This window comes from Gordonia sp. DT219 (genome assembly GCF_049847065.1).
Lineage (GTDB): Bacteria > Actinomycetota > Actinomycetes > Mycobacteriales > Mycobacteriaceae > Gordonia.
The window spans coordinates 232,285-287,627 of record NZ_JBNCNR010000004.1 but is presented as its reverse complement, the minus strand read 5'-3'; the positions used below and the strand labels follow the sequence as shown (position 1 = coordinate 287,627).

Annotated in this window: 59 protein-coding genes and 2 pseudogenes (2 of these 61 only partly in view); 38 read left to right on the top strand and 23 right to left on the bottom strand. The window is 67.8% G+C overall.

All coding sequences use genetic code 11. From position 1 onward, the window contains the following. Nucleotides 1–242, bottom strand: the 5' portion of a protein-coding gene (locus tag ACPXB3_RS08895; RefSeq protein WP_425727394.1) for an aldo/keto reductase. Its footprint begins 814 nt before the window's first position; only the first 242 of its 1,056 coding nucleotides appear in the window; its start codon is at nt 240–242; its stop codon lies beyond the left edge, outside the window. Nucleotides 243–315: 73 nt separating this feature from the next. On the opposite strand from ACPXB3_RS08895, the gene ACPXB3_RS08890 reads away from it, so the two are divergent. From ACPXB3_RS08890 to ACPXB3_RS08880, 3 genes are all read left to right on the top strand, one after another. Continuing rightward, a complete protein-coding gene (locus tag ACPXB3_RS08890) occupies nt 316–852 on the top strand; it encodes a TetR/AcrR family transcriptional regulator (RefSeq protein ID WP_425727393.1) in 537 nt (178 codons plus the stop codon). 195 nt (nt 853–1,047) lie between these two features. Then, nucleotides 1,048–1,332 carry a type II toxin-antitoxin system Phd/YefM family antitoxin gene (locus ACPXB3_RS08885; RefSeq protein ID WP_425703931.1) on the top strand — a complete coding sequence of 95 codons (285 nt, stop codon included), beginning with the start codon at nt 1,048–1,050 and terminating at the stop codon, nt 1,330–1,332. Then, nucleotides 1,329–1,592, top strand: a complete 264-nt coding sequence (locus tag ACPXB3_RS08880) for a type II toxin-antitoxin system RelE family toxin (protein WP_425727392.1) — start codon at nt 1,329–1,331, stop codon at nt 1,590–1,592. The genes ACPXB3_RS08885 and ACPXB3_RS08880 overlap by 4 nt, the downstream gene beginning before the upstream one ends. Before the next feature lie 53 nt (nt 1,593–1,645). On the opposite strand, the gene ACPXB3_RS08875 is transcribed toward ACPXB3_RS08880, so the two are convergent. Continuing rightward, the gene (locus ACPXB3_RS08875) at nt 1,646–2,503 is read right to left on the bottom strand and encodes a helix-turn-helix transcriptional regulator (RefSeq protein WP_425703929.1); all 858 of its coding nucleotides are present in this window, start codon (nt 2,501–2,503) and stop codon (nt 1,646–1,648) included. A gap of 86 nt (nt 2,504–2,589) precedes the next feature. Here ACPXB3_RS08875 and ACPXB3_RS08870 point away from each other — a divergent pair, with 86 nt between their 5' ends. Together ACPXB3_RS08870 and ACPXB3_RS08865 are read left to right on the top strand one after the other, a co-directional pair. After that, nucleotides 2,590–3,378, top strand: coding sequence for an SDR family NAD(P)-dependent oxidoreductase (locus tag ACPXB3_RS08870; protein WP_425727391.1), 789 nt, complete (start codon nt 2,590–2,592; stop codon nt 3,376–3,378). Between the two features lie 226 nt (nt 3,379–3,604). After that, the gene (locus ACPXB3_RS08865; RefSeq protein WP_425727390.1) at nt 3,605–4,462 is read left to right on the top strand and encodes an aldo/keto reductase; all 858 of its coding nucleotides are present in this window, start codon (nt 3,605–3,607) and stop codon (nt 4,460–4,462) included. Nucleotides 4,463–4,590: 128 nt separating this feature from the next. Here the strand turns inward: ACPXB3_RS08865 and ACPXB3_RS08860 are convergent, their stop codons facing one another. The 4 genes from ACPXB3_RS08860 to ACPXB3_RS08845 form a co-directional block, all read right to left on the bottom strand. Beyond that, a complete protein-coding gene (locus ACPXB3_RS08860) occupies nt 4,591–5,688 on the bottom strand; it encodes a hypothetical protein (RefSeq protein ID WP_425727389.1) in 1,098 nt (365 codons plus the stop codon). A gap of 649 nt (nt 5,689–6,337) precedes the next feature. Beyond that, the gene (locus ACPXB3_RS08855) at nt 6,338–7,855 is read right to left on the bottom strand and encodes a trypsin-like peptidase domain-containing protein (RefSeq protein WP_425727388.1); all 1,518 of its coding nucleotides are present in this window, start codon (nt 7,853–7,855) and stop codon (nt 6,338–6,340) included. 105 nt (nt 7,856–7,960) lie between these two features. Further along, on the bottom strand, nt 7,961–8,767 hold the full coding sequence (locus ACPXB3_RS08850; protein ID WP_425727387.1) for an ABC transporter permease: 807 nt from the start codon (nt 8,765–8,767) through the stop codon (nt 7,961–7,963). After that, nucleotides 8,767–9,687, bottom strand: a complete 921-nt coding sequence (locus tag ACPXB3_RS08845) for an ABC transporter ATP-binding protein (protein ID WP_425727386.1) — start codon at nt 9,685–9,687, stop codon at nt 8,767–8,769. The genes ACPXB3_RS08850 and ACPXB3_RS08845 overlap by 1 nt, the downstream gene beginning before the upstream one ends. Before the next feature lie 125 nt (nt 9,688–9,812). Here ACPXB3_RS08845 and ACPXB3_RS08840 point away from each other — a divergent pair, with 125 nt between their 5' ends. The 4 genes from ACPXB3_RS08840 (at nt 9,813) to ACPXB3_RS08825 (ending at nt 13,584) form a co-directional block, all read left to right on the top strand. Then, nucleotides 9,813–10,973, top strand: a complete 1,161-nt coding sequence (locus ACPXB3_RS08840; RefSeq protein WP_425727385.1) for a sensor histidine kinase — start codon at nt 9,813–9,815, stop codon at nt 10,971–10,973. Nucleotides 10,974–11,056: 83 nt separating this feature from the next. Beyond that, on the top strand, nt 11,057–11,710 hold the full coding sequence (locus ACPXB3_RS08835) for a response regulator (RefSeq protein WP_425703921.1): 654 nt from the start codon (nt 11,057–11,059) through the stop codon (nt 11,708–11,710). A gap of 114 nt (nt 11,711–11,824) precedes the next feature. Further along, the gene (locus ACPXB3_RS08830; RefSeq protein ID WP_425703920.1) at nt 11,825–12,259 is read left to right on the top strand and encodes a hypothetical protein; all 435 of its coding nucleotides are present in this window, start codon (nt 11,825–11,827) and stop codon (nt 12,257–12,259) included. Nucleotides 12,260–12,360: 101 nt separating this feature from the next. Then, nucleotides 12,361–13,584: a cation:proton antiporter gene (locus ACPXB3_RS08825; RefSeq protein ID WP_425703919.1), complete on the top strand. Its 1,224-nt coding sequence runs from the start codon at nt 12,361–12,363 to the stop codon at nt 13,582–13,584. A gap of 75 nt (nt 13,585–13,659) precedes the next feature. On the opposite strand, the gene ACPXB3_RS08820 is transcribed toward ACPXB3_RS08825, so the two are convergent. Next, entirely contained in the window at nt 13,660–13,989 is a 330-nt protein-coding gene (locus ACPXB3_RS08820) for a transglycosylase family protein (protein ID WP_425703918.1), read from the bottom strand. 375 nt (nt 13,990–14,364) lie between these two features. Between ACPXB3_RS08820 and ACPXB3_RS08815 the strand changes: the two genes are divergently transcribed. Together ACPXB3_RS08815 and ACPXB3_RS08810 are read left to right on the top strand one after the other, a co-directional pair. Further along, nucleotides 14,365–15,855: an LCP family protein gene (locus tag ACPXB3_RS08815; protein WP_425703917.1), complete on the top strand. Its 1,491-nt coding sequence runs from the start codon at nt 14,365–14,367 to the stop codon at nt 15,853–15,855. 129 nt (nt 15,856–15,984) lie between these two features. Then, the gene (locus ACPXB3_RS08810) at nt 15,985–16,782 is read left to right on the top strand and encodes an enoyl-CoA hydratase (protein WP_425703916.1); all 798 of its coding nucleotides are present in this window, start codon (nt 15,985–15,987) and stop codon (nt 16,780–16,782) included. An 11-nt stretch (nt 16,783–16,793) separates the two neighbouring features. Here the strand turns inward: ACPXB3_RS08810 and ACPXB3_RS08805 are convergent, their stop codons facing one another. The 3 genes from ACPXB3_RS08805 to ACPXB3_RS08795 form a co-directional block, all read right to left on the bottom strand. Next, the gene (locus ACPXB3_RS08805; RefSeq protein ID WP_425727384.1) at nt 16,794–18,065 is read right to left on the bottom strand and encodes an AI-2E family transporter; all 1,272 of its coding nucleotides are present in this window, start codon (nt 18,063–18,065) and stop codon (nt 16,794–16,796) included. Nucleotides 18,066–18,256: 191 nt separating this feature from the next. Then, nucleotides 18,257–18,724, bottom strand: coding sequence for a hypothetical protein (locus ACPXB3_RS08800; protein ID WP_425727383.1), 468 nt, complete (start codon nt 18,722–18,724; stop codon nt 18,257–18,259). Continuing rightward, the gene (locus tag ACPXB3_RS08795) at nt 18,705–19,412 is read right to left on the bottom strand and encodes an RNA polymerase sigma factor (protein WP_425727382.1); all 708 of its coding nucleotides are present in this window, start codon (nt 19,410–19,412) and stop codon (nt 18,705–18,707) included. Before ACPXB3_RS08795 ends, ACPXB3_RS08800 begins: the two co-directional genes overlap by 20 nt. 154 nt (nt 19,413–19,566) lie before the next feature. Here ACPXB3_RS08795 and ACPXB3_RS08790 point away from each other — a divergent pair, with 154 nt between their 5' ends. Genes ACPXB3_RS08790 through ACPXB3_RS08760 form a run of 7 tightly spaced genes read left to right on the top strand, consistent with a single transcriptional unit; the run spans nt 19,567 to nt 23,723 of the window. Beyond that, nucleotides 19,567–20,058, top strand: coding sequence for an Asp23/Gls24 family envelope stress response protein (locus ACPXB3_RS08790; RefSeq protein WP_425703912.1), 492 nt, complete (start codon nt 19,567–19,569; stop codon nt 20,056–20,058). Beyond that, the gene (locus ACPXB3_RS08785) at nt 20,058–20,471 is read left to right on the top strand and encodes a hypothetical protein (protein WP_425727381.1); all 414 of its coding nucleotides are present in this window, start codon (nt 20,058–20,060) and stop codon (nt 20,469–20,471) included. Before ACPXB3_RS08790 ends, ACPXB3_RS08785 begins: the two co-directional genes overlap by 1 nt. After that, nucleotides 20,468–20,650 carry a DUF2273 domain-containing protein gene (locus tag ACPXB3_RS08780; protein WP_425703910.1) on the top strand — a complete coding sequence of 61 codons (183 nt, stop codon included), beginning with the start codon at nt 20,468–20,470 and terminating at the stop codon, nt 20,648–20,650. The genes ACPXB3_RS08785 and ACPXB3_RS08780 overlap by 4 nt, the downstream gene beginning before the upstream one ends. Further along, entirely contained in the window at nt 20,643–21,200 is a 558-nt protein-coding gene (locus tag ACPXB3_RS08775; protein ID WP_425727380.1) for an Asp23/Gls24 family envelope stress response protein, read from the top strand. Before ACPXB3_RS08780 ends, ACPXB3_RS08775 begins: the two co-directional genes overlap by 8 nt. Beyond that, complete coding sequence (locus ACPXB3_RS08770; RefSeq protein WP_425727379.1) at nt 21,197–21,799, top strand: DUF6286 domain-containing protein; 603 nt, start codon at nt 21,197–21,199, stop codon at nt 21,797–21,799. The genes ACPXB3_RS08775 and ACPXB3_RS08770 overlap by 4 nt, the downstream gene beginning before the upstream one ends. After that, nucleotides 21,796–22,353, top strand: a complete 558-nt coding sequence (locus tag ACPXB3_RS08765; protein WP_425727378.1) for a hypothetical protein — start codon at nt 21,796–21,798, stop codon at nt 22,351–22,353. Before ACPXB3_RS08770 ends, ACPXB3_RS08765 begins: the two co-directional genes overlap by 4 nt. Next, a complete protein-coding gene (locus ACPXB3_RS08760; protein ID WP_425727377.1) occupies nt 22,350–23,723 on the top strand; it encodes a hypothetical protein in 1,374 nt (457 codons plus the stop codon). Before ACPXB3_RS08765 ends, ACPXB3_RS08760 begins: the two co-directional genes overlap by 4 nt. Here the strand turns inward: ACPXB3_RS08760 and ACPXB3_RS08755 are convergent. Together ACPXB3_RS08755 and ACPXB3_RS08750 are read right to left on the bottom strand one after the other, a co-directional pair. Beyond that, nucleotides 23,713–24,669, bottom strand: a complete 957-nt coding sequence (locus ACPXB3_RS08755) for a hypothetical protein (protein WP_425703905.1) — start codon at nt 24,667–24,669, stop codon at nt 23,713–23,715. The genes ACPXB3_RS08760 and ACPXB3_RS08755 overlap by 11 nt on opposite strands. Before the next feature lie 9 nt (nt 24,670–24,678). Next, nucleotides 24,679–25,263 (bottom strand): HhH-GPD-type base excision DNA repair protein, encoded by a 585-nt coding sequence (locus ACPXB3_RS08750; RefSeq protein WP_425727376.1) that lies wholly within the window; start codon nt 25,261–25,263, stop codon nt 24,679–24,681. A 95-nt stretch (nt 25,264–25,358) separates the two neighbouring features. On the opposite strand from ACPXB3_RS08750, the gene ACPXB3_RS08745 reads away from it, so the two are divergent. Together ACPXB3_RS08745 and ACPXB3_RS08740 are read left to right on the top strand one after the other, a co-directional pair. Continuing rightward, nucleotides 25,359–25,811, top strand: coding sequence for a hypothetical protein (locus ACPXB3_RS08745; protein WP_425703986.1), 453 nt, complete (start codon nt 25,359–25,361; stop codon nt 25,809–25,811). 178 nt (nt 25,812–25,989) lie between these two features. Continuing rightward, complete coding sequence (locus ACPXB3_RS08740) at nt 25,990–27,474, top strand: sugar porter family MFS transporter (protein ID WP_425703903.1); 1,485 nt, start codon at nt 25,990–25,992, stop codon at nt 27,472–27,474. A gap of 30 nt (nt 27,475–27,504) precedes the next feature. Here the strand turns inward: ACPXB3_RS08740 and ACPXB3_RS08735 are convergent, their stop codons facing one another. From ACPXB3_RS08735 to ACPXB3_RS08720, 4 genes are all read right to left on the bottom strand, one after another. Then, on the bottom strand, nt 27,505–28,191 hold the full coding sequence (locus tag ACPXB3_RS08735) for a lysoplasmalogenase family protein (RefSeq protein WP_425727375.1): 687 nt from the start codon (nt 28,189–28,191) through the stop codon (nt 27,505–27,507). Then, nucleotides 28,188–29,450 (bottom strand): alpha/beta hydrolase family protein, encoded by a 1,263-nt coding sequence (locus ACPXB3_RS08730; RefSeq protein WP_425727374.1) that lies wholly within the window; start codon nt 29,448–29,450, stop codon nt 28,188–28,190. Before ACPXB3_RS08730 ends, ACPXB3_RS08735 begins: the two co-directional genes overlap by 4 nt. 38 nt (nt 29,451–29,488) lie before the next feature. After that, nucleotides 29,489–30,445: a hypothetical protein gene (locus ACPXB3_RS08725; protein WP_425727373.1), complete on the bottom strand. Its 957-nt coding sequence runs from the start codon at nt 30,443–30,445 to the stop codon at nt 29,489–29,491. A gap of 234 nt (nt 30,446–30,679) precedes the next feature. Next, nucleotides 30,680–31,525 (bottom strand): hypothetical protein, encoded by an 846-nt coding sequence (locus tag ACPXB3_RS08720; RefSeq protein ID WP_425703985.1) that lies wholly within the window; start codon nt 31,523–31,525, stop codon nt 30,680–30,682. A gap of 450 nt (nt 31,526–31,975) precedes the next feature. Here ACPXB3_RS08720 and ACPXB3_RS08715 point away from each other — a divergent pair, with 450 nt between their 5' ends. The 11 genes from ACPXB3_RS08715 (at nt 31,976) to cofG (ending at nt 45,617) form a co-directional block, all read left to right on the top strand. Beyond that, entirely contained in the window at nt 31,976–33,043 is a 1,068-nt protein-coding gene (locus tag ACPXB3_RS08715; RefSeq protein ID WP_425703899.1) for a thiamine ABC transporter substrate-binding protein, read from the top strand. Beyond that, nucleotides 33,019–34,722, top strand: a complete 1,704-nt coding sequence (locus tag ACPXB3_RS08710; RefSeq protein WP_425727398.1) for an ABC transporter permease — start codon at nt 33,019–33,021, stop codon at nt 34,720–34,722. The genes ACPXB3_RS08715 and ACPXB3_RS08710 overlap by 25 nt, the downstream gene beginning before the upstream one ends. Beyond that, complete coding sequence (locus ACPXB3_RS08705) at nt 34,722–35,750, top strand: ABC transporter ATP-binding protein (RefSeq protein ID WP_425727372.1); 1,029 nt, start codon at nt 34,722–34,724, stop codon at nt 35,748–35,750. Before ACPXB3_RS08710 ends, ACPXB3_RS08705 begins: the two co-directional genes overlap by 1 nt. Nucleotides 35,751–35,755: 5 nt before the next feature. Next, nucleotides 35,756–36,166: a (deoxy)nucleoside triphosphate pyrophosphohydrolase gene (locus ACPXB3_RS08700; RefSeq protein WP_425727371.1), complete on the top strand. Its 411-nt coding sequence runs from the start codon at nt 35,756–35,758 to the stop codon at nt 36,164–36,166. 215 nt (nt 36,167–36,381) lie between these two features. Continuing rightward, nucleotides 36,382–38,292: a translational GTPase TypA gene (gene typA / locus ACPXB3_RS08695; protein ID WP_425727370.1), complete on the top strand. Its 1,911-nt coding sequence runs from the start codon at nt 36,382–36,384 to the stop codon at nt 38,290–38,292. A gap of 54 nt (nt 38,293–38,346) precedes the next feature. Further along, nucleotides 38,347–40,269 (top strand): ABC transporter family substrate-binding protein, encoded by a 1,923-nt coding sequence (locus ACPXB3_RS08690; RefSeq protein WP_425727397.1) that lies wholly within the window; start codon nt 38,347–38,349, stop codon nt 40,267–40,269. A gap of 13 nt (nt 40,270–40,282) precedes the next feature. After that, on the top strand, nt 40,283–41,197 hold the full coding sequence (mshB, locus tag ACPXB3_RS08685) for an N-acetyl-1-D-myo-inositol-2-amino-2-deoxy-alpha-D-glucopyranoside deacetylase (RefSeq protein ID WP_425703896.1): 915 nt from the start codon (nt 40,283–40,285) through the stop codon (nt 41,195–41,197). After that, nucleotides 41,194–41,571 carry a facilitated glucose transporter gene (locus ACPXB3_RS08680; protein WP_425703895.1) on the top strand — a complete coding sequence of 126 codons (378 nt, stop codon included), beginning with the start codon at nt 41,194–41,196 and terminating at the stop codon, nt 41,569–41,571. The genes mshB and ACPXB3_RS08680 overlap by 4 nt, the downstream gene beginning before the upstream one ends. Before the next feature lie 69 nt (nt 41,572–41,640). Next, nucleotides 41,641–42,828 (top strand): FO synthase, encoded by a 1,188-nt coding sequence (locus ACPXB3_RS08675; RefSeq protein WP_425727369.1) that lies wholly within the window; start codon nt 41,641–41,643, stop codon nt 42,826–42,828. Beyond that, nucleotides 42,825–44,366, top strand: coding sequence for a flavin-containing monooxygenase (locus tag ACPXB3_RS08670; protein WP_425727368.1), 1,542 nt, complete (start codon nt 42,825–42,827; stop codon nt 44,364–44,366). The genes ACPXB3_RS08675 and ACPXB3_RS08670 overlap by 4 nt, the downstream gene beginning before the upstream one ends. A gap of 6 nt (nt 44,367–44,372) precedes the next feature. After that, complete coding sequence (gene cofG, locus ACPXB3_RS08665) at nt 44,373–45,617, top strand: 7,8-didemethyl-8-hydroxy-5-deazariboflavin synthase CofG (RefSeq protein WP_425727367.1); 1,245 nt, start codon at nt 44,373–44,375, stop codon at nt 45,615–45,617. Here the strand turns inward: cofG and ACPXB3_RS08660 are convergent. After that, nucleotides 45,588–45,989, bottom strand: a complete 402-nt coding sequence (locus tag ACPXB3_RS08660) for a rhodanese-like domain-containing protein (RefSeq protein WP_425703891.1) — start codon at nt 45,987–45,989, stop codon at nt 45,588–45,590. The genes cofG and ACPXB3_RS08660 overlap by 30 nt on opposite strands. A gap of 19 nt (nt 45,990–46,008) precedes the next feature. Next, the gene (locus tag ACPXB3_RS08655) at nt 46,009–46,617 is read right to left on the bottom strand and encodes a cysteine dioxygenase (protein WP_425703890.1); all 609 of its coding nucleotides are present in this window, start codon (nt 46,615–46,617) and stop codon (nt 46,009–46,011) included. A gap of 358 nt (nt 46,618–46,975) precedes the next feature. Here ACPXB3_RS08655 and fdxA point away from each other — a divergent pair, with 358 nt between their 5' ends. From fdxA to ACPXB3_RS08640, 3 genes are read left to right on the top strand one after another with little or no spacing between them, the layout of a single operon-like run. After that, a complete protein-coding gene (gene fdxA / locus ACPXB3_RS08650; protein WP_425703889.1) occupies nt 46,976–47,308 on the top strand; it encodes a ferredoxin in 333 nt (110 codons plus the stop codon). A gap of 7 nt (nt 47,309–47,315) precedes the next feature. Then, a complete protein-coding gene (dapC, locus tag ACPXB3_RS08645; RefSeq protein WP_425703888.1) occupies nt 47,316–48,434 on the top strand; it encodes a succinyldiaminopimelate transaminase in 1,119 nt (372 codons plus the stop codon). A gap of 17 nt (nt 48,435–48,451) precedes the next feature. Beyond that, nucleotides 48,452–49,147, top strand: coding sequence for a helix-turn-helix domain-containing protein (locus tag ACPXB3_RS08640; RefSeq protein WP_425703887.1), 696 nt, complete (start codon nt 48,452–48,454; stop codon nt 49,145–49,147). On the opposite strand, the gene ACPXB3_RS08635 is transcribed toward ACPXB3_RS08640, so the two are convergent. The 5 genes and pseudogenes from ACPXB3_RS08635 to ACPXB3_RS08615 form a co-directional block, all read right to left on the bottom strand. Then, a complete protein-coding gene (locus tag ACPXB3_RS08635) occupies nt 49,129–49,575 on the bottom strand; it encodes a VOC family protein (RefSeq protein ID WP_425703886.1) in 447 nt (148 codons plus the stop codon). The genes ACPXB3_RS08640 and ACPXB3_RS08635 overlap by 19 nt on opposite strands. 91 nt (nt 49,576–49,666) lie before the next feature. Then, the gene (gene dapD / locus ACPXB3_RS08630) at nt 49,667–50,632 is read right to left on the bottom strand and encodes a 2,3,4,5-tetrahydropyridine-2,6-dicarboxylate N-succinyltransferase (RefSeq protein ID WP_425703885.1); all 966 of its coding nucleotides are present in this window, start codon (nt 50,630–50,632) and stop codon (nt 49,667–49,669) included. A 49-nt stretch (nt 50,633–50,681) separates the two neighbouring features. Further along, nucleotides 50,682–50,966, bottom strand: coding sequence for a hypothetical protein (locus ACPXB3_RS08625; RefSeq protein ID WP_425727366.1), 285 nt, complete (start codon nt 50,964–50,966; stop codon nt 50,682–50,684). Between the two features lie 163 nt (nt 50,967–51,129). Further along, nucleotides 51,130–51,303 (bottom strand): annotated as a pseudogene (locus tag ACPXB3_RS08620) (IMP dehydrogenase); the annotation flags it as partial. Nucleotide 51,304: 1 nt separating this feature from the next. Then, nucleotides 51,305–51,484 (bottom strand): annotated as a pseudogene (locus ACPXB3_RS08615) (IMP dehydrogenase); the annotation flags it as partial. A gap of 39 nt (nt 51,485–51,523) precedes the next feature. On the opposite strand from ACPXB3_RS08615, the gene dapE reads away from it, so the two are divergent. The 4 genes from dapE to ACPXB3_RS08595 all read left to right on the top strand — a co-directional run. Continuing rightward, nucleotides 51,524–52,621: a succinyl-diaminopimelate desuccinylase gene (gene dapE / locus ACPXB3_RS08610; protein WP_425703981.1), complete on the top strand. Its 1,098-nt coding sequence runs from the start codon at nt 51,524–51,526 to the stop codon at nt 52,619–52,621. A gap of 54 nt (nt 52,622–52,675) precedes the next feature. Then, the gene (locus tag ACPXB3_RS08605) at nt 52,676–53,518 is read left to right on the top strand and encodes a TIGR00730 family Rossman fold protein (RefSeq protein ID WP_425703882.1); all 843 of its coding nucleotides are present in this window, start codon (nt 52,676–52,678) and stop codon (nt 53,516–53,518) included. A 2-nt stretch (nt 53,519–53,520) separates the two neighbouring features. After that, entirely contained in the window at nt 53,521–54,060 is a 540-nt protein-coding gene (locus ACPXB3_RS08600; RefSeq protein WP_425703881.1) for a TIGR00730 family Rossman fold protein, read from the top strand. 80 nt (nt 54,061–54,140) lie between these two features. Next, nucleotides 54,141–55,343, top strand: partial view of a long-chain-acyl-CoA synthetase gene (locus tag ACPXB3_RS08595; RefSeq protein WP_425727365.1) — the 5' portion only. Its footprint extends 567 nt past the window's final position; only the first 1,203 of its 1,770 coding nucleotides appear in the window; the start codon lies at nt 54,141–54,143; the stop codon falls past the right edge of the window.

Below are 55,343 nucleotides of genomic sequence, written 5' to 3'. Positions count from 1 at the left end.
GTGATCACGACCATGTCGTCGCGATCACTTCCGAGAAGATCCCCGAGGACCGCCTCGGCCTCCCCGACCTGGTAGATATTCGAGGAGTCGAAGGTGGTTCCGCCGGCATCCAGGAACGCGCGGTAGATGTCCTTGGCCCCGTCGAGTCCGGTCGATGTCTCGCTCGATCCGAAGTTGGCGGTGCCCAAGACGTACTGCGAGACGCGCAGTCCGCTGAGTCTTCCGAAGGGCTGGTACCGCACGCGAGGTCTCCAAACTGGTGTGGCGAACTATGTATGGTGAGAAGGTAACACAAAAAACGAACGGTCACTCTTTATGCCCAAGGTCACGCAGGACCACCTCGACGCACGCAGACAACAGATCATCGATGCCGCACGTCGATTGTTCGCCACTCAGGGGTTCGCTCGAACGTCGATGAGCGACCTCGTCAACGCATCGGGCTTGTCCAACGGTGCGATCTACCGCTACTTCGCCAGTAAGGACGAAATCATCACGGCGATCTGCGACCAGGCCACCCATGCGTTCCCGGCTGATCTGACCCCCGACGTGATCCACCGGTTTCTACAGCACATCCGCGCCCTGGCCCGCGAAGAGAACCACGCCCGGCTCGTCGCACAGATCTATGCCGAGGCGGCGGTGTCGCCTGCCCTCGGCGAAGTGGTGAAGGCTCAGCTCGACCAGCTACGTTCCTCGATCGTCGGACTCCTGCCGGACCGCGAGCCGGTCGATGCGCAGCAGATCGCCGAGGCTTTCGTCGCGCTCTGCCATGGCTACACCCAGCAGCTCGCCGTGCGAGGTGACGTCGATCCGAGCCCTTACGCAGCAGCCCTCGTCAGGATTGCGAAGCTGTGACGTCCCAACGGCATTCGGACGCGGCCGTATTGGCATACGAGTTCGAATCCCTGGTGGCGCTTGGGGTTCGGGTGATGGCTCAGGCTGCTGACGCTCGAGTGGGTCATCTACGCCTGGCCAGGTGATCGAAGTGCTGGGCAGCCTCGCGGCATAAGCCGAGGTCAGGGACGGGTACAGCACGCTAGAATTCTGTACATGACGACATTGCCGATCGCAGACGTGCGCGCCAACCTCTCCAAGTTGGTGGACGAGGCGGTGCGTACCCATCAGCGGGTGGAGCTCACCAGGAATGGGCGGCGTGCCGCCGTGCTGATGAGCGCCGACGACTACGACTCTCTCATGGAGACGCTAGACATTCTGGGCGACCGGGAAGCAATGGAGGCCATCGGCGAGGCGGACGCCGATATCGCTGCCGGCCGGGTCTACCCGCTTGATGAGGTGGAGGCCGAACTCCGCGCGAAGGGCACCATCGGTTCATGACCTACCCGGTCGAACTGACTCGACGCGCACGTCGAAGTCTGTCCGAGGACCTTCCCGAGATTGTTGCGGCGGCGGGCTGGGAGTTCATTCGCGGGCCGCTCGCCGAGAATCCGCATCGGGTCGGTAAACGCCTGCGCGGCGAGTTGGCCGGCCGCTGGTCGGCGCGGCGCGGCGAGTTCCGGGTTGTCTACGAGATCCACGAGGATGTTGTCGTTGTCCGCGTGATCGACGTACGGCATCGTCGTGATGTGTACCGGTGACCGAACGTGCCATCGATCAATGTTCGGACGCGAGAACCCGTGATGGATCGTCGCTATCGGGTGCGCTCTTTCGATAGGCCCTCCGCACCGATGGCAGCGAGGAAACGCAGCGACTCGGCGGCGGGAGAACCGGCGGCCGCGCTGTAGAGCACGAGATGCTGATCGCGGTCGGTCAAGGCGAGGGCGTCGCAGTCCACCGTGATCGCCCCGACGGTCGCGTGGTGGAACGTCTTGGTCAGCATCGGTGCGGGCTGGACGTCGTTGCGCTCCCAGAGGCGGGCGAACTCGCGGCTTTCCTCGCGGAGTTCCTCGATGAGCCCGGCGATGGCGGGATCGGTCGGATACCGGGCGGCAGCGGAGCGCAGTTCCATGACCGCCTGCTGACGGAACTCGGCGGCATTCGAGATCCCGTAGGGCGCTTGGTCTTCCGACGGATCGGGCAAGAAGGCGCGGCGGGCGAGGTTGCGGTCATCAGGTGCCCGTCGGGAAAAGTCCTCCATGAGTGCCGCGGTCAGGTCGTTCCAGGCGAGGACGTCGAAGGCTGCCGACATCACGAACGCGGCTGTCTGTGGAAGTCGTGCCAGCAGTGCCAGGATGCTCGGCCGTACGTCGCGGCGATGCCATCCGGTCCTGTTCGGTGCGGTCCCGGCGAGGAGGTGAAGGTGGTCGCCTTCGACGTCCGTCAGCCGTAGCGCGCCGGCGATTCCGGCCAAGACGTCGGCCGACGGTCGCGGAGCGCGGCCCTGTTCGAGGCGGATGTAGTACTCGGTCGAGATGTGGGCGAGGACGGCGACTTCCTCGCGTCGCAGCCCAGGGGTGCGGCGGCGGGGCCCGGAGGGCAGACCGACGTCCTCGGGGCGCAGCCGCTCGCGTCGGCTTCGGAGAAAGGCCCCCAACTCCCGCTTGTCCATTGCTCCAGTGTGCGCTCGCGGCGAGCGGGGAAGGTGGTACAGCTTGTGCCTGCATCCGCGGCGACGGCCGGGGCAGGTTGGTCGACATGACACACAACGACACCGCCACCACATCGATCGGGCTGCTTGCGGGAAAGATCATCTTCATCACGGGAGCGAGCCGCGGTATCGGTGCCGCGGCCGCGCACCTCTTCGCCCAGGAGGGCGCGTCGGTCGTCCTCGCGGCGCGCAGCCGAGATGCGTTGGACCGCATCGTCACCGAGATCCGTGACGGCGGGGGAACCGCCGACGCCGTCACCGTCGACCTCGCCGTCCCCGATAGCATCCGGGCAGGGGTGACCCGTGTTCGTGAGCTGCACGGCCGGCTGGACGGCGCGTTCAACAACGGCGGAATCATGCAACAGCAAGCCGGTCCGGTGGATGGCGCGACCGACGCCGACGTGGACGAGCAGTATGCGGTCAACTTCCGGTCGCACCTGATCGCCATGAACGCCGAATTCGCACTCATGCGTGAAAGCGGCGGCGGGGCGATCGTGAACACCTCCAGCATCGGTGCCCGCCGCGCGAACCCGCTGCTTCCCGTGTACGGGGCGATGAAGCGGGCCCTGAACAGCGTCACCGAATCCGCCGCCGTCAGCTGGGCCAAGGACGGCATTCGCGTCAACGGCATCACTCCGGGCGGCACCGCGACGGAATTGATGCAGGAGTGGGATGAGGCCAGCCCCGGCGTGATCGAGGCAAGCGCGGCCAGTAGCCCGATGGGCCGTCTGGCCGAGCCCCGCGAGGTCGCCGAGGCCGCTGCCTGGCTGTTGAGTGACCGCGCATCCATGGTCACCGGGGCGATCGTCCCGGTCGACGGAGGGGCCGGCGCGTGACCGATCTGTGCCGCAACACGAGGACCCGCCCGCGGTGCCCGGCGCCGACCTGGATGCGGCACTGCTCCATACAGGTGTAGTAATCGGTACTGGTCGCCCTTCGCACGACCGCTGAATCTTCAGCAGCGGAAAGGACCGACGCTCCGGCGCGGACGTCGGCAACGAATGGCTCGAGCCGGTCACCGACGAGGTGTACGGCCGACTTCGGAAAGAACGGAGACAACCGATGAGCACCCTGAACGACACCTACACCCTCACGAACGGCGTCCGGATTCCCAAGCTGGGTCTGGGCACCTGGTTCATCGACGACGACAAAGCCGCGCAGGCGGTCCGTGACGCCGTGCAGATCGGCTACCGCAACATCGACACCGCGCAGGCCTACGGCAACGAGCGTGGCGTCGGCGAGGGCGTGCGTACTGCAGGCGTCCCGCGCCCGGACCTCTTCGTCTCGACGAAGCTGGCCGCCGAGATCAAGGAGTACGACGCCGCGGTCGCCGCGATCGACGGGTCCCTCGAGGCGATGGGCCTCGACTACGTCGACCTGATGCTCATCCATTCGCCGCAGCCGTGGGACGACTTCCGCGGCGGCGACTACGCCGAGGGCAACCGCGAGGCGTGGCGTGCACTCGAAGAGGCGCACAAGGCAGGCAAGATCCGCTCGATCGGTGTCTCCAACTTCCAGCAGTCCGACCTCGAGAACATCCTCGCGGGCGCGACGGTCACGCCGCACGTGAACCAGCTGCTCGTGCATGCGGGCAACACCCCGGGCGAGCTGATCGCCTTCTGCGAGAGCAAGGGCATCCTCGTCGAGTCGTACTCGCCGATCGCGCACGGCGAAATCCTGACGAACGTCGACATGGCGGCGATGGCCGAACGGTACGGCGTGAGCGTCCCGCAGCTGTGCATCCGCTACACGCTGCAGCTCGGTACGGTGTCGCTGCCGAAGACGGCGAACCCGGAGCACATGCGCGCCAATGCCGAGGTCGACTTCGAGATCTCGGACGCGGACATGGCGGCGCTGAGAGACCTCGACGCCCGGGACTACGGCGAGAATGCCGCGTTCCCTGTCTACAGCGGCAGGTGACGTGTAGGACCATGGCGGAGAAGGCGATCCGCGCCGGTCGACTCGCGGTCCGGGCAACGCGCTCTGGTCGCCGGTGACGCCCCTGCTCGTGGACGTGTGGCGCAGCGCAGTCGATGCCACGCGCGGGGTCAGACCACTCGAACTGACGCGGACTGTGCGGTGGCCCCGGCGTCGTCGTGATCGGGGTGGGCGGCAAGCATCTCGCGAATGAGTGCGGTTCGCACCGTGGGTAATCCGGCGACCGATACCGCGACCACCGTCATGCAGATCCACATCAGGACACCGCTGGCGAAGAGCAGTAACTGCAATGTCCAGGTCGGCGCACTGATCTCGTCCGAGGCCAGCTGACGGGCCCATAGCCGCCAGTAGATCATGAGGTTCACCGTGATCCCGACGAAATAGGAGACGCCGAATGACGCCAGATATTGTCGCCATGTTCCGTCTTTCAGTCGCGCAGACAGCGACTCATGCCGGAGCGGTGCGAGGACCGACAGCAGGTTGCCGACGCCCAGCCAGATCAGCACCATGACGATGAATTGATCGATCATTGCGGGAGCGTAGAGATCCGTTGTGGCGCTGAGGTATACGATCACGGGAGTGGCTGCGATGGCCACGCCGACCAAGACTGCGAGGTTCTTGGCGGCCAGTATCCGCCACAGCCGCTGTCCGGCGCGCATGTCAGCCCACACCCGCTTCGCGTCGAAACACAGTGCATTGGTGCAGATGACGCTGCCGACCACCGCGCCGAAGACGTAGAGCGTTGAGGAACCGGTCTTGTCGTAACTGGCCCACCCGGTCAGGCTGTAGAACGTGACGAGCGACATGCTGACGGCCAGGGTGATCACCACTCGGATGAGAACCGCGGGTGGCCGGGATCGGACGGCGTGGACGATTTCACGCGCGCTGCGCTGTGACAACTGCCGCACGGCGATGCCGATCAGTCGCAAGGTGGCGCCATGGCCGATCGTGTCGGCCGCCGTCGTGTCGGTGAGGGCGGCGCCGGCCAACACGATGTCGAGTCGCGCGCTGCGGACGGCATCGGCGACGAGAGGTGCACGCAGTGCGTCGTCATCGGCCATCGTCGCGACCATGCCCGCCAGCTTCTCGATCTCCTCGGCGAGGTCGTCGATCTCGGCCGAGATGGACCGTCCCGGAGCATCGCCCGAGCGGGTGGGCGTGTCGGGATGGACCTGCGCTATCGGCCCGGAGACGGCGTTGTCACTCACACCGATCAGCTAAGCATCTGGGTCGCGGTGCGTCCACGGCGTCGGGAACGCCACTGAGTGCTTCCCGCCGCGTCGCGGTCAACGTCTCCGGCCGCGTTGCGGTCACCTGAACGGACTGCCTCCGGCTGATGCGGACCGCTACACCATCAGGCCGGCCTGGGCGGTCACCGGCTTCTGGAGGTATGGCGCAGCGCAGTCGACGCAGCACAGACGCCGGTGTTGTCGAGACGACGGCAGGGCCTACTCGCTGCTGCGGATGAAGCGGGTGACGGCCGCACATCACACCGGTCAGGCGCACGGGGCGAATATAGGATGCGCCTATAGCGACGGTCGAGACGATAATCGTCTCGACCGTCGCCATAGCCGCACGTTATATCTCGACGTCCAGGACACGGGCCGGTTCGCAGCCGCCGAAGCGCCCCGACCGTACGGCGGCGTCGACTTCGACTCAAAGTGATGTCATGGCCGATATCGAAGTCCTGGAGGTGTAGCGATGTCGTCCATCGTCGTCAGAGGACTCGACCCCTTCGGTGAAGAAACGCCTCGCTGAGCAAAGCATCCGGATGTGGCGCGCGTGGTGGACTTCGCACGTGTTCCTGCGCGCTGTACGGTGCGCGGGAAGCATCAGTCGGACCGGAATACCTGCGCGTCAGCGTGTTCCGCGGGTGCTGGGCACCGTCGTCTGTGCGGTGTCGACGGCACTGCCGAGTTTCACCGTGACGGTGCGTTCCTGGCCGCCGCGGGACACGGTGACCGGGACCGTTTGCCCCGGCTGATGTGTCAGGATCTGTGCCATCAGATCGGCGTAGCCGGTCACCCGCTCGTCACCGACCTTGGTGATGACGTCACCGGCGGAGATTCCGGCCGCGTCGGCCGCGCTGCCGCTCTGTACGCCGGTGACCCGAGCGCCGGCGGTGCCGCCGCCGGTGGTGGCACCGGTGTCGGTGTCCTGAAGCGAACCGGTCACGCCCAGAACGGGTTTGGTGGCGTGTCCGTCGGCGAGGAGTTCGTTGGCGACGCGGCGTGCGGTGTTGACCGGGATCGCGAAGCCCAAGCCGAACGCCTGGACACCACCCTGGGAGTCCGATCCGGTGTCGACGGCGGAGTTGACGCCGATCACCTGACCGGACAGGTTCACCAGCGGCCCACCGGAATTGCCCGGGTTGATCGCCGTGTCGGTCTGCAGTCCGTTGTAGACCGTGACCTGCGAGCCCTGCTCGTCACCGGCGGTGACGGTGCGCGAGAGGTTGCTGATGATGCCGGAGGTGACCGTGTTGGACAGGTTCTCCGGGCTGCCGACGGCGACCACCTGTTGTCCCACCTGGAGTCCGTCCGAGTTGCCGAGGGCGGCCGCAGGGAGACCGGATGCGTTGGCCAGCTTGACGACCGCGAGGTCATAGGACGGTGAGGTGCCCACCACGGAGCCCGCATAGGTCTTCTGGTCTGCGGTGGTGACGCGGATGGTCGCGCCATCGCCGACGCCGGCGACCACATGGTTGTTGGTCAGGACGTAGCCATCGGGCGACAATACGATGCCGCTGCCGATCGCGGTGCCCTGACCGGCGGACACCTCGATGTCGGCGGTGAACTTGGAGGCGGCCTGCGCGGCGTAGGTGACCGATCCGGGCTGGGCGGGTGCGGCGGTGGCCGCGGCCGGTGCGCCCAGTTGCGGGGCGGACCCGGTGGTGTGGCCGACCAGGGCGCTGCCGCCGAGAGCTACTGCGCCGCCGAGCAATCCGGCGATCAGTGCGGTCGCGATGATCGGCTTCATCGATGAACGGCGCGGACCGCCCGGCGGCGGCGCCATGGTGGTCATCGGGGAGAAGGGTGGCGGTCCGGGTGGCAGTTGACCGGTCGCCGCCGGGCCGGGATAGGGCTGTCCCAGCGGTGAGGTGGCGTAGGGGTGCGGACCGTGCGCGTCGGTCGGGGCCGGGCGGGCGTCGGGTGTCGCAGCACCGAACGGCGCGGTGTGCTGCCACTGCGCAGACGTATCGGGTGTGGCGGACGCATCGGGTGCGGTGCCGACGGGCGGACCCGTCGGACCGGCCGGCCGGCCGGCCGGAACAGTGAAATCCGGTGGCACGGGGTCGTGCTCCGTGCCACCGGAGGGCACCGGATTGTCCGATCCGTCCGGAATGTTGTTGTCGGGATGGCGATCTGTGGTCATCAGACCACGCTGCCCACGGTGACTGAGAACTGCCCGAGAGATTTGTGGTGAATTCGCTGTCAATTCACTGGGTTGCGCCGGAGGCTCGTCGGGACGGTGCGATCACTACTTGATCTCCCCGCGCATGATGCGCATGATCCCGAAGGCCATCGGGATCGCGATCCACAGGACCGCGGACACGAGGAGCTTGCCCCAGTCGCCACCGGAGGCCCAGTGCTCGGACTGGAAGGGCGCGTTGGTCGTTCCGATATCGATCCACGTGCCGAGGTGATCTTTGAACCACGGCACCAGCTGGCTGACGAGAGTCAGTGCGGTCGGCAACACGAAGTAGCCGACGATGGCACCGGGTGTGTTCAGGAACAACGCGGCGAAGCCGAAGCCCAGGAGTAACCCGAATAGTTGCAGGACAAAGGAATTCACCAAGCCGGCTGCGGTGACCGACCACGCGCCCGCCGGATCGGCGAAAACCAGACCGGCGATCACGTTTCCGACCGCCCCCAGGGCGAGGGCCACCGCGACGGCGATCCCGGACGCGATGACGGCCGTCGCCAGCTTCGCGATCACGATCCGCTCGCGGCGGGGTTCCATGGTGAAGGTCGTCAGCGCCGACCGCTGACTCCACTCACCGGTCACCAGCAGGATGGCCATCACCGGCAAGATGACCCCGAGTGGGATGTTCACCATTCCGAAGATCTGACCGAAGCTCAGCGCGGTGAGATCGTTGCGATTGGCGATCAGCATCGCCCCGATGACGACCACCGACAGCACGCCGATCGAGGCCGCGAGCCAGAATCCGGCCCGGGTGTCGACGAGTTTGCGGAGTTCGACCCGGATGAGGCGGGACATCGGGATACCCGTGGCATCGCGGGTGCCGACCGCGGTGGCGGGTTGGGTGGCGGCAAGGGTGGTCATCAGAATGCTCCTGCGGTCAGTGGTTGTTCACGTTGGGTGGATGCGGTGAGCGAGAGAAACATCTCCTCGAGTTTGGCTCCGTCGCCGGCACGCAACTCGGTCAGCGCGATGGCGTGTGCGGCGGCGACCCGACCGACCTGCTCGGGGTCGGCGTCGGTGTGCAGGCCGCCTGCGGTATCGGGATGTGCGACGATCCCGGCCGCGTCGAGTGCCGTCGCCAGGGCGGCGTCGTCGAGCGAACGGACGCTGGTGCCGGTGCCGGCGAGCAGCTCGGATTTGGTGCCCTGGGCCACGATTCGTCCGTTGCCGATCACCACGAGATCGTCGGCGACGATCTCGATCTCGTTCAGCAGGTGCGACGACAACAGGACCGTGCCGCCGCGATCGGCGTATCCGCGCAACAGACTGCGCATCCAGTGGATACCGGCCGGGTCGAGGCCGTTGGCCGGCTCGTCGAGGATCAACACCCGCGGATCTCCCATGAGCGCGTTGGCGATTCCCAGACGCTGACGCATCCCGAGCGAGTAGTTGCGGACGCGCCGCCCGGCTTCGTCGGGGGTCAGACTGACCAGCTCGAGCATCTCGTCGACCCGGGTGCGTGGCATGCCGATGGTCATCGCGGTCAGGCGCAGGATCTCCTCGCCCGTACGGCCGGCATGCTGTGCCGACGCGTCGAGCAGTACCCCGACCTCGATGGACGGGTTGGGGATCTCCCGGTAGCGCCGGCCGTCGATGGTGACCGCTCCCGACGTCGGCGGCGTCAGACCCGTCATCACCCGCATGGTGGTGGACTTGCCTGCCCCATTGGGGCCGAGGAAGCCGGTGACCTGTCCGGGCCGGCACGTGAACGACGCATCGTCGACGGCGATGTGGTCGCCATAGCGTTTGGTGAGGTTTTCGACTGTGATCATGGGATTCATGCTCGTCGGAACCGGTGGCCGAGGACATCGGGCACGAGGATGGAATCGGTCTACGACCAAAGTCGGATATCGACCCAGCCGATGGATGCACGCGCGTGCGGGTTGCCCCCCACTACGGTGAGAGGGTGCGCCCGGAGGATTATCAGCCAGCGCTGACGTGGTGGAGTCACACCTGGCGATTGCTGCTGATGCTCGCGATCTCCGTGCTGGCGTTCGCCGGTCACGGCGAAAACCATCTGCCCCATGCGATGTGGTTTATCGGCGCCGACCTCGTCGTCGGGGTGGCCTGCTATGTGGCGACGTGGTGGCGCCGTTCGCACCCGGTACTGGTGTGTACGTTCACGAATCTGGCCGCGATGATCTCGATGAGCTCCGCCGGTGCCGGTGCGCTGGCCATGGTCTCGCTGTCCACGCGCCGCCGGTGGCGCGAGATCGTCCCGCAGATCGCGTTGAGTATCGTCTGCGGCGCAGTGGGGGACGAGTTCCTCACCGGCTCGTCGAGCGATCCGCGCTTGCAGCGCTACGCATTTCTGGTGGCGATCACCGCGATACTGGTCGCGTGGGGCATGTACATCGGGTCGCGGCGCGAACTGCTGGCCACCTGGCGATCGCGGGCGATGCTCGCCGAACAGGAACAGCAGGCCAAGGTGGCCCAGGCGCGCTCGGTGGAGCGTGCGCGGATCGCGCGGGAAATGCATGATGTTCTCGCGCACCGAATTTCGACGGTCAGCATGTATGCCGGAGCGTTGGCCTACCGGAGGGATCTGACCCCGGATCAGGTACACGACTCCGCCGAGACCATCGAGGCCAACTCGCGGCTGGCGCTGACGGAATTGCGCGAGGTGCTCGGCGTGCTGCGTGAGGGACCCGGCGACGCCGACCCCGAGCAGCCCCAGGCCGGCGGCGACGACGTCGACGACCTGGTCGCGCAGAGCACGGCTGCGGGGATGCGGGTGACCTATACCCGCACCGCAGACCTGACGACCGTGGCGGCGACCACGGTGCGAACGCTGTACCGCTGCCTGCAGGAAGGGCTGACCAATGCGCGTAAACACGCCCCGGCCTCGGCGGTGACGGTGCGCATCGAGCCGGGGCGAGCCGACGGGATCGATCTGCTGGTCGCCAACCCGCTGCCGATCGGGGACCGCTCGCCCTCGCTGCCGCCGTCCGGGCTGGGGTTGATCGGCCTCGCCGAACGAGTGGAGTTGAGTGGCGGGCGGCACTCGACCACCCGCACCGACGACGGGATGTTCATCCTGCATGTCTGGCTGCCCGCGCGGACCTGACACCGGCTTGCCGCGCGCGTGGCCGGACGTTCAGACTGCGATGCGAGGGTGGCGAGGATGAACCGAATGCGGAGGAGACAAGAGTGGTCGCACGCGTGATGGTGGTCGACGACGATCCGCTGGTGCGGTCGGGTCTGCAACTTCTGCTCGGTGGCGAGCCGACGCTGTCGATCGTGGCGGTGGCGGCCAACGGCAGCGAGGCGGTCGACGCCCACCGCGCGGCACCGGTCGACCTGGTGCTGATGGATCTGCGGATGCCGGTGATGGACGGTATCGCCGCGACCACCGAGTTGAAGGCGGCCGCGCCCGCGCCCGCGGTCATCGTGCTGACGACTTTCGACGCCGACGACTATGTGGTGCGCGCACTGGCGGTGGGCGCCGACGGGTTCTTGCTGAAGGACACCCCGCCGGAGGGCATCGTCGCGGCGATCACCAATGTGCTCGACGGCCAGCCGGCACTGAGTCCTTCGGTGACCGCCGCCCTGATCAAGCAGGTCGTCGACGCGGGGGATCGTGCGGAGGCGCCGGCGGCCCGGGCGGCGCTCGACGAGTTGACCGAGCGCGAGCGTGAGGTGGCCGTCGCGCTGGCGAAGGGCGCGTCGAATGCGGAGATCGGTGCCGAGCTCTACCTGAGCGTGGCCACGGTGAAGGCCCATATCTCCCATATCTTCACCAAACTCGGCGCGGCCAACCGCGTGCAGGTGGCGATCCTCGTCCACGACGCCGGACTGGACTGAACGTGCGGCCTCCCACCGGCGACGGGCCGCGTGGTGGCGAACGCGGCGGGCGGTGGCCACACTGGAGTCACAGTGCCTGACCCCGATGGCAGGCCCATGAACGGGAGGCTGCCGATGGCCGGTCAGAATCAACCCTTCGGGTTCGATCCCGAGGACTTCGATCGTTTCGCGCGGGAGGCCGCCGACGGACTTCGGCAGGTGTTCGGGCGGTTCGTCTCCGAACCCGCTGCGTCGAGCATGTTCTCGACCTTCGTCGACGCCACCACGAGTCGACGGTCGGCGCCCACACCCCCGACCGCAGGTGAGGTCGGGGCCGGCGTGTGGGCGGTCTTCGTCGTCGATGACGGTGGCGATGCGCGGGTCGAGCAGGTCTTTGCATCCGAGGTCGATGCCCTGCGCGCGAATCAGCACAACACCGATCCGCGGCGCCGAGTGCGGTTCTTGCCCTATGGCATCGCGGTCAGCGCGCTCGACGGATCGGCCATCGGGACGGCAGAGCCGAAGCCGGCCGATCGGGGCGAGGACGAAAGCGGCAGCAAGAACGGCTGATTGCGGTATCGGGTGATTTCCCGGCGCGGTGACCCCGGCGGCGGTTGAGGTCGACGCGCGGTGAGGTCATCGGACCACCCGGCGCAGGCCGGTGAGGCAGGATGACGCAGGTGAGCGTTCTCGCCGAGGCGGCTGCCGACCCCGACCGCACGACTGCCGTCACGCTCTTCTGGATCGCGTCGGCTGCGGTGGTCGCTCCGCTGGTGGCCCGCGCAACCCGTCGGTACGTTCCCGAGGTCGTGGTGCTGCTGGTCCTCGGGATGCTGTTCGGTCCGCACGTGCTGGGGATGGCCGACCCGGGCTCGGTCTCGGCGGTCAGTGAACTCGGTCTGGGAATGCTGTTCCTGCTGGCCGGGTTCGAACTCGATCCGAACCTGTTGCGGGGCAAGCCCGGTGCGCTCGCCGGCGGCATCTGGCTGTTGAGTCTGATCATCGCGACGGTGGCGGTGGCGCTGATGGCGACACCGGGAGATTTCACCGCGCACGTGGCGGTCGCGATCGCGATGACCTCCACGGCGCTGGGCACCCTGCTGCCGATCATCAAATCCGACGGTCTGCTCGACCGGCCACTCGGGCGTGCGGTGATGGCCCACGGCGCGGTCGGCGAGCTCGGACCGGTCCTGGCCATGTCGTTGTTGCTGACGAGCCGCAACATCCTGGGCGCGGTGATCGTGCTGGTGCTCTTCGCGCTGGCCGCAGTGATCCTGTTCGTGGTGCCGCGACGATTCGCCCGGGTACCGGCCCTGCAGGCGTCGTTGACGGAGATGAGCGGCGGGACCTTTCAACTGCCGGTCCGCGTCGTGATCGCGCTGCTGGCGTCGTTCATGGCGGTCGCCGCCGTCTTCGACCTCGACGTGGTGTTGGGGGCGTTCGCGGCGGGGATCGCCCTGCGCAAGCTGATCCCCGAAGACAGCCCGGTGGTCGATCGACTCGAGGTGATCGGCTTCGGGATGCTGATCCCGGTCTTCTTCGTGACCTCGGGAATGAACATCGACCCGTCCGCGGTGGCATCATCGCCGGCGCTGTGGGTGCTGCTCGTACTCGCAATCGGTGTGGCACGTGGCGTGCCGGTGTGGGTGGGCGAGCGGCTGGTGACACACGACGCCTCACTGCGGGTGGGGCGTGAGCGGATTCAGTTGGCGCTGTATGCCGCAACGGGTCTACCGATCATCGTGGCGGTGACCCAGGTGGCCACGCGCAGCGAACTCATGTCGCCGTCGCTGGCCTCGACGCTCGTCGCGGCCGGCGCGACCACGGTGCTGGTGTTCCCGCTGGCGGCTCGGCTGATCACCCGACGCGGCCCGGTGGCTGCGCAAGGGGTGTGAAAGGCGCAGAGGAGGCGACCCGTGCCGGGTCGCCTCCTCGGGGCGGTTCCACGCTCAGGTGGATTCGCTATCGGCTCAGAGGTACTGGCCGCAGACCGGCCAGGCACCTGGGCCCTGGGTGGCCAGGACGTTCTCGGCAACCCGGATCTGCTCGTCGCGTGAGGCGTTGGACGCGCTACCGCTGCCGCCGTTGGCCTCCCAGGTGGACTGGGTGAACTGCAGGCCGCCGTAGTAGCCGTTGCCGGTGTTGATGCTCCAGTCGCCGCCGCTCTCGCATTGTGCGACGGCATCCCAGTTGTGGCCGGTATCGGCCGAGGCAGTCGCGGTGGCCACACCGAATGGTGCCACGGCCAGCGCGCCGATCACTCCCGCGCGGACGGCGAGCTTCTTCATGGTGGTCGTCATCGTTTCCTCCTCTCATCTGCCCGGTGGTGGGCAGGTGATTCTCGGACCGGTGGCGACCCTACGGATCGATAACGGTGAGGTCACGTCACACCGCCAACCTGCGCAGAGCTGATCACGGTGCGATAACGCTGTGAATCAAATGGGAAATGCCTGCGCATTTCGGCGTGTCGCCTTCTGCATGTCGGCCGGCAAACAAAGGCGATTTGTGATGAAGGCCATATCGAGTATGTGTGCTGTATCACTGTGATTCTGGCGCAGTCCTGCCCGCCGGCGATTGCTTCGGTCGGCTTCGCTTCGGCGGCTCAGCCGGTTCACAGCCCGAGACGCTAGCCTGATCCGGTTTGCGTGCGAGACAGTGACGACGAATGGAGAACGATGTCGAGCGAGTTCGATCGCCGTCGCTCACGCGCGGCCACGGGGCGTCACCGCCCCGCCCGCCCCGACCGTCTCACCGCGGGTGAGGTCTATCGCCGGGCGGCACCGGGCCCGGCGTCGTGGTCGTCGGCGTATCGCGAACCGGATGCGCGGGCGACCGATGCGTTCCGGCCCGTCGCCGTCCCGGCCGTGCAGGACGAGCCGAAGACGTCGGGCAGGTCGGGCCGGACGGGCCGGACGCGGGGGCGGCGGCGCAGCCCCATCGGCGTCGCGCGCGCGGCGGTGGTCGTGTGTTCGGTGATCGCCTTTCTGGTGACCGGGGTGATGTGGCTGGGCGCCAATTCGGTCCGTGGCGGGCTCGGCTACTCCAATGCCCTTGACGGCGCACCGCACTCGACCGACGGAGCCCAGAACATCCTGCTGATCGGGCTCGACACCCGCAAAGACAGGAACGGGAACGATCTGCCCGATGACGTGATGCGGCAGCTACACGCCGGCGACGGCGACTCGGGCGGCTACAACACCAACACGCTGATCCTGATGCACATCCCGGCCGACCGGAAGAACATCGTCGCCTTCTCCATCCCACGTGACGACCTCGTCCGCACACCGGACCTCGACGTCTCGCAGGCCAAGATCAAGGAGGTGTACGGACGTACCAAGGCGGCCACCGAGGACAAGTTGGTCAACAACGGCGACACCGACCGCAGCACACTCGAGTCGAAGGGGCGTGACGCCGGCCGCGCCGCGACCATCGCCGCGGTTCGCACCTTGACCGGCGTGCCCATCGACCGTTTCGCCGAGGTGTCGCTGATCGGCTTCTACGACGTCGCCAAGGCGCTCGGCGGAGTCCAGGTATGCCTCAATCATGCAGTCTCCGATGACTATTCGGGCGCCAACTTCAGCGCCGGTTTCCATCGGTTGTCGGCGGCGCAATCCCTCGCCTTCGTCCGGCAGCGGCATGGACTCGCCGGCGGCGACCTCGACCGCACGCACCGACAGCAGGCGTTCCTGCTGTCCGCGCTGCACCAGATGCAGAGCGCGGGGACACTGACAGATGTCGGAAAGATGAATCGGCTGATGGGTGTGGTCGACGACGACGTCGTCTTCTCCCAAGGTTGGGACGTCGTGTCATGGGCCCAGGACATGGTCGGGGTTCCCGGCCAGAAGATCAGCTTCCAGACGTTGCCCGTCGTCCGGTACGCCACCGTCGACGGCCAGTCCGTCAACATCATCGACCCCACCGCGATCCGCACAGAGGTACGACGCACCTTCGGGCTTCCGGTGGCGACCACCCCCAGCAGCACCAGCACCCCCACCTCGTCGGCGGCCGGTGCAGATCAACAGACCGACGGCACCCAGACCGACGGCACCCAGACCGACGGCGCCCAGACCGACGACAGCTCGGACACAACCGGCGCCGACGCCGGCCCGCCACCCGACAGCGGCCCGGCAGTGGTCAACACCGGCACGATCCCCTGTGTGGATTGATTCGCTCCGCTCAGGTGTAGATCGTTCGCTCCGCTCAGGTCGATCGACCCGATGCACCGCACCCCGACGGGCACACTGGAACCGGCAACAGTGGCAGGCGCCGGTGGGTGCCCCGGTGAGGAGGCGGCAATGGGACGCGCGGCAACAGACGGAAACGCCAGCCCGATCGAGGTGAGTGTCGACGCCCCGCTAGGCATCATCACCCTCACCCGGCCCGGGCGGCGCAACCCGCTCTCGACCGAGGCGATGCGCTCGATCATCGACGCGCTGCGGGGGTTCGGCTCCGACACCGCCGTGCGAGTGGTCATCATCCGCGCCGAGGGCCCCGCGTTCTCCGCCGGGCACGACCTCGGCGAACTCGTCGACCGGACACTCGAGGACGAACGCGCGGTGTTCGACACGTGCTCGGAGATGATGACCGCCGTCCACGAGCTCGACCGTCCCGTCATCGCCGAGGTGTCCGGGGCGGCCTTCGCCGCCGGATGCCAACTGGTGGCCACCTGCGACCTCGCGATCGCCGCCCACACGGCGACCTTCGCCACCCCGGGCGTGCGGATCGGATTGTTCTGCTCGACCCCGATGGTCGCCCTGACCCGCGCCATCGGGCGTAAACGCGCAATGGCGATGCTGCTCACCGGTGACCCGATCGACGCCGGCACCGCCGCCGAATGGGGGCTGGTCAACGATGTCGTCGCACCGGCCGAATTGACGGACGCCGTACGGGATCTGGCGCAACGGATCGCCGGGTCGAGCGCCTCGACGCTGGCCATCGGGAAGCAGGCGTTCTATCGGCAGATCGATGAAACAGAGCCCCGCGCTTACGAATTGATGTCCGAGACAATGGCCGCCAACGCGATGACATGTGATGCGCAAGAAGGCATGTCGGCGTTTTTGGGCAAACGCACGCCGGTGTGGACCGACCGCTGAGCGCGGGCACCTCAGCGTTTGTCGGGACCCCTGTCCGCCGGCGGGGTGTTGTGCGCCGATGACGAGGCGTCGGCCCCGGTTCCGGCATCGGTGGGGGAGTCGGGTGGTGTCGCCTCCTCGCCTGCCGTGGTCGTCTTCTGTTCCGAACTCGCTGTCTCCGGCTCCGTTTTCGAGTTCTCGACCTTCGAACCCTTCGACGTGTCGCCTTGTGACGGCACCGTCGAAGTGAGCAGGACATCGGCCCAGCGCGTCGACGGATCGATGTCGATCAGCAACGCCTTGCACATGATGGTCAGCGGTACCGCGAGGATGGCCCCGAGCGGGCCGAGCACCCACGCCCAGAAGATCAGGGAGACGAAGGTGACCGTCGTCGACAACCCGACCGCGTCACCGACGAATTTGGGTTGGATCACCGACTGGATCACGATGTTGAGGACGCTGTAGATGACGATGACGACCAGCATCTGGGTGACCCCGCCGTCGAGCAACCCCAGCAACGCCGGTGGGATCACGCCGATGACGAAGCCGATGTTGGGGATGTAGTTGGTGATGAACGACAGCAGGCCCCACAGGATCGGCAGCGGAATACCGATGATGGCGAGGGCCACGCTGTCGAAGACCGCGACGATCAGACCGAACAGCGTCGACACCCACAGATAGCTGCGCGTGGCATGGGCGAAGGCGGTGAAGGCCGAGGCGATGTCGGGACGTTCGGTCCGCAGATACTCCATGCGCTCGCCGAATCCGACCGTGTCGGCCGCCATGAACAGCAGCAGTGCCAGAACCAGAATCAGCGACGACGCGACTCCCACGGTCGACTGCAACACGTCGGTGGCCGCGCTGAGGACCTTGCCGGAGTCGACATGATGCAGCATGTCCTGCACCTTCTGTTCACTGACGCCATGATCGGTCAGGAAGTGCTGGAAGTCCTTGACCAGGTTATCGAACTTGTCCTGGTAGTCGGGGAGGATCGTTGCGAACCGGGCGACCGAATATGCGAGCGCCGCGAACAGGCCGATCAGGATCCCGTATACCAGGGCGAGCACCACGATGAATGCCGACCACGCCGGTAAACCCTTGCGCCGCATCCAACTCGCCGCCGGAGCCACCGCCACGGTGAGCATCAACGCCAGGAAGGTCGGTGCCACGAGGGACGACACCTCCCGGACGCCGGCCACCGCGACGACCAGGCCGCCCAGCGAGAGCAGCACGATCGTGCCACGGGGTATCGACCACGCGGGCGGATCGCGTCGCGCCGCCATCGGGGTCCGGCGTCTGGCCATCGAGGTCCTCTCCTCCGGCGGCGGCGGTCCGCAGATCGTGCGGCTGCCGAGTTGGTGATGTCTGGCAAGAAGACTAGTGCCGGGTGCCCGTCGTGGGCGGTTCCGCCGCCATCGACGGTGGACAATCACCCGGGAGGGGTGACGGTCAGCTGATCGGTGAGGCGATCACCGAGCCGCGGTCGGCCCGAGGTTCACGCCGACCACTCGTGCGTCTCCAGGTCCTGCCAGCGCACGTCCAGATGTTGTGCAGCAGTGGCGGAGTGGTCGGGGCCGAGGACGGCGTTCAGGACGTCGGTGACGGTGTCGCGTACCCGTTCGGAATCGGTGGGCAGGACGTCACGATAACGCGCGATGAGTCCGATCCGGATGTGGTCCACGGCCCCGTCCGCGCCGTCGACGACGAGGTGCACGACCAGTCGCCCGAGCGTACGTCGGATGCGAATTGCCAAGAGCTGCTTGAGAACCCGATCCGAGATCCGGACTCCGGAGGTGTCGGTGTCCAAGGCGCGCCCGGGACGGCGGATGGTGCCGAGACTCGCCGTGATGGCGCCGACGAGGCGGTTCGCGTCGGCACTCAAGGAATTGTCGGGCCCGCCGAGTTCCCGGCCCGCGGCGACGAGCCAGGCGTCGGTCTGTTCGTCATCGATCTCGCTGTTCACGCCTGGACTCCTTTCCGCCGTGCCGGGAATCGGTGGACGTCGGTTCGCCGCCGCCGGGCCGCCACGGTGCCAGTCGGGCCGCCAGGTAGCGGCGAGTTCGCTGGAGGTGGCCGCGCACAGACCCCGTACTGATCTGCAGGACCCGCGAGATCTCGGTGAGGGACAGACCTTCGACCTCGCGCAACCACCACACCGCCCGGGCGTTCTGCGGGAGTGTGTTCAGTTCACCACCCAACGCCTCGACCAATGTCTTTCGCAGTGCCTCGTCCGACGGTAACGGTTCGGGCGCGGCCACGTCGAAGAATTGCTCTTCGGCCGTGGGGATGTCGCGTCGCCGGCGCCGGAAGTCGACGGTCTTGCGGTGGGCGATGGCGAACACCCACGTCTTGGTGCTGCTGCGAAATGCGAAGTCCGGCAGCCCGCGCCACGCGTCGAGGAGGGTGTCCTGGGCCAAATCCTCGGCCGTCTGCGGGTCGGGAACCATACGGCGCAGATAGCGCAACAACGGCGGGGACAGACGGGCGACGAGCTCGGTGAACGCCTCGGTGTCGCCCGCGGCCGCGGCACCGGCGAGTTCCTCGTCGGTCACCCCGGTCAGAGTGAGTTCCGGACCGGCCGGGTCGGCCGTCCCGGCGCCGGTACGTCCTGCGGCCGACGGGGGACTGTGATCCAATTCACTCGAATTCACGCGTGCACATTTCGGTTCCACTACGACTCACCCTATATCGGCGTCGCCCGCCCCAGGCCAGGACAACGATGAGGTCGTCACGGTCGTGGACGTCCGCCCGGGAGGCATACCGAAGCACTGTCCGTGAAAGTGGAATGAGTACAGAGGAGTTCTCGTGACCGAATCAGCCCAGAGCAAGGCGAAGACCGAAGCCGCGACGACCACCGAGCCGACCGGCAAGGGACTGGCACTGAGCAGCGAGAGCGGCGCGCCGGGTGCTCGCGGCAAGACCGTGATCGCCGACGCCGTGGTCGCCAAGATCGCCGGGATCGCGACCCGCGAGATCGACGGTGTCCATGATGTCGGTGGTGCCGCCGAACGCGTCGTCGGAAGGGTGCGCGAGGTCATCCCCGGCACCTCGGTGAGCACCACGCAGGGCATCAACGTCGAGGTCGGCGAGAAACAGGCCGCGGTCGACGTGTCGATCGTCGCCGACTTCGGTGTCGCCATTCACCAGTTGGCGGCGGCGATCCGGCGCAACGTGATCAACGCGATCGAATCGATGACCGGACTCGAGGTCACCGAGGTCAACGTGACCGTCCACGACGTCAGCTTCGGCGACGACGATGACGACGAGGACTCCGACGCCACGCCGCGCGTCCAGTGATGACCGTGCACGGCGAATCCGTGGGTGACCGTCCCGCCGACCGCTCCGGCGACCCCGCAGACCTCGCCCAGCGGGTCGCCGATGCGGCGACCGGCGTGGACGGCGTGGCGGATCTGCACGGTGGGGTGTTCGGCGAGATCGCCACCTATCTGCCGGGCGGCCGCGTCAGCGGGGTCCAACTCTCCGACGGCCGGGGTGAAGTGCATGTGATCGTCGATATCGACCATGATCTGCGCGCGGTGGCGGCGCAGGTGGCGCGCGTCGCGAGCGACGTCGCCGCGATGCCGATCGACGTCACGGTGGAGGACGTCAGTATCCCGGGAGTGGCAACCGAACAATCCCGCCCGGCCGGCCCCGACGGCAGTTCTGGGCGGGCCGGACCGGACTGGTACGACAGAGGTGGACAACGATGAGTAACAACGCAATTGTCGGTCTGTTCGTGGGCTTGCTGCTCGCGCTGGCCGTTACCACCGGCGGGTTCGGCGGCTTCGTGCTGGCCCTCGTTCTCGGTGGCATCGGATTGGCGCTGGGTCTGCAGCGAGACGGGGCCATCGACATCGGTGCTCTGTTGCGGGGCCGGAATCGTGGCTGAGTCGGCAACCGCATCACGGTCGCGGGTGACGGTCACCCGCGGCGCGCGTACCCACGACCCGGGTGTCGTCGGGACCGCAGCGCAGGCCACCGGAGATGCCAAGGGGGCGTTGGTGATCGCCGACCGCGTCGGTGCCAAGATCGCCCGTCGCGCGGCGCTGGGGATCGACGGCGTCATCCGCCACAGCAACGCGATCGGATCACTACTCGGACCCGGCTCGCTCGGTGCCGCATATCCTTCGGTGCGGGTCGACATGTCGGATACGGCACCGCAGGTGGAGGTGACCATCGCGTTGAGGTGGCCGTGTGCAGTGGCGCAGGTATGCCGGGACGTACGTACGCATGTCGCCGACGAACTGGCCCGCCTCACCGGCATCCGGCCGTCCCGGGTCGACGTCACGGTCGCGACGATCACCACCGACTCCGACGACTCAGGGCCCCGGAACGGATTCATCGAACTGCCGGCCCTGCCTGCCGGCGCGCCAGAATCCGCCCAGAGTGCCGGGGACACAACGACTTCCGATTCGGCGGAGGAAGGGATCGACTCATGACCGCACCTCCGGATTCTGCGCAGCGTTCACGCGAGGAGATCGTCGCCGAGAACCAGGATCTCGCCGAGGGCAAGATATTCGCCCCGGCTGCCTATCCCGGTGCCGCAATCGTCGGAGCGGTGCTCGGTCTGCTGCTCATCGGACTGGCATGTATCGGGATCCGGGATCTCATCGTCCGTGTCGGTTGGCTCGACGGGAGTTCCTGGACACAGAATTCCGCGGCGTGGATCGCCGAACGCACCTGGCAGACGTGGATGTGGCCGGTCGCGGTCATCCTGGTGCTGCTCGGACTGTGGTTGTTGTGGCTGGCGGTCAAACCGCGGCGGCGCACACATGTGCAGCTCGGCGACTATCAGGTGATGTGGACGCGCCGCGGAGACGTCGCCCGGCGGGCGAGCGCGGCGTTGCTGACGGTGACCGGCGTCGACCACGCGACCACCGTGGTCGGGCGTCGCCGGGCCAAGGTCACCGTGACCGTCTCCGGCGAGGTCGACAAAACGCTCCTGCACGACCGGGCGACCGAGGCCATCTCGCCACTGAAACACCCACCCCGCGTCAAGATCCGACGCGTCGTCAGAAGCAGGGAGGTGCGTTCATGAACCGACTTCCCGTGATGGTGCACCGGCTGACCGCCGCCGTGATCGGATTGGCGTGCATTGTCATCGGCATCGGCGCCCTCGGCTGGCAACTCGACATCACCCCGATCAAGGGCTGGGTCGACGCGCTCGATCCGACGTGGGCGACCACCGCAACCGCCGCGGACTGGTGGTGGGCGGCACTTCTGGGCGCCGTGGTCGTCGCTCTGGTGTGGGGTGTGAGTCTGCTCGGCGCCGCCGCACGTCCCGGCAAGGTCGACGACCTGATCCTGACCGGCAGCGGTGCCGACGGCATCCTGACCGTCCCACCGAAGCTGATCGCCGCCGCCGTCGCCGACGAACTGTCGGGCAAGACGATGTTCGACGAGGCGTCGGTGCGCGCACTCGACGACCGCGGCCGCAGCATCATCCGGATCGACGTGACCGCCCCGCCGCGGTACTCGTACGGCCAGATCGCCGAGGTCCTCGGGCCCGCCGTGGACGACATTCGACGCGCCGTCGACGGCGCCGACATCCACGTGCAGGCATTGGTGCATCTGCGCAATCAGGACAAGTGAGGTTGCGTTCGGCTCGGATGTCGGCGGTCGACGCCCAGTGGTACTGGATGTCGCCGACGATGCGCAGTGACCAGTTCCTGCTGTATGGGTTTGCCACGGCGAGCGCATCTCTCGAGGAGATCGCCGCGCAGGTCCGGACCCACGCGGTGACGATCGACGACCTGTGTCGGCGGGTCGATGATGTACCCGTAGGCCTCGACCGACCCTACTGGGGTCGGGCTCCGGTCACCGAAGACCAGGTGCGACTGACGCATGGTCCGATGACCTGGCAGAGCTGCCTGGACCGCGTCGCCGCGTCGATCGACGACCAACTCGATGCGCGACAACGGATGTGGCGACTGCACCTGTACGGCCCGGTGTCGGCGCCGGCGGGTGTACCCGGTGACGCGCTGGTCGTGGCGATCCTGCAGATCGCACACGCACTCGGCGACGGCCGGCGCTCGTCGGCAATTGCCCGAAAGCTCTTCGGTGCGAAGGAGAGCGGCGGTTCATCCGCTGCGGATCCCGTCGATACCCTGGCCGTGCCCGACGGGCGGGTATGTCCGGAGCCGCTGCGGCGCGCGGCTACGGCGCTGATCGGTGCCCTGCGCCTTCCGGTCGACACGGCACGCATGATCTCTTGGGGAGCAGTGGCATTCGGGCGTCACCGCAGGCGCCCGGCACCGACGACCACGGGAGTCGGCCCCACCCCGATCAATCGTCCGCACGGCGTCGAGCGTCGGTTACGCACTGTTACCGTTCCGGCGGATGCACTCACCGCACGGGGGCGCAGCGTCACCGTCGGCGCCCTCATCGCGATCTCCATCGCGCTGTCCCGCTATCTGGGCGATCCGAGGACCCCGGTCACCGTCACGCTGGCCGTGGCCTACGAGGGCGACCGCCGGCCCGTCGGCAACTTGTCGCGCAATGACTTTCGGAACGTCAGCATCAATCTGCGCACCGACCTCGACAATCTCGAGGAGCGGGCGGCCGCGATTGCCGATGCCATCGTCGCGGCCCGGGCCGCTGCGCCCGATCCGGTGATCGAAGCGGGTCGTCGCGCCGAACATGTCACTCCGGCCCCGCTGCGGATCCTCGGCGCGCGGCAGGCCGGGCGGGGCGAACCGCCGGAACGGATCGACGGGATCAGCGTCGTGTCATCGGTGAACCGTGGGCCGGCCGATCTGGCCCTCGGGGGCGGCGAATCGGTCGTCACCGCAGGATTTCCCGCGCTCTCGCCGGTGCACGGACTCAATCATGGGATCCATGGAATCGGTGGGCGCGTGAGTATTTCGGTGATCGCCGCGCCCGACGTGTGTCCCGACATCGACCGGTACATGGCGCTGTTGTCCGGCGCGGTTGCGGCCGGCGGCGGTCGGATCACGGAGTGATCTGCGGTGGCCCCTCGTGTCCGCCATGGTCGCGGGCCGGTGTGCCGGGAACGTTGCCGCCCTTCGATCCGCGTGTCAGCCGCTTCGGTAGTCGCTCGGCCAGTCCGCCCAGCGGCGCGACGGTCTGATTGAGCAGATCGACCGTCTCGGCCAGTTCGTGCACGGTGTCTTGCATCGCAAGCAGATTCGGCGCCAACTGGCCGATCACCTCGGTGAGTTCGGTGATGCGGTCGAGGGGGCCGCCCGGGGCGATGGCGCGCTCCACTGCGCCGTTCTCGCCGACGAGTTGATCGAGTAGGCCGCCGTCGATGGCGAGCCGATCGAGTATGCCGCCATCCGCACTCACCTTCTCCAGCACGCCGTCGGGTGCGGTGAGCTTGTCGATGATGCCGTCCGGCGACGTCAGCCGTTCGAGAATGCCCTCGTTCTCGGTGAATTGGTCGATCACCCCGCCGGTACGGGTGAGCCGGTCGAGCGGGCCGTCCTTGGCGGTCAGCCGGGTCAGGATGCCGCCGTCCTCCGACATCTGGTCCAGGATGCCGCCCGGAGCCGTCAGCTTCTCGAGGAGGCCGTTCTTGGCGGTCAGCCGATCGATCACCCCGCCCGGAATCAGGAGCCGTTCGAGCGGGCCGCCGGGAGCGATGATCCGGCCGAACGGACGGTCCGGCCCGAGCAGGTCGGCCAATTGCCCGAGTAGTGCCAACGGGGCGCCGGTGCCACCGAAATCGCCGCCGGGGATGCCGAGTGCATTGGTCACCTCGTGCTGCACGCTGCCTGCGGTGATGCGGGCGATGTTGATGGCCGATTCGGCAGCGGTCAGCGACACGCCGGTGACCGCAAAGCCCAACTGGAACGGGAACTCCACCAGCGAACGCAGACCGATCGGCCCAGTCGCTCCGCGGTCGGCCGACGAACTGTTCTTGTGATCGGCGTCGGAAGAATTCATGCGCGAACCCTAGCGTCCGCGGGCCGCGGACTCGGCCTTGGTCGCGGCCTTCGCCGCCTTCTTGAATTCGCGGACCCGCTGCAGCGAGTCGGCGTCGGTTACGTCGGCGACCGACCGGAAGCCGTCCTTGCCGTAATCCCCGACGACCTCGGTCCAGCCGTCCGGTGTCACCCCGAGTTGCTTGGCCACCAGCGCGGTGAAGATCTTGGCCTTCTGTTCGCCGAAGCCCGGCAACGCCCGCAGCCGGGCCAGCAGTTGCGCACCGCTGGTGGCCTCGGTCCAGATCCGTGACGCGTCACCGTAGTACTCGTCGACGACGGCGCGGGCCACTTCTTGTACCCGGCCGGCCATCGACCGGCCGTACCGGTGGATGGCCGGCGGGGTGGCGCAGAGGTCGGCGAACTCCGCCGGATCGGCGGCAGCGATCGCGGCCGGATCGAGGCTGCCGAAGCGGTCCTTGATCTTGGCGGGGCCCGCGAACGCCCGTTCCATCGGGAACTGCTGATCCAACAGCATTCCGGTGAGCAGTGCGAACGGATCCGACGACAACAACTCGTCGGCGACGGGATCCTGGGCAATCTGCAATTTCGCCATGACCTCAGCGTAGTGCCCCTACACTGAGCCGCATGCTGCGTGGGTCCGTGCATTTCAGACGTTTGTGGGCGCAGGCCATTGCTGTGCTGTCATCGATGGTCGTTGCGCTCGGGTTGGCGGTGACCGGCATCGGCTCTGCGTCGGCTCTACCCGACGCAGAGCCGAACCACGTCACGACCCTGCGGTGTGACAGCGCCAATCCGTGGCCGGCGCCCCGCATTCCCGTGTGGGTCGACGTGTACAACCAGATCGCCTTCCCGTCCGACGGTTTACCCGGACCGGCGATCTCGTTGGTCGGCTCGTCGCGGGATCGGCCCGGCGTTCTGGAGTACACCATCGACGTCCGGGTGTCGTGGCGCAATCTGGCGACCGGACGTACCGGGACCGTCGACGTGCCGGCCCGAAACCAGGTCGTCTCATGGGAAGTGGTGCTCCATCCGGGAAGCGGTCCGGTGGCGTTCAGCATCGATCAGAAGATCGGTGCGCTGGCATTTGTCCCGATGGTCAATCCGCAGTATTCGAGTTGTCGCGGGCGGGCCACCGCCTGATGCGTCGGCCGATGTATCGGTGAGATCGCGGGGTGCGGACACCACCGGAAATTGTTGGCACGCCGGTGCGCGAATTCCGCAGGGGCCGCTTACCTGACGGGGTAGCGTGATCACAGGTAGCGATCACAGGTAGCCCGAGGGGGCCCCGTACCGGGCCCGAAGAGATGGGGTTCGGATCATGTCAGAAGCGCACAACGCCGAGATCGACGCACAACACACGGCGAAGGTCATCGGCGTTTCCATCGCCGCCGCAGTGGGCGGCTTTCTCTTCGGATTCGACAGCTCGGTCATCAACGGAGCGGTCAATTCCATCCAGGACACCTTCCATCTGGGTTTCCTGCTCAACGGATTCGCCGTCGCCGTCGCCCTTCTGGGCTGCGCGGTGGGTGCGTGGTTCGCCGGTCGTCTGGCCGATATGTGGGGCCGCAAACGCGTCATGCTGTTGGGTTCGGTGCTGTTCATCATCTCGGCCATCGGTACCGCCTATACGCAGACGCTGTGGGATCTGTTGCTGTGGCGCATTCTCGGCGGACTCGGCATCGGCATCGCGTCGGTGATCGCGCCCGCCTACATCTCCGAGATCGCGCCCGCCCGCTACCGCGGTGCGCTGGCCTCCATGCAGCAACTCGCGATCACGCTGGGCATCTTCGCCGCGCTTCTCTCGGATACCTTGTTACAGAACCACGCTGGGGGACCGGATAACCAACTGTGGTGGGGCCTGGATGCGTGGCGGTGGATGTTCCTCGTCGGGGTCGTGCCCGCGCTCGTCTACGGTCTGCTCGCGCTGTCCATCCCGGAGTCACCGCGTTACCTCGTCGGACGCAACCGAGATGAGGAGGCCGCGCGAATCCTGCAGGAGGTGACCGGTGAGGCCAATCCGCTCGAGCGGGTGCGAGAAATCCGGCTGACCGTCAAGCGCGACCGCGCCAGCTCGCTCAGCGACATCCGCGGACCATCGTTCGGTTTGCATCCGTTGATCTGGGTCGGAATCTGGCTGGCCGTCTTTCAGCAGTTCGTCGGAATCAATGCGATCTTCTATTATTCGACGACCCTGTGGCAGTCGGTCGGATTCTCCACCGACGACGCCTTCACCACCTCGGTCATCACCGCGGTGATCAATGTCGTCATGACCTTTGTGGCCATTCTGTTCGTCGACCGGATCGGCCGACGCATCCTGCTGCTGTGGGGATCGGTGGGGATGTTCATCGGCCTCGTGATGGCGTGCGTGGCGTTCACCCAGGCGGTCACCACCGTGGTCGACGGTGAGCCCAAGACCTCGCTGTCCGATCCGTGGGGTCCGCTGGCCCTGGTCGGGGCCAACCTGTTCGTGGTGGCCTTCGCCTCTACCTGGGGGCCGATCATGTGGGTGATGCTGGGGGAGATGTTCCCCAACCGCATCCGCGGGGTGGCGCTCGGTGTCTGCACGGCGTTCAACTGGATCGCCAATTTCATCATCTCGATGCTCTTCCCCCAGATGAGCAAGGTCCTCGGCCTCGGCTGGATCTACGGCTTCTTCGCCTTCTGCGCGGCCGCGTCGTTCTTCTTCGTGCGGTACAAGGTCCGTGAGACCAAGGGCATGGAACTCGAGGACATGGACGCCGTCGCCGACTCGCAGTTGTCGGCATTGCAGGAGCGCTACGCCGCCAAGGCCAAGTCCCGCTGAGGTTCTCGTCGAGTCGCTCGCGGGTCGGTGTCAGCCGAGGTTCTCGACGAGCAGTGCCTGCGCGGTGAAGTAGGAGGCGAGGACCCACACCTCGGCTGCCCGTCGCAGCGCCGGATCGTGCATCAGATGGCGTCGGTTCAGGATGCTCAGATCTGAGGCGAGAAAAAGTATTCCGCCCGCGCGTAGACCTGGTTGTCCCGACGGTGCGGCGCCTGAGAGCGCCGACATCAGGGCGAGTGTGTGGCCGTAGGGGCCGAGTATCGCGAGCAGTCGGGGCCGGTGATAACCGATGACGGTTGCCGACTCGGCGAGTGCGAGCATTCGCGGCGCCAGGCCGGACGTCCCGGCTCGGGCACCACGCCGCCACAGGAGCATGCTGTAGGAGACCTGGGCGCCGGCGAACAACGCGGCGCCCAGCGCCAGGCGAAAGTCTTTCTGCGTCAATGGGTGTGCGAGTGGAAGCCGTGTGTACCGGTCGTCCGGGCCGATCGGGGCGAACTCCTCGAGCAGCATCGCCCGGTCGCCGGCCGCCGAGCAGGCGAGCGCGGTCGCCAGCAACGCCGATTCGACCGCCGGCCGCGTACGCCATCCGCGTGCTGCATCGACGGCGAGTAGCGCGAGGGGAACCGGCTTGGTCAGCGATGCGATACGTCGTGAGCCGTAGGCGCCGGCGACCGACGCGATCGCGGCGGCGACGGTGTAGGCCGCGCGTCTCACCGCATCACCCGGGACACGAAGTCGCGGGTGTTGTCGGCGGCCAGCGATGCTGCCTGCGTCCCGTTGAGGGTCAGATACGTGCGGCCATCGACGCGGCTGTCGGCGGTCCGGGCCTCATTGATGTATTTGAGTGACAGCGGCACAACGACATCGGGGTCTTGCAATGTCTGGGTCATCAGGACCGGGCGGGTGAATCCGCGGGTCGGCAGCGTCGACGCCGACGCCAGCGTCCGGGTCAGTGCGGTGTTGTCGGCGAGTGGCCTGCTGAACAACGATCCGAGCGTGACACCGGTGACGGCGCGTGTGAGATCTCCGACGCAGAGGTTGCGCGCCTTGGCGATCCAGGAACGGCCGGTGTCGGTGAGGTATCCGCCGAGGCCGAGGTCGGGATGTGCGCTGTCGATGGCGGCGAGCGTGTAGAGCGCGTCGGAGACCCACCCGGATGGCGCGGTGATGGAGGTAGTGGGCCCGAGATCGGTGAGCAGTGTGGCGAATTCGGCGGGTATCGACGTGGCTGCGCTTCCGCGGTAGTCGAGGTTCGCGCCCTGCAGTTCGGGGGCGGTGCGCGCCAGCGCGATGGCTGCCGACCCGCCCTGACCTTCGCCGACGACCGCCCATTTGCCGGAGAGTTGATCGGAGAGATCGTGGCCGGCCCGGACCGCGTCGACGATGTTGTGTGCGGTGGTATCGACGTCGTAATACTGTGGCGTTCCGCTGGTTCCGAGACCGGTGTAGTCGGTGGTCACGACCGCGTACCCACGACCGAGCCAGGTGCGGAGCTGATCCACATCGGTGTCGGTGGGGTGCAGGGTGGGTGCGCAACCATCGGCGAGACCACGAGATCCATGCGCCCACACCACCAGTGGGTAACCGCCCGCGGGTGCCGATGGCGTCGGCAGGTACAGCGTTCCGGTACTCAGATGCCGGTCGCCGTCGGCGCCGGCACTCCAATAGGTGAACAGGTTGCCCGCCCGTGCGCCGGCGACGAGACGAGAACCGGGGAGCTGGCGGTTGGCGTACACCGAGCCGGCTTGCTGGTCTGCGGTGGGAGCCGTTGTGGTCGTAGCCGTTGTGGTCGTAGTCGTTGTGGTCGTTCCGGTGGAGGCGGTCGCGGAGTCCGCGTCCGGGCCGGCGTGAGCGACGCCGATCACCGAGCCGGTGATACCTCCGGACACCGCGAGCGCAGTGCTGAGGGCGGCGACGGTCAGCCGGGTTCTGGTGGCCACCCATCCGGGTCGGCGGCGCAGGGTGATCGTCATGGTGAGGTCGTCATCGTGTCGTCGTCATCGTGTGGTCGTCATCGTGTGGTCGTCATGGAGGTGTCGACGACGCCGACGGCGGGCAGGAAGAAGCAGGTCTGCGAGCCATTGCGGGCGGTGCCGTACACCGCGGAGAGGATGGTGCCCTTGCCGGTGTTGACCGGGGCGAGACGAATGCCCCCGAGGCCGGGTACCAGCTTGGCCAACAGGGCGCTTTGCGGACCACCCACCGGGTTGAGGTCGGCGAAGCCACCTTGCAGGGTGGTGGTGTTGAACCACGCCACCTGGATCTTCCCGTCGGTGGTGTCGGCGGCGGGAACGAATGCATATCCGGTATGGCCGTCGGGGACGAGATTGATCGGCGCGAGTGGATCGATCTTGACACCGGGGATCAGCTGCAAGATCTGGTTGATGTCGCTCGTCGGTTCGCGCTTGAGTGGCCAGGGTCCGGGCGCCGCACCCGCCCCGGCGGTGACGAGACCCAACGGATTGTCGTCGGTCGGTGCGGCGCAGAACGGTGCGACCGACGGACTGAAGGTCTGAATTCCGGCCGTACGCAACAGGCTCAGCGGATCGGCATCCGCGGCCACCTGGCGTGCTCCGGCGGCCGGTGCGGTGCCGGTGGAGAGTTCGCCGAGCGGCAACTGGCCGAAGGACCCGGTGATCTGGTCGGGCGAGATCTGTCCGAGGCTGTTCTTGACGGCCTCGGCGGCCTTGAGTGCGGCCTGATCGACGCCGGCGGCCTTGAGTTTGCGGACGGCGTCGGCGAGTTCGCTGTCGAGCGGGACGGCCTCGGCTTCGAGGTTGCTCAGCAGTTCCGTCCCCGACGGCTGGTCGGTCTGGGCCGGGGGAGCGGCGTGTGCAAGGCCGGCGCCGCCGAGCGCGAGCGTCGTCGCCATCGCTGCCGCGGCGACACCTCGTCCCCAGCGTCGCGTCGTTGGGGACAGGCGCGCGGTGGGTGATGAACTCGGCGTGGGACGCGACACGGCGGACATGGGTTCTCCTCGAACGGCGGTACGGCTGCGGTCGCGAGTCGGATACGACCGCTGATACTACTGTGACAGGTGATGCTGAAGTTAAAACAAAGCACGGCTGTTGTCACATCGACAAGTCGCGAGTCCGAGTTGTGACGCGGCTGCGACCGGCGAGAGACCGTCGACGATCGGGGATAGAGCGCAGACGGCGCCCCGGCCGAATGGCCGGGGCGCCGTCGCGATTGTCAGATGGGATCAGATGATCGCGGTGCCGATCGTCGGTGCGATGGTGCAGGTCATGACCTTGCCCTTGGTCTTGGTCGTGAGGTCACCGTAGATGGTCGAGATGATGCGGCCCTTGCCTGTGCGCGCGATACCGGTGAACGTGCCCGGCCCGTCCTGGGCGTTGATCCGGGCATTGCGCGTCAGTGGCTGCTGACCGGTACGCCCGTTGTCGATGTTGAGCCAGCTCACCCACAGTTTGCGTGCGGGATTGTCGACTGCCGGACCGGTGCCGAGGCTGGTGTAGACATAGCCCGCCTCGCCGACCTTGGGGCCGGGTGCCGGGGCGGCCTGCGGGCCGGCGGTGACGAGCGCGCGTCCCAGCGAGTTGCCGTTGCCGGGCATGCAGCCGAATCCGAGAGTGGGATAGAGGAACTGCTGGATGCGGGGTGCGTGGGGACCCTGCGGGATCACCGGGTCGCCGGGCTTGGCCACCCGGGTCGGCGCCTGGGCGGCCGCGAGCTGCTGGCGCCCGGGCTCACCGAGGAAGTCGGTGATCTGGCGCCAGATGTCCTTGATCTGCGGCGGCAATTGCGGATTGTCCGCCAGGGTCTGTGCCTGGTGAAGCAGATCGGCGTTGATGCGGCCGTCGGGCCCCGGTGTGGTGACCGCGCCGATGATGGCGGGTGCGAACGCGCCCAGGGAATCGAGGGTGCGCTGGTCGGGGGGCTGCTGGCGGGTGATCTGCTGGTCGGGCGACTGCTGGGTCGGGGCTGCTGGGGTGGCGGTGCTGGGGGCCGCCGAGGCGATCGCGGGGATGGCGAGCGACGTGGCGAGCGCGACGGCTGAGGCCGCGATCAGACGTCGTGATCGGCTCATCGAGACTGGCAGACGCACGAGGCGAAGTCCTATCAATGTCGGTGTGCGCCGAGATGATTCACGGCCCACGCTGGCGTTCTCTGACTCGGACGTCCCCCGACACCCGGACACACTGCGGCGTGGGCGAGTAATCGGACCCGGCGCTCGGTGAGCACACCGCGGACGTCGCGGGTCATTCTATGCCCCAAAGGTGGGGCGCTGTCCAGGCAGCCTAACGCTCCAGTGTGTTACAGAAGTGACAGTTGATGCAATTGTTATCGGCGGAAGTCGCGATGCCGGGTCGTCGGCCGGGGAATCACCTGGTTAGATCAACGCGAGTGCCGTCCGGCCGATTGTTGCGCCCGGTCCGGGCCGAAACCGGTACGGACCGCTGGGCGTGTCCCGGGGGGAACCCGGTCGCGCGCCGGGACTCAAGTGTCCATCGAGAACCGACATCGTCCAGGGAGCCCCGTGAGCACCAAGTCGTTCGTACGCAGGCCCGTTCGTCCCGTGGCCGCCACGCTTCGGCGGCTGTCGATCGCGGCCCTCGCCCTGGCCGCCGGGGCGACGGTGCTCACCGCGTGCGGCGAGGACTCCGCGTCGTCGGCCGAGATCACGATGCTCACACACGACTCGTTCAGCCTGCCGCAGTCGGTACTCGACAAGTTCCGCACCGACACCGGGCTGACGCTGAAGATCGTGAAGTCCGGTGACGCGGGCGCTCTCGCGTCCACGGTGTCGCTGACGCCGGGCTCACCGAAGGCCGATGTCGTCTACGGCATCGACAACACCTTCGCCTCACGGCCGATCGATGCCGGAGCGCTCACCCCCTACGATCCGCCCGCAGCCGCCGACGGTGCCGCACAGTTCGCCGTGCCCGACTCGAACCACGAACTCACCGCCGTCGACCGCGGCGACGTCTGCCTCAACATCGACAACAAGTGGTTCACCAGCCACCACCAGCAACCGCCGACGAGCGTGCGCGACCTGCGCAACCCGGCGTATGCCGCGCAGACGGCACTGATCGACCCGGGCACGTCCTCGCCCGGTATGGCGTTCCTGCTCGCCACGATCGGCATGTTCGGCAACGACTGGAAGTCCTACTGGCAGGCCGTCAACGCCGGCGGGGCAAGCATCGTGTCCGGCTGGGAGATCGCCTACAACCAGCTCTTCAGCGCTGGAGAAGGCAAGGGTCCCAAGCCGATCGTGCTGTCCTATGCGTCCTCGCCCGCCGCCACACCGGGCACCAGCGCACTGCTCGACGGATGTTTCCGGCAGGTCGAATACGTCGGAATCCTCAAGGGCACCAAGAACGAGAGCGGCGCGCGCAAGGCCGTCGATTTCATGCTGAGTCCGGACGTGCAGCGGGCGTTGCCGTCGTCGATGTACGTCTACCCGGTCCAGAAGAACACGCCACTGCCCGACGGCTGGGCGCAACAGGCGCCGCTGCCGCAGTGGACGGTCAGCATGCCGCCGAAATACATTGCCGACAACCGGGAGTCGTGGCTCGAACAGTGGCGCGCCGCGGTCGGTCGTTGATCGAATCGGCGACCGAACCCGGCACACCGCACAGCGGGGCAATCGAATCCAGGAATTCCGGCGGCCACGCGATCCCGACGCGCATCGCGACGACGGTGCGCAATGCCGTTCCGCTGCTGTTCCTCGGGATCTTCTTCCTGTGGCCGGTGGCGGCGCTGGTGCGCCGGGCGGTCGCCGTCAACTCCGCGGGCGACTCGGTGTTCACGTTGCTGGCGCGGACGCATGCGCTGCACCTGCTCGCTGTCACGCTGGGGCAGGCCGGTGCGTCCACCTTGGTGGCGTTGATCGTCGCCGCGCCGATCGTGTGGCTCTACGCCCGTCTGCCAGGTACGGGATCGGTGGTGCTGACGGTGATCGTGACCGTGCCGTTCGTATTGCCGAGCGTGGTCGTGGGAGTCGCCTTCCGCGCGTTGCTGAATGGGCCGCTCGCCGGTCTGGGGATGGGGAGCGGCTGGCCCGCGGTGCTCGCCGCGCACGCATTCCTCAACGTCGCGGTGGTGGTGCGGGTCGTCGGTGCGGCCTGGCGTTCGCAGGACACCCGTGCCGAGGAGGCGGCTCGAGTGCTCGGGGCCACCTGTACGCGCGCCTGGTTCTCGGTGGTGCTGCCGCGGCTGGTACCCGCGATCGGCGGCGCGGCCGCTCTGGTGTTCCTGTTCTGCTCCACCAGTTTCGGGGTGATCATCATCTTGGGCGGTGGCACCTTGCGAACGCTGGAAACCGAGATCTACACACAGGCCATCGGGTACTTCCGCATCCCCGAAGCGGTGATGCTGTCGCTGTTGCAGATCGTCGTGGTGGTCGCGGTGCTGTTGTGTACCAGGATCTTTGCCGGCCCGGCCGGGGCCCCGGGGACCGCGGGGGCGGGTCGGACGCCCGCGGCGGTGACGGGGCCGACGTGGATTCCGGTCGCCGCCGCCTGGGCCTGGAGCCTGCTGGTCCTCCTCGGGCCGATCGTCGTGCTGGCGCTGCGGTCGGTGCGCCCGAGTGCCGGCGGTGCATGGACGTTCGCCGGATACCGGGCCTTGGCCGAGCCCGTGAACGGGGTGACACCGCTTGCGACGCTGCGCTATTCGCTGACCAGCGCAGTGCTGGCGATGGTGATCGCTCTCGCGGTGGGTGTACTCGCGGCCATCGCCCTGCACCGATCGCACGGTGTCGCCGGTGCCCTGGGCAACCTGATCGCGATGGTCCCCCTCGGCATCAGTGCGGTCACCCTGGGCTTCGGCTACCTGATCGTGCTCGCCGCCCTGCCCGCCGAGGTCGCCGCATCGCCGGTGGTGATCCCGTGTGTGCAGGCGCTGATCGCCGTTCCCGTCGTCATCCGGATCGTCCTGCCCGCGCTGGAATCGGTGCCCGGCAGGCTACGGGAGGCGGCCGCGGTGCTCGGCGCCGGTCCGCTACGGGTCTTTTGTACCGTCGACCTGCCGCTGATCGGCAGATCTGTGGGTGCCGCAGGCGGATTCGCCTTTGTCATGGCGCTCGGTGAATTCGGTGCGACCAGCTTCCTGGCCCGTGCCGACACCACCACGCTGCCGGTGCTGATCGGTTCGGCGTTGAACCGTCCGGGGGCCACCGAGCTGGCCACCGCGATGGCGGCATCGACCCTGCTGGTCATCATCACCTCGCTCGCCGTGCTGGCGGTCGAGGTCGTCCGGCCACGCTCGGGGACACTGATCTGATGCTGGAGATCGAGCACATGAGCGTCGGCTACGGAACAGAGACCGTGATCGGTGACCTCAACTGGTCTGCGGGAGGCCAGGATTCGCTCGTCACCGCTCTTCTCGGGCCCTCCGGGTGCGGCAAGTCCACGCTGATCCGTGCGGTCGCCGGACTGCAACGCCCGGGCGCCGGCCGAATCCGCTTCGACGGAGCCGACCTCGCCGACGTGCCCGCCCATCGCCGCGACTTCGGCGTGGTGTTCCAGGACGGCCAGCTCTTCCCGGGCCGAACCGTGGCCGCCAACATTGCCTACGGGCTCCGGGTGCACCGATGGTCCCGATCCGACATGGCGGATCGCATCGGCGAGATGCTCGAGCTGGTGCGGCTGCCCGATACGTCGAAGCGGCGCGTCGAGGAACTCTCCGGTGGCCAGGCGCAGCGCGTCGCCCTCGCCCGCGCCCTGGCGCCCCGGCCCCGGTTGTTGCTGCTCGACGAGCCGCTGGCGGCACTGGATCGTCGACTGCGCGACAGTCTGGCCGTCGAGATCGCCGAGATCGTGCGGGCCGCACGGATTCCGACGATCGTCGTCACCCATGATCATGGCGAGGCGGCGTTGATGGCCGACTCCATCGCGGTGATGCGTGCCGGTGAGATCGTGCAGACCGCCCGGCCTGCCCAGCTGTGGCGGACGCCGACCGACGAGTGGACAGCGCGATTCTTGGGCTGTAGCAGCATCATCGACGCCCGCCGCACCGGATCGGGGCGCGCCGATACCGAATTCGGGCCGGTCGCCGTCGAGCTGTCCGGATCGACGGGACGGCTCGGACTGCGCGCCGAGTCGGTTCATGCCACACCGGTACCCGTGGGCGAAACCGGTAGCGGGGCAACGGGTACCGCGTTGGTGGTCGCGGATCTGCCGGGTGGGCCGCGCGTGCGCGTGGCCACCGGCCTCGGCGAGGTCGACGCGGTGGCCGCGGTGCCCGTGGCCGTCGGTGACCGGCTGGCCCTGACATTGGTGCCCGAACGTGTTGCGGTGGTGGGCCGGTGACGGCGGTGAGCAGAAGACACGTGCTGGCGGGCGCCATCGCCGACGAGCCCGGCACGCGGTTGCTGCTGGCGCAACGTGCGCGGCCGGCAGAACTGGCCGGCCTGTGGGAACTGCCGGGCGGCAAGGCCGAACCGGGGGAGGGTGACGAGGAAGCCCTACGACGCGAGCTCGCCGAGGAACTCGGTGTCGAGGTCATCGTCGGGGCGGCGTTGGCGCAACAGGTCCCGCTGAACGACGAACTCGTTCTCATCGCACGCTGGGTGCGGGTGATCGGCGGGCAACCCCAGGCCCGTGAACACCGCGCACTGCGGTGGGTCGACGCGAAGGCACTCACATCGATGGGCGAGCGCGGTGAACTCGTGCCCGCCGACACCGCGTGGATACCCGAACTGGCTGCCGGTTTGGGCGGCGTCTGATCCCGCGGCGTCAGCCCCTGGCCGCGGCGCGATAGAGCGTCGATGGAAGATTCACAGTGGCTCGAGCTCGCCGCGACCTGGCGTTTTCGCCGATTGCGCCCGCTGTGATCGCGGTCTCTCCCAATGAACCGATACTCTGTTATGCGTCGTCAGTCTGTCGGCGTCGCCGTCGTGCGTGCGCCGAGCGACCGTCCCCGTACATGAAAGAGATCTCAGTGAGCGCTGCTCCCAACTTCCGAAACGTCGCGATCGTCGCGCACGTCGATCACGGCAAGACCACGCTGGTCGATGCGATGCTCCGACAGTCCGGGGTGTTCGGCGAGCGCGCCGAGCTCGTCGACCGTGTCATGGACTCCGGTGATCTGGAGCGCGAAAAGGGCATCACCATCCTCGCGAAGAACACCGCCGTGCACCGTCGCCAGCCCGACGGCACCGAGGTGGTCATCAACGTCATCGACACCCCGGGCCACGCCGATTTCGGTGGCGAGGTCGAGCGCGGGTTGTCGATGGTCGACGGTGTGGTGCTGCTCGTCGACGCCTCCGAGGGACCGCTGCCGCAGACCCGGTTCGTGCTCCGCAAGGCGCTGTCGGCGTCGCTGCCGGTGATCCTGGTCGTCAACAAGACCGACCGCCCCGACGCCCGCATCGCCGAGGTGGTCGAGGAAACCCACGACCTGCTGCTCGACCTGGCCTCCGACCTCGACGAGCAGGCCGCCTCGGCCGCCGAGCTCGTACTCGATCTGCCGGTCCTCTACGCCTCGGGCCGCGCCGGGATCGCCAGCACCGAACAACCTGCCAACGGCGAGGTCCCGGCCGGGGAGAACCTCGATCCCTTCTTCGACGTCCTCCTCGAGTACGTCCCGGCGCCCAAGGGTGATCCCGACGCCCCGCTGCAGGCCCACGTCACCAACCTCGATGCCTCACCGTTCCTCGGCAGGCTGGGACTGGTGCGCATCCACAACGGCACCCTCAAGAAGGGGCAGACCGTCGCCTGGTGCCGCGAGGTGGACGGCGAGGCCGTCGTCGAGCGGGCCAAGATCACCGAACTGCTGGCCACCGTCGGTGTCGATCGCACCCCGGCCGAGTCGGCAGTCGCCGGCGACATCGTCGCGATCGCGGGTATCCCGGAGATCATGATCGGCGATACCCTCGCCGATTCCGAGAACCCGGTGCCGTTGCCGCGCATCACGGTCGACGAGCCCGCCATCGCGGTGATCATCGGTACCAACACCTCGCCGCTGGCCGGCCGGGTCAAGGGACACAAGCTGACCTCGCGCATGGTCAAGGACCGCCTCGATTCCGAGCTGATCGGCAACGTCTCGCTGCGCGTCGTCGACATCAACCGACCCGACGCCTGGGAGGTGCAGGGACGTGGTGAGCTCGCGCTGGCCATCCTCGTCGAGCAGATGCGCCGCGAGGGCTTCGAGCTGACCGTCGGCAAGCCGCAGGTGGTCACCCGCAAGGTCGACGGCAAAGTGCACGAGCCGTTCGAGCACCTCACCATCGACGTCCCCGAGGAGTACCTCGGCGCGGTCACCCAGCTGCTGGCCGCCCGTAAGGGCCGGATGGATCAGATGAACAACCACGGCTCGGGCTGGGTGCGGATGGAGTTCACCGTGCCCTCGCGTGGCCTCATCGGTTTCCGCACCGACTTCCTCACCGAGACCCGCGGTACCGGCATCGCCAACGCGGTCTTCGACGGCTACGCGCCCTGGGCCGGCGAGATCCGCGCCCGACACACCGGGTCGCTGGTCAGCGACCGCGCAGGCACGGTGACGCCGTTCGCGATGATCCAGCTCGCCGACCGCGGCACCTTCTTCGTCAACCCGGGTGATGACACCTATGAGGGACACGTCGTCGGCATCAACCCGCGCGCCGAGGATCTCGACATCAACGCGACCCGCGAGAAGAAGCTCACCAACATGCGCCAGTCGTCGGCGGACGTGATGGAGACCCTCGCCAAGCCGATGCATCTCGAGCTCGAGGGCGCAATGGAGTTCTGCGCCGCCGACGAATGTGTCGAGGCGACACCGGAGGTGGTGCGGGTGCGTAAGGTGCATCTCGATGCGTCCACCCGGGCCCGGGAGCGTTCCCGTGCGAAGACGCGGGATGCCGCTGCGGGCTGATCCCGTAGAGGGTAACGGTCGGGGTGAGCGATGGTGGGGATGAGTGGGTACGTGATGGACGAGGGATGTGGGCGCGCGGCGCGGCACCGGGTGGTGCGTTCGACGGTGCGGCCGCTGCTGCTCGGGATGGCGGTGCTGATCACCGTTCTCGGGGTGGCCGCCTGCACCGCCGACCCGCCGCCGCCCGTCCGGGACACCGCGACCCCGCAGACCGCGACCGAATATCCGGATGGGAAGACGATCTACGTCGCCACCGACTCGATCGGGACCGGGTTCAACCCGCATCTGGGCGCCGACCAGAATCCGGTGACCACCGCGATCGCGGCGATGACGCTGCCCAGTGCCTTCCTGCCCGTTCAGACCCCCGACGGCGTCCGATGGCACCGCAACGACGCGCTGGTGACCTCCGCCGAGGTCACCTCCACCCAGCCGTTCACCGTCACCTACCACATCCACACCAACGCCCAATGGTCCGACGGGCTCCCGGTCACCGGGGACGATTTCAACTATCTGTGGCAGCAGATGTCGCGCCAGCCGAATGTGGTGGCACCGGCCGGCTACCGGCTGATCGACTCGGTGACCTCCAGCGCCGGCAGCAAGGTCGTCGAGGTGCGTTTCGCCCAGCCCTATCCGCAGTGGCGCGAACTGTTCACCAACCTGCTTCCCAGTCACGTCCTGCGGGGTACCCCGGCTGGATTCCAGACCGGAATGGACTCGGGAAAGCCGGTGTCGGCCGGACCATTTCAGATCTTCTCCCTCGATCCGACCCGCGACGAGGTGCGGCTGATCCGCAACGACCGCTACTGGATGACGCCGTCGAAACTCGATCAGGTGGTGCTGCGCCGCGCAGGTACCGACTCGCAGATGGTCGACTCGATCCGGTCGGGTGGCTCGGCGCTGGCGACCGTGGGTGCCGGGCCGGCGACCGCGGCCGAACTCACCGCGGTGCCCGGCCTGACCGGTCAGCGCAGTCCCACCTCGCGGGCGTTGACGATCAGTGTGAACGCGCGCACCCCGGTGATGAACCGGGTCGAGGTGCGCCGCGCCGTCCTCGGCATGATCGACACCAACCTCGCGTCGCTGGCCGGTGCGGGTGAGGGAGTGATCCAGCAGTACGCCAACACGGTGTACGCGCCGTCTGATCCGGGCTATTTCCCGGTGAATCGACCGCGCCCGTCGTCGCAGGCGATCGACGACCTGCTCGCGTCGGCCGGCTACCGGCGGGGCGCACCGGCATCTGGTCCGCCGGCATCGGGTACCGAGACATCGACCGGGTCCGCCGCGCCGAGTACGACGGCGTCGCGTCCGAGCGACTCGTCGAGTCCGGGCGGTTCCCCGTCATCGGCGGCGCCGAGCGTCGCACCCGTGCCAGATGGCGTCATCCCGTACGAGCAGGACGGGCACGACCTGGTGGTCCGTGTCGGTGCCATCAGCGGTGATCCGCGCTCGATGTCGGCGGCCGCCAACATCGTCGACCAGCTGCGCTCGGCCGGGGTCCGTGCAGGGGTGGTGTCGTTGCCCAACAGCGATCTCTACGGGGTCGCACTGACCGACTCGCGTGTCGATCTGGTCGTCGGATGGACCGGACTCGGGGTACCGCCGGAGGCCGCGCTCGCCTCACAGGTCGACTGTGATCAACCGAAACCCGGCACCGCGCCATCGTTGTCGACCCCCCCGACGCCGACCAGCGTCGCGCCCGGGCAGGATGCGTCGGGCGCGACCACCGTCTACGCCAGCAACACCTCAGGAGTCTGTGATCCGGCACTGATCACACTGGCCCGCCAGGCGCTCTCGGCCGACGACCCGGCCCCGATGCTCGCCGAGGCCGAGCCGCTGCTGGCCGGAGCGGCGATCTATCTGCCGCTCTACCAGGACAGCATGCTCGTCGGGGTGACCCGTGCGGTGACCGGCGTCCCGCTGGCCGGCCCGATCCAGACATCCATCTACGGCACCGCAGCAACGTGGGATCTGAAATGAGCTGGGATCTGACATGACGACACCCGGCCGGCGATTGCTGTTGCTGCACGCCCACCCCGACGACGAGACCATCATGACCGGCGGCACGATCGCCCGGTATCTCGCCGAAGGCGTCGACGTGCGGGTGCTCACCTTCACCCTCGGCGAAGAGGGGGAGGTGATCGGCGACGAGTGGGCGCAGTTGGCCGCCGACGGCGGGGCCGACCAACTCGGCGGCTACCGCATCCATGAACTCACCAGCGCTCTCGCCGCGCTCACGCCGCCGGGCCGCGCACCGCTGCGACCCCGCTTCCTCGGTGGTGCCGGCCGGTGGCGGGACTCCGGGATGGCCGGCACGCCCTCGGCCGAGCATCCGCGGGCGCTCGCCCAGGGCCCGTTCGATGCGGTGGTCGGCGCCCTCGTCGACGAGATCGTCGATTTCGATCCGCAGGTCGTGGTCACCTACGACTCCGCCGGGACCTACGGACACCCCGACCACATGATGGTCCACGAGGCGTCGATGGCGGCGCTGCCCATCGCGACGCGGCGCACCGGCACCGATTACCTCGTCTACGAGTCGGTGACCGAGGACAGCGCGTTGCGCGCCGGTCTCCGCGCGGCGGCCGAGCGGGTCCCGGACGGCTGGCGGCTGCCCCGCGACGGCGAACTGCCCAGCTATCCCGATGGGCAGGTCACCACCGAACTCGATGTCAGCGCAGTCTATGAACGCAAGGTCGACGCGTTGGCCGCGCACGCGACGCAGGTGACGGTGTCGCCGTCGCGGACCGACTACGCGCTGTCGAACACCATCGCCCAGCCGATCCTGGCGACGGAGTACTTCATCTTGCGCCGCCTGGACAGCCCGAGTAGCCCGGACGCCGGGCGCCGCGGCACCGATCTGTTCCGGCCGGACGGCGTGATCACCGACGTCACGCAGGCACACCCGTGACACGCTGGTTCGACCGCCTGATGCTGGCGCTACTCGTCGTCGACGGGTTCGTCGTCGGGCTGATGTCGGTGGGATTCTGCTACCTGCGATGGTGGGGGCAGCCGATCCCGGTCGTGGCCGTCCTCGCCGGATTGGTCAACGTGGCGCTGCTCTGGCTCGCGTCGCGAACCACCGACTCGCCCGTGCGGTTCGCACCTTTGGCGGCATGGGTGCTGGTGCTGCTCATCGCGGCGTTCACCGGTCCGGGTGGCGACACCGCCCTCTATCTGGGCGGCACCACGATTCCGGCCACCGGGATGCTGGTCCTGTTCGGCCTCGGGATTCCGGTGGCGGTGATCTGGTCGGGCCGGCTGCCACGGCCCGACCGGACATAGGTCGTCCTCGGCGTCGGGCGACACTCGAGCCCGACCGGGCAGGAATGCCGCGACGGTTACAGTGTGAACATGGTTTTGCGCGCGTGGGCGGTCGAGCACCGAGCCCCCGTCGAGCAGGTCGCCGCGGCGCTGGAGCGGGTCGGCGGGTGGTTCTCCGATCGCACCCCTATCGACGGTGCCGCACCGGATCCCGCCACCGCACCGACTCTCACCACCGCACCGACTCTCACCGATGACGAGTGGGTGGCGCTGCTCGGCGCCGACGGCGAGCAACTCGAGGAGCTGTGCGCACACGCCGACGCCGCCCGGCGCGCCGTCACCGATCCGGACGCCCTGACGTTCGTCGTGAACCGGAACCTCGACACCGCCGTCGCGGCCGGCCTCACCGGGCGGCCGCGGCTCGAGGACCTCGTCGTCGAGGCCCACGACCTCGGCGCCACGGAGATCTGCATGCAGGGCCCGCTGCCCGCCGATGCCCCCGCCGACGGCTATCTGCGGCTCATCGAACGGATCGCCGCCGCTGCACCGGTGCATCTGCACGCGTTGCGGCCGCCGGAGATCCGCGATGCGGCGTCCCGGATGGGGATCGGTATCGACGAATTCCTGCAGCGCGCACGATCGGCGGGACTCGGGTCCGTGCCGGGCACCGCGGCGCAAGTCCTCGATGACGAGGTCCGTCGTGTGCTGGCTCCGCCGGGCGTACCGGCCGCTGCCGACCAGTGGATCGAGGTCATCGAGGCGGCGCACGCGGCGGGACTGTTTTCCACGGCCACGTTGTTGTACGGGCATGTCGAAACTCCCGCTCACCAGGTGGCTCATCTGCGCAGGCTGTGCGAGATCCAGTCGCGTACCGGCGGCTTCAGTGAGCTCATCCTGATGCCGATGGTCGCCGACAACACGCCGCCGCACCTGCGATCGCATGCGGTGCGCACGGCGGCGCCGCGCGAATCCCGCGCGGTGCACGCCGTGGCCCGGCTGCTCACACTCGGCGCGTTCGACCATGTCCAGGTCGCGTGGACGAAACTCGATCCCGACGTCGTCGACGACGTGCTGCTCGGCGGCGTCGACGATATCGGCGGCATGCTGCTCGATGGTGAGCTGTTGCCAACGGCCGGGGCGGAGGCCGGACGGGTGCTGGACCCGGCGGCCCTCACCGGCTTCGCCGAGCGGGCCGGGCGGGTACCTCGCCGCCGCACCACCGCCTATCGGCAACCCGACGCCGGGCAGTTGCTTCGCCTCGACCGGGTAGGCCGGTGACCGGGTCCGTCACCTCCATCGACGTCGCCATCGTCGGGGCGGGGTTCGCCGGGCTGGGCATGGCCACCCAGCTGGCGCGGCGGGGACGTGAATCCTTTGTGGTACTCGAACGCGCCGGTGCGGTCGGCGGCACCTGGCGTGACAACATCTATCCCGGCATCGCCTGCGACATCCCGGGACACCTCTATTCGTTTTCCTTCCGGCCCCCGGCCGATTGGTCGGCGATCTATCCCGGGGGGGCGGAGATCCGCGAGTACCTCGAGCAGACCGTCCGCGACGAGGGGCTCGATCCGCACATCCGGCTCGATTGTGAACTCATCTCGGCCACCTGGGATGCGGTGGCGGCGCGCTGGCAGCTGACGACCGCCGGCGTGGCGGGACCGGCAACGCTGAGCGCACGGGTGCTGCTGCTCGCGGTGGGCCGGCTGTCGGAACCGAAGGTCCCCGCCATCGAGGGCCTCGACTCGTTTCCCGGGCCGGTGGTGCACACCGCGCAATGGGATCCCGATCTCGAGGTGACGGACAAGCGCGTCGGTGTCGTCGGCACCGGGGCATCGGCGATCCAGATCGTCCCGCATATCGCACACGATGCCGCCGAGCTCGTGGTCTTCAGCCGGACACCGCCCTACATCGTCCCGCGTGCGGATCGCCTGCTCGACGCCGAGGAGCGGGCCTCGCTCGTCGACCCGGCGACGGCCGCAGCTCACCGCGACGAGTTACTGCGCAACGCGGACAACGCTTTTGCCCAACGACTGCGGCACCACCCCGACATCACCGAGATCCGCGGCCGCGCTCTCGGACATCTGCAGAGCCAGATCCCCGACCCGGTATTGCGCGCCGAACTCTTGCCCGACTACGAGATCGGTTGCAAGCGCATCCTTCTCAGCGATGACTTCTATCCCGCACTCCTGCGCGAGAACGTGGTCTTCGAGCCCAGTGCGCTGGAATCGGTGGTCGAAACCAAGGCCCGGGCGGCCAGTGGCCGCAGCTACGACCTCGACATCGTGGTGATGGCAACGGGTTTCGAGGCCGCCCGCCCGCCGGTGGCCTCGCGCGTGCGTGGTCGCGACGGGGAGGTCCTCGCCGAGCACTGGCGCAACGGCATGGTGTCCTATGCGTCCACGGTGGTCGCCGGATTCCCCAACATGTTCGTGCTCGACGGCCCCAATGCGGCACTCGGCCACAACTCGGCGATCTACATGATCGAGACTCAACTCGACTACGTCGTCGGCGCTCTCGACCATATGGCACGGCAGACCGTCAGGTCGCTGGAGGTGACCGCGGCGGCCGAACGCGCCTACACCCGCGAGATCGACGACCGCAGTGCCGAGACGGTGTGGCTGACCGGTTGCGGCAGTTGGTATGTCGATCCCGGCAGCGGGCGCCTGACATTGCTGTGGCCGGGTACCGCGGTGTCATTCCGGGAACGCAACGGTAGATTCGAACCAGCGCCATACGTCACACGGCCGTCCGTCACAGGGCCGTCCGTCACCGAGCCGTCCGTCATCGGGCCGTCCGTCATCGAGCTAGGGGAGTGAGGATCAATGCAGCAGTCGGCACAGACCGCAGCACTCGCCGCCGCGGCACAGCAAGACCCACCCGACGTCGAGGTGGTGCGCACGCTGCTGTCGTCTTCGGGCGCGGAACTTCAAGCGTTGCAAGAGGTTGCGGCCGGACTGCGCGACGAGGGGCTGGCCGCGACAGGGCGCGCCGGGCAGGTCACCTACTCCCGCAAGGTGTTCATCCCCCTGACCAAACTCTGCCGGGATCGGTGTCACTACTGCACCTTCGTCACGGTGCCGGGCAAACTCGCCCGCGCCGGGCAGGGCATGTTTCTCGAGCTCGGCGAGGTCGTCGACATCGCCCGCAGAGGTGCCGAACTCGGTTGCAAGGAGGCATTGTTCACTCTCGGTGACCGGCCCGAGGACCGGTGGCCACAGGCCGCCGAGTGGCTCGCCGAGCGTGGCTACACCTCCACGCTGGACTATGTGCGTGCGGCCGCGGTGGCGGTACTCACCGAGACCGGCCTGCTGCCGCACCTGAATCCGGGCGTGATGAGCGCCGAGGAGATGGCGACCCTGCGGCCTGTCGCACCGTCGATGGGGATGATGCTCGAGACCACGTCGCGACGGCTGTTCACCGAGAAGGGTATGCCGCACTACGGCAGTCCGGACAAGGATCCGCTGGTGCGGCTGCAGGTGCTGCGCGACGCCGGCGACGTCGGAATCCCGTTCACCACCGGCATTTTGGTGGGAATCGGAGAGGATCTCACCGAGCGGGCCGAATCGCTACTCGCGATGGCCGAGATCGCCCGTGCCGGCGGACACATCCAGGAGGTCATCATCCAGAACTTCCGGGCCAAGCCGGACACCGCGATGCGCGGCACGCCCGATGCGGAGATGACCGAATTCCTCGCGACGGTGGCGACCGCCCGCGTGGTCTTCGGAGCGCACATGCGTATCCAGGCACCGCCGAATCTGGTGTCGGCGGCCGAGTGTGCCGCGCTGATCGCCTCCGGCGTCGACGACTGGGGCGGTGTGTCACCGCTGACGCCCGATCACGTGAATCCCGAACGTCCGTGGCCGAATCTGGACGCCCTCGCCGAGATCACCGCCGACTGCGGATTCACGCTGACCGAACGTCTGACCGCGCAGCCCCCCTATATCCGCGGCGCGTCGAGGTGGATCGATCCTGCGCTGGCCGAACATGTTGGCGCACTGAGTAATCCGGTCAGCGGGTTGGCTGTCGACCGGATTCCGTCACCGCACCCCTGGCCGGCCCTCGCCTGATCGCGCGGCGCGCACCTGCGCCAGCGCCTCGAATCCGCCGACGACATCGGTGGCCCGATGCAGCCCGAGTTGCTGCAACGACGCCGCGGCGAGGCTCGAGGTGTAACCCTGCGAACACAGGATGATCCAGCGCACGTCGTGATCGGTCGCCTCGTCGAGGTGCGCGTCACCGGCCGGGTCGCACCGCCACTCGAGCACGTTCCGCTCGATGACGAGGGCCTCGGGTACCTCGCCCTCGGCGGCGCGCTGCGCGGCCGGGCGGATGTCGACGAGGACGGCTCCGGCCGCGAGTTCGGCGTCGACCTGTGCCGCGGGCAGGCGCCGGAGGGATCTGCGCGCCGCGGACAGCATGTCGTCGATGGTCATCGGCATGAGTTCACGATAGAGCGGACTACTCGGGTTCGTCGGTCAGCTCGGTGCGGCTGCGTCGCAGCGTCCCCGACTCGGTGACCTCGTAGAACGACATCGCGGTCAGTGGCGGCGAATAGGCGTGCACGCTCAGCGTCGGCCCGGCCGAGGTGAGCTCGCCGGGCGCGGGGGCGGCCGGCCGGTCGTCGGCGAGTCCACGCACCGGGGGAGTGCTGTCGTGATGTTGGACGTCGTGCACCCACCCGAGCGGAAAGGCCGCCTGATCTCCGGCCGAGAGGATCCGCAGGGCAAGATCGTCGCCGGTCCACCGGTATTCGCGCAGGGCGCCTGACAGAACGGTCAGCGCGCCGAGCGAACCGGCATGATCGTGGAGGTCGGTCGAGCGGTCGGGTGTCCAGCTGATCAGCCACAGGTCGAGGTCGTCGTCGGTTTCCAGGCGTGTCGACCACCGTTCCACCGGATCCCAGGCAGTGGGCATGAGGTGGTCGTAGCGTCCGTCGAGGACGTCGGCAACTCCCTGATCGGTGATGCGTAGCAGGTCGGCCGGGCGCAGGCGGGTAGGCAGATGAGCGGCGGTGTGGCGATTGACCGGACGGGTATGTGCGGTTCGCGGTGGCAGTGTCGAGGTCATGTGTCCTCCGGTGATCGATGGTCGATGGGAGCGGGCCGGGTGCGGTGACGCGGGACCGCTACATCGAAGCGACGGAGTGCTCACCCGACCAGGGTGGACGCCGCCGGGCGCCGGCGCGAGGGTTGTCGTCAGGGTGAATGCAACCACTTGCCACCGATGGCCGACGCCCTGGCCGTCATCCGCAGGTCGGGGGCCGGGTGTCGGTTGCCCCGTCGGCAGGCAGATACTGTGGAGGTACACGTGTGCGCGGCCGGGGCTGCGGGTGCCGTCGCGGGCGTGTTCGGCGCGAACAGCCCTCGCGTTCGTCTCGGCCCATCACAGCGGTGGGTCGGCCTGAGTGCTTGCAACAAAGGAGTGTGTGGTGACCTACATCATCGCGGAACCTTGCGTGGACGTGATGGACCGGGCATGTGTGGAGGAGTGCCCGGTCGATTGCATCTATGAAGGTGGTCGCAGTCTCTACATCCAACCGGATGAATGCGTGGACTGTGGCGCCTGCGAGCCCGTGTGTCCGGTGGAGGCGATCTTCTACGAGGACGACGTCCCCGACGAATGGGATCCGTATGTCAGCGCCAACGCCGATTTCTTCGACGATCTCGGATCGCCAGGGGGCGCGAGCAAGGTCGGCAAGGTCGATTACGACCCGCCGTTCATCAAGGCGCTGCCCCCGATGAACGAGGACGAGGACTGAGTTCGCGGTGACCGCCTCCCGCCCGGCCCGGCGCCGGGTCAGCGCCGTCCTTCCCGACTTTCCGTGGGACACCCTCACCGGTGCCAAGGCGCTGGCCAATTCGCATCCGGACGCGATCGTCGACCTGTCGGTCGGGACACCGGTCGATCCGGTCGACCCGGTGATCCGCGACGGTTTGGCACGCGGCTCGGAGTTCCCCGGCTACCCGACGACGACCGGTACCACCGAGTTGCGGACGGCCGCCGCCGAGGCACTGACACGCCGCTACGGCGTCGCCGGCCTCGACGAGTCGGGCATCCTGCCGGTCATCGGCACCAAAGAAGCGATCGCGGGAGTGGTGTCCACGCTGGGCGTCGGAGCAGGCGACCTGGTCGTCATCCCAGAGGTCGCCTACCCGACCTACGAGGTGGGTGTGTTGCTGGCCGGGGCGACCCCGGTGCGCGCCGATTCGACGGTGGCACTGGGTCCGGCCCGGGCGGCGGTCCTGTTCCTCAACTCGCCGTCGAATCCCACCGGGAAGGTGCTCGGTGTCGACCATCTGCGCAAGGTGGTGTCCTGGGCACGTGAACGTGGCACCGTCGTCATCTCCGACGAGTGCTATCTGGGTCTGTCCTGGGACGCCGAGGCGGTGTCCATCCTCGATCCACGCGTCTCCGACGGGGACCATGCCGGGCTGCTGGCGGTGCACTCACTGTCGAAGATCTCGAATATGGCGTCCTACCGTGCCGGATTCTTCGCCGGCGACCGGGAGCTGATCGCCGAGCTTCTCGCGGTGCGCAAACATGCCGGTCTGATGGTGCCCTATCCGATCCAGGTGGCGATGACCGCGGCACTCGGTGACGACGAACATGTCGACGCGCAGCGCGTCCGCTACGAGAAGCGTCGCACCGAACTGGCCGCGGCGGTTCGCGGTGCCGGCTTCGACATCGACCACTCCGAGGCCGGCCTGTACCTGTGGGCTACCCGGGGGGAACCGTGCCGGGAGACCGTCGACTGGTTTGCGGGCCGCGGCATCCTGGTGGCGCCCGGCGACTTCTACGGCCCGGCCGGCATCGAACACGTGCGGATCGCGCTGACCGCCACCGACGAGCGTATCGCTGCGGCCGTCGCGCGGCTGGCCGCCTGAGCCGCGAGCCGGAACCGATGAACCGCGCCGGTCGTCCGCAGCGACCGGCAACGCTGTGGCGCAACCACGCCCCGGCCGGCGAGGCGGTCATCCTGCCCGATGGGTGCATGGATCTGATCTGGACCGGCGACGACCTGCTGGTGGCCGGTCCCGACACGGTGGCGAACACCTTTCGCACCGGGCGCCCGCGTGACATGACGGGGCTGCGGTTCGCTCCCGGACATGCCCCGGGGCTGCTCGGGATTCCGGCATCGGAGTTCCGGGATCTGCGGATTCGGTTGTCCGACGTGTGGCCGGCCGCCGAGGTCGGGCGCTGGTCGGAGATGCTGTCGGCCACCGACAACGTCGGCGCGATGCTCGTCGAGCTGTGTGCCGCACGTCCCGGTGAGCCGGCCCCACCCTGGATCGGCGCGGCCACCGAACATCTGCGCCACGGGACGCCGGTCGCCGCGTGTGCTGACGCGGTGTCGGTGTCGGTGCGGACGCTGCACCGAGTCTCGTTGCAGTGCTTCGGTTACGGACCCAAGACGCTGGCCCGGATATTGCGGATGCGCGCGGCCCTGACGCTGATCACCGGCACGGGCCGAGGCTTGTCGGAGGTGGCCCAGCACGTGGGGTACGCCGACTACGCGCACATGTATCGCGAGTTCGTCGAGCTCGCGGGTGCGCCGCCGACCGCATTCACCGATCCCGATCAGGCCGGCGCGCTGTAGAGGTCGACGGGATTGTCGTCGGGATCGGCGATCACCGCATAGCGCTGTCCCCACGGCGCGTCGAAGGGGTCGAGCACCGACCGGTATCCCGCCGCGACGAGCGCCTTGTGGTCTCGGTCGACATCGGCCGGTGAGGCGCACGCGAAGGCGAGTGCGAGTCGGTGCCCGCCCGCCGGTGGTGTCCATCCGGGCATGAACGACTCGATGACGGCGCGGGTATCGAAGAGCACCCGCATCGAGCCCGCCGATGTCTCCGCATGTGGTGCCTGCTCGGCGCCGGGCTCGAACCGCAGGCCGAGCCGCGAGTAGAACGCGATGGTCGCAGCCATATCGCCGACCACGACGGACACGGCATCGAGAACCGGACGGGCCGGTGAGGAGATGGGTGGGGAGGAGACGGGCGGGGTGGAGATGTCTGGATCTGTCATGGCATGAACATAGATCCGCCGCCGGCCGCGCGTCTTGAACTTTTCGGCCACGCTCCCGCACGAGCGCTGCCGACAGTTCTCGCCGAGCGCCTCAGTTCTTGTGAAGTGCCGCGTTGAGGGCGATTCCGTCGCCCTTGAACGGCACCACCTCGACGGCGCCGGTGAGACTGTTGCGGCGGAACAGCAGGTTCGACTGGCCGGCGAGTTCGCGGGCCTTGATCGTCGTCCCGTCCGGTCCGGCGACCTTGGTGCCTGCCGTCAGATACAGTCCGGCCTCGACGACGCAGTCGTCACCGAGCGGGATACCGCAGCCGGAGTTGGCTCCCAGCAGGCAGCGCTTGCCCAGTGCGACAAGCTCTTTGCCGCCGCCGGACAAGGTGCCCATCGTGGAGGCGCCGCCGCCGATGTCGGACCCGTCACCGACGACCACACCGGACGAGATGCGGCCTTCGACCATCGATTCGCCGAGGGTTCCCGCGTTGTAGTTGACGAAGCCCTCATGCATCACCGTCGTTCCGGGGGCAAGGTGCGCGCCGAGGCGAACGCGGTCGGCGTCGCCGATCCGCACGCCGCCGGGCGCCACGTAGTCGACCATGCGGGGGAACTTGTCGATGCTGTAGACGGTTACCGCGCCGCGCGCCTTGAGTCCGGTTCGGATCTTCTCGAACCCTTCGACCGGGCACGGTCCGTGGTTGGTCCACACGACGTTCGACAGGAATCCGAAGATCCCTTCGAGGCTGGTGCAGTTCGGGGTGACGAGGCGATGCGACAGCAGATGCAGGCGCAGATAGATGTCGTAGGCGTCGACGGGTGCTGCGGCCAGATCGGTGATGGTGGTCGCCACGGGGACGGTCTTGACGCGGCGAACGGCATCCGCGCCGACGAGATCGCGCAACTCCCCGGGAACCGCGTCGTCATCGAGAATCGTGGTGCCGTTGTGCCCGTTCGTGCCGAGCTGCGGCTCCGGGAACCAGACGTCGAGGACGACGCCGGGGTCGGCCGACCCTCCGTTGGTCACCGTGGCGATTCCGACTGCGTGTGCACCGTTGTTTGTCACGGCAACCGAGCTTACCGGTGACACCCGCGGCAGGCGTGAGGGCGTCGGTTCAGACCTGATGGCGGTAGTCGCGCAGGTAATGCTCCCGTTCCACGGAGGTGTAATCGGGCAGGAACGCGCTGTGGTGCAGTCGGCGACCCAACATGGCCATCGTCGTGGCAGCCACCGCGAATGCCGCCACCATCACGACGGCAGCCACGGCGGCCAGCGCCGCGTTGCCGGCAACCGCGGAGACCACCAGGACGGCCAAACCCGCGAAGCCGAGAAGGAGCAGGAAGAACGCCATCACACCCATGGGGTGCTGGCCGTGTGACTGGTGATGATGTGCGGACATGGGTGACCATCTCCTCAGGTGGAAGAATCCGCTTACCTCAGGCTACGTCCGTGTCCCGCCGACCGGAAGGGAAATCGGTAGACATCTATATCGCGGTTTCCGAGAGCGATGTCCAGCCGTTCTGACGGCGCAACCGCCTTCGTCGACACCACGGACGTGCCCACTATGGACGGAGCAGTGCCTTGATCGCGCGGCGTTCGTCCATCGCCGCATAGCCCTCGGCCACCTCGTCGAGCGGTAGCGTCAGGTCGAACACCTTGCCGGGAGCGATCTTTCGCGCCACGATCAGGTCGACCAGTTCGGGCAGAAAGCGGCGCACCGGGGCCGGACCGCCATGACTCGTGGCCCATCGGCGTCGGACGCGCAATCTTGTTGATACCGCGGTAATTCCACAGGTCGGAGCCGCAGACGCAGGTCGCCGACACCCGGATGATCGCGTCGGTGGGATCAATGATGCGGGGCTGATCGAGATCGTCGAGCCGGATGTCGCCCGGGGCGTGGATGACGGTTGCGCGCATGGGCGCTCAGCCTACGCTCGAGTGCCCGGTTACGGTGGTGTGGTGAGCGAGCTCGATCTGCACGGTGACCCCGTCGACCTGACCGCGGCACTGGTCGATATCCACAGCGAATCCCGCAGCGAGGCGGTCATCGCCGACGCCGTCGAGTCCGCGTTGCGCGAGCAGACCAGCGGATTCGATATCCTGCGGCACGGCAACCGGGTGCTGGCGCGCACCAACCGCGGACTCGGTAGCCGGGTCATCCTCGCCGGCCATCTCGACACCGTGCCGGTCGCAGGAAACCTGCCGAGTCGCCGCACCGTCGACGACGCCGAGGGCGACGTGCTGCACGGATGCGGGACCGTCGACATGAAGTCCGGTGACGCGGTGTTCCTGCATCTGGCGGCCACCATGGCGAGCCCGCGCCACGATCTCACTCTCATCTTCTACGACTGCGAGGAGATCGCCGCCGAGTTCAACGGCCTCGGCGCGATCGAACGAGAGCTACCGGACTGGCTTGCCGGCGACGTGGCGATCCTCGGTGAGCCGACCGCAGGCCAGATCGAGGCCGGCTGTCAGGGCACGGTGCGGGTGCGGTTGTCGACTACGGGGACACGGGCACATTCGGCCCGAGCGTGGATGGGCGACAACGCGATCCACAAATTGGGTGAGGTGCTCACCATCCTTGACCACTACTCGCCGCGGCGTGTCGACATCGACGGGTGTGGGTACCGCGAAGGCCTGTCCGCGGTCTCGATCGGTGGCGGGGTGGCAGGCAACGTCGTACCCGATGCCGCCCACGTGGACGTCAACTTCCGCTTTGCGCCCGACCGCAGCATCGACGACGCGCTCGCACATCTGCGTGAGGTGTTCGCCGGCCCCCTCGATTCCGGCGCGGTGAGTATGGAAGTGACCGACTCGGCCGCGGGCGCACTACCGGGACTCGCACATCCGGCCGCCGCCGCCCTCGTCGACGCCGCGGGTGGCCGGTTCCGCGCGAAATACGGCTGGACCGACGTGTCGCGGTTCTCGGCACGGGGAATTCCCGCGGTGAATCTCGGGCCCGGCGACCCCAGCCTGGCGCATCGCGTGGACGAGCGTGTGCCGGTCGAACAGATCCGTGAGGTCAACGACCTGCTACGGCACTACTTGGGCTGACGCGCAGTCCCTACCGTTGGTGCCGGTGCCCGCGGGCGCATTAGCGTTACCGCCATGACGACCTCCGCGAGCGATGCCGATCCAGCAGATCGTGACGAGCAGCCGGGTGGTGAGCGCATCGTCGATGATCGGCGGGGCACCCGCTACGTCGGGCCGATGCGGCTGCGCCCGGGCGAAGCCGACGAACACACCACCGACCGCCGGTTGCTCGAATGGGTGGATCCTCGCGACGCCGAGCGCCGGGCCGAACGCACCATGCGTGACTCCTGGCGGGTGTTGCGCATCCAATCGGAGTTCGTCGCGGGCTTCGACGCACTGTCCGACGTCGCGGAGGCGGTCACCGTGTTCGGGTCGGCGCGCCTCACACCCGGTTCGCCCGGCTACGAGCTCGCGGTCGGTATGGGGCGCGCGCTCGGCGAGGCCGGCTACGCCGTGATCACCGGCGGTGGGCCCGGATCCATGGAGGCGGCCAACAAGGGGGCCTTCGAGTCGTCGGCGACCTCGATCGGACTCAACATCGAGCTGCCTTTCGAACAGCATCTGAACCCGTGGGTCGATCTGGGCATGAACTTCCGCTACTTCTTCGTCCGCAAGACCATGTTCGTGAAGTATGCGCAGGCGTTCGTCTGTCTGCCCGGCGGTCTGGGCACCCTCGACGAACTGTTCGAGGCGCTGACGCTGGTGCAGACCAAAAAGGTCGTCCGCTTCCCGATCGTGCTCGTCGGCCGCGAGCACTGGAGCGGACTACTCGACTGGATGCGCGACGTCCTGGTCGGCAAGGCGATGATCTCCCCCGACGATCTCGATCTACTCCACGTCGTCGACGAGCCGGACGAGGCGGTGGCGATCATCCGGGCGGCCGCGGTCCGCCGCGCGGAACAAAAGAAGCAGGGCTGACGATGAGCGTGATCTGCGTGTATTGCGCATCGGGCACCGGAGTAGGGCAGGAGTATCTCGATCTTGCCGCCACGCTCGGCACGGCCATCGGCTCGGCCGGGCACACCCTGGTGTCCGGGGGCGGCAACGTGTCGATGATGGGGTCGGTCGCCGCGGCCACCCGCGCCGCCGGGGGCCGCACGGTCGGCATCATCCCGCGGGCACTGATGGACCGCGAGGTCGCCGATCTCGACGCCGACGAGCTCGTCATCACCGAGACCATGCGGGAACGCAAGAGGTTGATGGACGAGAGCGCCGACGGCTTCATCGCACTGCCCGGTGGGATCGGCACGCTCGAGGAACTCTTCGAGACGTGGACCGGCGGCTTTCTGGGGATGCACGCCAAGCCTGTCGTGTTGCTCGACCCGTCCGGTTTCTACACGCCGCTGCTGTCGTGGCTGCAGGATCTGGTGGCGCCGGGATTCGTCGCACAGAGCTCGCTCGACCGGCTCGTCGTCACCGAAACGGTGGAGGGTGCGCTGCGTCATGCTACTGACCGGTAGGGTGTGCCCACGAGTTGCCGCGACGTTCCGCGCCGGGCAGCACACGCCATCGTCGTCCAACCCCGAGAGCGAGTAAGTCGATGTCGTCTCAGGACACCGTCGGAATCACAGACCTGGTCAAAGGTGTGCTCAAGATGGCGCCGCAGGCCCATCAGATGATCAGACACGCTCCCGGCCTGATCCGGCGCCCGGCCGATGCCAAGCGGACCATCGGTTCGATCTTCCAACGCCATGCCGCCGACCACCCCGATCGCCCCTTCGTGCGATTCGAGGGCAAGTCCGTCACCTACGGGGACGCCAACCGCATCGTCAACACCTACGCCGCGGTACTCGCCGAGAAGGGGGTGCGCACCGGCGACGTCGTCGCGATCCTGTCGAAGAACTGCCCGACCGACCTGTTCACGATGCTGGCGACGGTCAAGCTCGGCGCGATCGCCGGCATGATCAACTACAACCAGCGCGGCAATGTCCTCGAGCACAGCATGAAGCTCCTCGGCGCGCGGGTCCTCATCCATGACCCGGACTGTGCCGAAGCCTTCGAATCGATTCCGGAAGGCGCGCTGCCCGATCACGTGCTCGACTTCGGCGCCCTCGACGCCGCCGCCGCGGGACACCCCGACACCGACCCCGAGGTGACGGCGACCCTGCCGGCCGCCACCGAGGCGTTCTACATCTTCACCTCCGGGACGACCGGGATGCCCAAAGCCAGTGTGATGAGCCACAATCGGTGGTTGGCGAGCCTGTCGGGGATCGGGGGTCTGGCCGTCCGGCTACGGCCCAGCGACACCATGTACGTCCCGCTGCCGCTCTATCACAACAATGCGCTCTCGGTGTCGTTGTCGTCGGTGCTCGCCTCGGGTGCCTGTATCGCGATCGGGAAGCACTTCTCGGCGTCGAAGTTCTGGGATGACGTCATCCTCAACCGCGCGACCGCCTTCTGTTACATCGGCGAGTTGTGCCGCTACCTGCTGGCGCAGCCGGCGAAGCCGACCGATCGCGCCCACGGGGTCCGGCTGATCGTCGGCAACGGCATGCGCCCCGACATCTGGGACGAGTTCCGGGAGCGGTTCGGCATCGACCGGATCGTCGAGTTCTACGGTGCCAGTGAGCTGAACCTGGTCTTCGTCAACGCCTTCAGCGCCAGCCGGACCGCCGGCTTCTGCCCGCTGCCGTACGCGATCGTCGAATACGACGAGGACGGCAAGCCCAAGCGCGACGCCGAGGGCCGACTGACCAAGGTCAAGCGCGGTGGGACCGGGCTGCTCCTCTCGGGGATCAACGAC

Excerpts from the sequence above, each read along its gene's own strand:
- ACPXB3_RS08785 (WP_425727381.1), top strand. The coding sequence starts at position 20,058 with ATGACCGTGCACGGCGAATCCGTGGGTGACCGTCCCGCCGACCGCTCC.
- ACPXB3_RS08730 (WP_425727374.1), bottom strand. The coding sequence starts at position 29,450 with ATGACGATCACCCTGCGCCGCCGACCCGGATGGGTGGCCACCAGAACC.
- ACPXB3_RS08635 (WP_425703886.1), bottom strand. The coding sequence starts at position 49,575 with ATGACAGATCCAGACATCTCCACCCCGCCCGTCTCCTCCCCACCCATC.
- ACPXB3_RS08765 (WP_425727378.1), top strand. The coding sequence starts at position 21,796 with ATGAACCGACTTCCCGTGATGGTGCACCGGCTGACCGCCGCCGTGATC.
- ACPXB3_RS08605 (WP_425703882.1), top strand. The coding sequence starts at position 52,676 with ATGACGACCTCCGCGAGCGATGCCGATCCAGCAGATCGTGACGAGCAG.
- ACPXB3_RS08820 (WP_425703918.1), bottom strand. The coding sequence starts at position 13,989 with ATGACGACCACCATGAAGAAGCTCGCCGTCCGCGCGGGAGTGATCGGC.
- mshB (WP_425703896.1), top strand. The coding sequence starts at position 40,283 with ATGACGACACCCGGCCGGCGATTGCTGTTGCTGCACGCCCACCCCGAC.
- ACPXB3_RS08705 (WP_425727372.1), top strand. The coding sequence starts at position 34,722 with ATGCTGGAGATCGAGCACATGAGCGTCGGCTACGGAACAGAGACCGTG.
- ACPXB3_RS08875 (WP_425703929.1), bottom strand. The coding sequence starts at position 2,503 with ATGGACAAGCGGGAGTTGGGGGCCTTTCTCCGAAGCCGACGCGAGCGG.
- ACPXB3_RS08755 (WP_425703905.1), bottom strand. The coding sequence starts at position 24,669 with ATGAATTCTTCCGACGCCGATCACAAGAACAGTTCGTCGGCCGACCGC.
- ACPXB3_RS08720 (WP_425703985.1), bottom strand. The coding sequence starts at position 31,525 with ATGAGCCGATCACGACGTCTGATCGCGGCCTCAGCCGTCGCGCTCGCC.
- ACPXB3_RS08810 (WP_425703916.1), top strand. The coding sequence starts at position 15,985 with ATGGGACGCGCGGCAACAGACGGAAACGCCAGCCCGATCGAGGTGAGT.
- ACPXB3_RS08600 (WP_425703881.1), top strand. The coding sequence starts at position 53,521 with ATGAGCGTGATCTGCGTGTATTGCGCATCGGGCACCGGAGTAGGGCAG.
- ACPXB3_RS08745 (WP_425703986.1), top strand. The coding sequence starts at position 25,359 with ATGGTCGTTGCGCTCGGGTTGGCGGTGACCGGCATCGGCTCTGCGTCG.
- ACPXB3_RS08675 (WP_425727369.1), top strand. The coding sequence starts at position 41,641 with ATGGTTTTGCGCGCGTGGGCGGTCGAGCACCGAGCCCCCGTCGAGCAG.
- ACPXB3_RS08780 (WP_425703910.1), top strand. The coding sequence starts at position 20,468 with ATGAGTAACAACGCAATTGTCGGTCTGTTCGTGGGCTTGCTGCTCGCG.
- ACPXB3_RS08850 (WP_425727387.1), bottom strand. The coding sequence starts at position 8,767 with ATGACCACCCTTGCCGCCACCCAACCCGCCACCGCGGTCGGCACCCGC.
- ACPXB3_RS08830 (WP_425703920.1), top strand. The coding sequence starts at position 11,825 with ATGGCCGGTCAGAATCAACCCTTCGGGTTCGATCCCGAGGACTTCGAT.
- ACPXB3_RS08885 (WP_425703931.1), top strand. The coding sequence starts at position 1,048 with ATGACGACATTGCCGATCGCAGACGTGCGCGCCAACCTCTCCAAGTTG.
- ACPXB3_RS08770 (WP_425727379.1), top strand. The coding sequence starts at position 21,197 with ATGACCGCACCTCCGGATTCTGCGCAGCGTTCACGCGAGGAGATCGTC.
- ACPXB3_RS08690 (WP_425727397.1), top strand. The coding sequence starts at position 38,347 with ATGGACGAGGGATGTGGGCGCGCGGCGCGGCACCGGGTGGTGCGTTCG.
- ACPXB3_RS08890 (WP_425727393.1), top strand. The coding sequence starts at position 316 with ATGCCCAAGGTCACGCAGGACCACCTCGACGCACGCAGACAACAGATC.
- ACPXB3_RS08825 (WP_425703919.1), top strand. The coding sequence starts at position 12,361 with ATGACGCAGGTGAGCGTTCTCGCCGAGGCGGCTGCCGACCCCGACCGC.
- ACPXB3_RS08880 (WP_425727392.1), top strand. The coding sequence starts at position 1,329 with ATGACCTACCCGGTCGAACTGACTCGACGCGCACGTCGAAGTCTGTCC.
- ACPXB3_RS08815 (WP_425703917.1), top strand. The coding sequence starts at position 14,365 with ATGTCGAGCGAGTTCGATCGCCGTCGCTCACGCGCGGCCACGGGGCGT.
- ACPXB3_RS08655 (WP_425703890.1), bottom strand. The coding sequence starts at position 46,617 with ATGACCTCGACACTGCCACCGCGAACCGCACATACCCGTCCGGTCAAT.
- ACPXB3_RS08625 (WP_425727366.1), bottom strand. The coding sequence starts at position 50,966 with ATGTCCGCACATCATCACCAGTCACACGGCCAGCACCCCATGGGTGTG.
- ACPXB3_RS08855 (WP_425727388.1), bottom strand. The coding sequence starts at position 7,855 with ATGACCACAGATCGCCATCCCGACAACAACATTCCGGACGGATCGGAC.
- ACPXB3_RS08865 (WP_425727390.1), top strand. The coding sequence starts at position 3,605 with ATGAGCACCCTGAACGACACCTACACCCTCACGAACGGCGTCCGGATT.
- cofG (WP_425727367.1), top strand. The coding sequence starts at position 44,373 with ATGCAGCAGTCGGCACAGACCGCAGCACTCGCCGCCGCGGCACAGCAA.
- ACPXB3_RS08725 (WP_425727373.1), bottom strand. The coding sequence starts at position 30,445 with ATGTCCGCCGTGTCGCGTCCCACGCCGAGTTCATCACCCACCGCGCGC.
- ACPXB3_RS08805 (WP_425727384.1), bottom strand. The coding sequence starts at position 18,065 with ATGGCCAGACGCCGGACCCCGATGGCGGCGCGACGCGATCCGCCCGCG.
- ACPXB3_RS08740 (WP_425703903.1), top strand. The coding sequence starts at position 25,990 with ATGTCAGAAGCGCACAACGCCGAGATCGACGCACAACACACGGCGAAG.
- ACPXB3_RS08750 (WP_425727376.1), bottom strand. The coding sequence starts at position 25,263 with ATGGCGAAATTGCAGATTGCCCAGGATCCCGTCGCCGACGAGTTGTTG.
- ACPXB3_RS08845 (WP_425727386.1), bottom strand. The coding sequence starts at position 9,687 with ATGAATCCCATGATCACAGTCGAAAACCTCACCAAACGCTATGGCGAC.
- ACPXB3_RS08870 (WP_425727391.1), top strand. The coding sequence starts at position 2,590 with ATGACACACAACGACACCGCCACCACATCGATCGGGCTGCTTGCGGGA.
- ACPXB3_RS08660 (WP_425703891.1), bottom strand. The coding sequence starts at position 45,989 with ATGCCGATGACCATCGACGACATGCTGTCCGCGGCGCGCAGATCCCTC.
- ACPXB3_RS08640 (WP_425703887.1), top strand. The coding sequence starts at position 48,452 with ATGAACCGCGCCGGTCGTCCGCAGCGACCGGCAACGCTGTGGCGCAAC.